This window comes from Paraburkholderia sp. J10-1, from assembly GCF_905220165.1.
In the GTDB taxonomy this organism is placed as follows: domain Bacteria; phylum Pseudomonadota; class Gammaproteobacteria; order Burkholderiales; family Burkholderiaceae; genus Paraburkholderia.
In genome coordinates this window covers 115343-169186 of sequence record NZ_CAJMYW010000009.1, presented here as the reverse complement: position 1 = coordinate 169186, position 53844 = coordinate 115343, and the positions used below count along the sequence as shown (strand labels likewise).

Sequence of the window (53844 nt, the reverse complement as noted above, 5' to 3'; positions counted from 1 at the left end):
AGGGCATGCAAGGCCAGACGCTCGACAGCGTGCGTCAGGGACTGGACAACTATTACGCGTCGAATCCTGCAATGATCCAGCACCCGGTGATTGAAACCCTCTGGTTTCAGATGGTCTTGCCCGGCCTGAACAAGAGTCAGTGAGGATGCCGATCATGAAACGCTTTGGATGGTTCGTTGGTATGGGAACCCTGGTCGCGATCATCGGCTGCACGGATATGACTCCTCGTCAACAGGGCACGATGAGCGGCGCAGCGATCGGGGCGGCTGGCGGCGCGGGCATTGCGGCGATCGCAGGTGGCAATGCGTGGACCGGCGCGATTATCGGCGGTGTCGCGGGCGGCGTGGCCGGGAATATACACGGTGGTCATCAGTGACGTTGCCGGCTGGGTTGGCGCTCGCGGCACCGGTAGGGCTGTGAGCGCCAACACGCAGCGTCAAGGGCAGGAACTCATGTTAAAGAACCTTGCGCGCATTCAGGCTCCTGTCACGCGAACGGCGTGCAAGTGCGGTGTTCGTCGCGGTCGGCACTACGGCATTCAGGATCGCGCGTCGGGCATTGTCTGGACGATCAATGCATAGAGGTCGTCGAGATTGTCTTCGCACTCGAGACTCTCGAATGGATCGCGATTCGCGCCGAATGCCTCGTCGATCTCCACCCAGTCGGCTACGGTCAGATAGCGCTGCGCGCGAGGCAGAATGATGGTCTCTTCAAGCTGCTGGTGTTTGGCGTAGAAGTCTGCATAGGCTGTCACGTCGGACCGAAGCGCAGATAAAGCGCTGGCACCCTCCAGTTCAAACCGCGTGAGCGCGCGTTCGAGTGCCTGGATACGCTGCTCGCCTTCCTCGTGCTGATGCCCAAGCTCCTCGATCGTGGCGTCCAGTTCGTCAGTTCGCTCGCGAAGCCGTGCGAGCAGATAGCACTCTTCCTTCGGATGATGAATCTGCTCGGGGAACTCGTGGATGTAATAGAGCATCGCGCGGATGAGTATCGGGCCGGATGAGTCGGCATTGGACGCTATGCGATCGATCACCCGAAGCATGCCGTTTACAACGCTCCTAAGGCGCCTGTGTTCGCTCAATATGACTTGTATCGCGCTGCGTCGCGTGGCGGGTTCCATGGCAGGCTCCGTGACAGGCACGGCCAACCGGGTGGGAATGCGAAGTTAAGGGCGCCGGGACGGCGCCTCGTGGTCGGCCTCAAGTTGTTCACTATGGAACGGGGGCTGCAGGAAGCATTGATCTTTATCAATCTGTACGCGGCCCGCACGCCACAGCGTTCTCGTTCGCCGCACACCGCGGGCGGCGATCCGCTGCATGAGTCAGTTCGTCTAACGGAGATGGGAATAGATCTGGTTCGCAATCGACGCAGCGGCGATCACGCCACCCATCATGGCCCCCGTTACACCGGGGCTCGTGACGTCCTGTCCGGCGAGAAACAGTCGCGGAATGGGTGTGCGGACATTCAAACTCTCCGAAAGGAATCGCCGAGGACTGACTTCGAGCCCGTAGCTTGCGCCTCGATACGCTCCCGAATAGGCCGCCAGGCTCAACGGGGTGGAGACCTCATGAAACGCCACCATCGGCGCCAGTTCGGGGAAATGGCGCGCGAACTGTGCAAGCAGGCTCTGCTCGATCACCGCCTTCAATGCCGCGTATTCGCCTGGTCTGTCTTGCAGCGTGGAATGGGACCAGCGCGCGAATGGCTCCCAGTCGGTGAGCGCAACGACCTCCGCCGTGTGCCGTTGATGGCCGCGAGAAGGGCTCTCCGGATCTTTCAGCGAGGGGAAAGAGACGAATAGCACGGGAGCAGACGTGGCCTGATCTGAAATTCGCCAGACGCCATCGCTCGTCCCCCAGCTTTCGTGGAACCAGTAGTTCGATGCCGATGCCCCATGCGTGCCGATATCTCCTTCGAGCCCGAGGTACAGCGTGACGTGACAGACCGAGGGCTGGAAAGAGCGTATTTCTTTCGCCCAGGCACTCTGCTGCAGTTCTTCCGGCAACAAGCCAACCGTATTGTGCGCACCGATATCAGAGAAGATCGCCTGGGCTTGCAAAACGGTTCCATCATCGAGCACCACGCCTGTTGCCTCTCCGTCCTCGATGCGCAGCGCCTCCACTCGGGTATCGAGCTTGATCGCGCCGCCAGCCTGTTCGATGATGGGCACCAGCGTGTCGGCGAAGACTTTTGCGCCGCCCACCGGATACCATGCCCCGTTCAGGTAGTGGTTCATCACGACAGCATGTATGCCGAAGCTGGTTTTTGCCGGGTCCGTGCCGCCGTGGTCTCCTTGTTGCGCGAGAAGGACGGCGCGCAGTCGCGGATCGCTCACGAGACCGGCGAGTACGTCAGCGGTGGTGCGGCCCCACCAGTTGTGAATCGCGCGACTGTGCCAGAGTCCATAAACATCACCAAGCAATCCCGATAGTGCTCTGCGTGTGAAGAGGGCTCTTCCTGCATGGACGGCCTCATCGAGTGCGGCGAAAAACGCGTCGATCTCTGCTGTGCAAGCGGGGAATCGGGATTTCAGTTCACCCTCGAGCGCAGCCCTTGGGCGTGTAAACGGCACCGTGAAATTGTCGGGGAAATGGACGATATCGTAGGCGTTGCCTAGCGGCGCGAACGTCATGGCCCCGCCGGTAAGCCAGTCGAGCACGCTGCGCGCCTCGCCTTCGGGACCCATCTCGCCAAGATAATGAAGACCTACGTCCCACTGAAAGCCGTCGCGGCTGAATGACTGGGTCAGGCCACCGGCGACGTGCTGCCGTTCCAGCACCAGGGCGGCACATCGCGCCAGGGCGGCGGCGCAAGCCAGGCCGCCGATTCCCGAACCAATGACGATCACGTCAAAGCGATTCCAGCTTGATGACATGTTGCTCTCCGTCACGGGCCGAGGCGAGGCACGCTGCCACCCTTCAAGCCAGTATCGGAACGCTATGTCGGATTAGGACTGAAACGATTGATTCATGTCAATTCACGCCAGCGATCGTGCTGGCGAAAGATGAGAGTATCCAGTCGCGGATCAGTTTGCAGACCAACAGCGTGAGAAGGACTTGCACGGCACGAGCCGGATTGCGGATGCACGCATCGATCTGGTCACTCTTCGCTTGCCCGACCACACCAGAGGCAGAGATGTTCGCAATTGTTGGTGAGCAATCGGTAGTTTTGTTCGCCGAGGCGCGATACCGCGCGGCGAGCTACCTCGAGCCCCGTGTATTGCGCGTGGGGGTGCGAAACGACCTGGAACCCGGATTCCGCCGAAAACTGTTCGATTGAAACCGCCTCGACCGGGCCACGTCCAATATGGCTCGAAAGGCCGGCGTAGTGAATAACTCGGCCGCTCCCGATGTAGATGCCGTGATGCGTATAGCCCGGACGCTTCGTGACGAGGTGAGCGCCGACTGACAGATCGCGCGTGGATGCGCTGACTGCGAAGCTGGACTGTTCGTGCTGGCTCATGACTCGCTCCCGGGCACTGCGGCGGTGTCTGGCCAACGGGGGCAGTGCCTCTCATGCTGGATTGGCTTGCCGCGTGACCACCGAACACTTCTGCACTCGCCACGCCTGAAGTATTGGTTTTGGCCCGGGTGACGACAATCAGCCCCGGCTGAGATTGATGTGTGATCTGTGCGCGGTGTGTCAGAAAAAACTGACACGAGGAGGGTGAAATGCTGAGTCGATCGAGCGACGACACGAGGGGGCGCGATCTGCCAGTTGATGCAGATCAGGCGCAGAAATGCGCTTCATGGCAGGCTCGCCTTAACGGCCCGCTGTGGGCCAGATTGGATGGAGGCGACAATGAAGACCGATCTGCAACTCAAGCATGACGTGGAAGCAGAGCTGGAGTGGGAACCTGCAGTGACCGCCGCGAATATCGGGGTCGAGGTGAAGGAAGGTGTCGTGACGCTCGCTGGGCACCTCGGAAGCCTTGGCGAGAAGGTCGCGGCCGAACAGGCGGTGCGCCGCGTGGGCGGCGTGCGCGCATTGGTGGTCGAACTGGATGTGCGCCTGCCGGGCGATGACTTCCGGACCGACGAGGATATCGCGCACATCGCGCGTTCCGTCTTGCGCTGGACAGCCGGACTGAGCGCGGACGCGGTCCAGGTGGAGGTCGAGCACGGTCACGTGGCGCTCAGGGGAACGGTTGACTGGCCGTGGCAGAGCCAGACCGCTGTGCGCGCGATGACCCAGTTGCGCGGTGTCGCGGGCGTGACGGATCACATTGAAGTCCGCAATCCGGTGGCGCCGGAAAAAATCAGCCATGACATTCTGGACGCGATGCGGCGGCATGCCGACCGCGAGGCGCGGCATATTCAGGTCACCGTGCATGAGGGCACGGTCAGGTTGTCCGGCAAGGTTCACTCGTTCGCCGAACGCTGCGTGGCGCGAGGGGCGGCATGGGCCGCGCCGGGCGTGCGCGCCGTGGTGGACGATCTGACTGTGGAGTGAGGCGGCGGTTGCTGCCTGGTGCGCGTGCCGATCGGCGCGATTTGCCGACGGCGCGCGCCAGTGCGAGAAAGCGCGATTGTGCGAGCCGTTGAGCGGCGAGGTCACCTTTCGCCAACGGTCGCCAATGTTCTACGTGGCGCGCCGCCGCGCAAGGCGGCGTATTTCGTGCGCAGCACGGGCAAGCCCGCGGCTTGCGCGAGAAGGGCACGGCCGCGCGGATGCGCGCCGACGGCGGCGATGACGAAGAACGAACCGGGCAGTGCGAGGATGACCAGGAAGATCAATCGCTTGTACATGATGGATCCCGCCAACGGGGCAACGAAAATGAAATCAGCTTAGGCATGGAGCGAGTCTCCGGCTTGACCTGTATCAGGGGAAATCCACCTGGCAGCGCCGCCATCGCCCCGCGCGGTCTCATTCGCGCACTGGGCCAACCTGGCAACACGATGCAGCGGCACGGCGCACGAGCGTCGGGAAATCGAACTGGACATTTGTGCCTTGACGCGCATTCACGAGAACGACGCGAGTCTGCCTCGTTCCCGCCGCGTACGCGGTGACCTGGTACCTGCCGGCTGGCAGCGAGACATAGAGGAACGGACCGAGCGTGCGCGTCTTGAGGACCGAAGCCCCGGAAGGCCCGATGATCTCCACATCCACGTCCGAAAGGAATTGGCCGCCTTGTGTCAGGAAGGACATCCTCAGGCTGTATTGGCCTGCGACGCTGCGCACCGCAGCCGCTTCATCGCTGCCCACACCCCCGGTGATATAGGCGACGCCATTCTGCACGGTCCGCGTCGCAGCCGCCTCTGTTTCAGCGGGAGCACTCTGCGCCGCGCAATAGTTAGGTCCAGGGCTTGTTGCCGCGACGAGGGCGACGGTCACGATAATTTCACAGGCAAGTTTCACGGAACGCTCCTCGTATAGGCCGCGGCCGGGCTTGTCACGGCAACAGCAACAGCAGCAGCATCCCGCGCCTCGCGTCGCCGCTTCTGATGCAAATCAAGGCATGCCGATGCCACGCGATCGGATGTCTCTTGATGCAAATCAATCGTGTGACGTGACTCGCTCCGAAGATGTGCGTCAGGCAAGGCGATGTGGCGCGGGATATCCGGCGGGTCAGGAGGCTGAGCATGTACGAGAAGATTCTGGTTGCATTTGATGGTAGTGAGACTTCGAAGCTGGCCCTCGCCGAGGCGCTGCGCATGGCGAAACTGACCGGCGCCCGGCTTTGCGTAGCGCACGTGATTGACGTCGTTGCGCCGTTCGGCATGGGGCTGACCTACGTTCCGGTGGAACTGCTCGCGTCGTATCGCGAAGAGGCCAAAGCGCGGCTCGCAGCGGCAGGCTCCGAAGCGAAGGCGGCGGGTGTGGACTGCGAGACGCAACTTGAGGAAGTGGGCGGCGTCACGCAAAGCGTGGCGGACTGTCTGCAAGCCTGTGCGTCGCGCTTTGGCGCGCAGCTCGTGGTGCTAGGCACGCATGGCCGGCGCGGCGTCAGGCGCGCCTTCCTCGGCAGCGTGGCCGAGGAGTTCGCGCGCAATGCGCCTTGTCCCGTGCTGCTCGTGCGCGGCGAGCCGGCGTGAGCCGCGGCGGCCCGCATTCGTTATGTCGGACGAACAGGGGAAGCGCACCATCCGCGATCTGACTGCGGGTTATGAGGACCGCACGGAGTACTTCGTCGAGCATCTTTCCGGCGCACTGGGGCGCATCGCGGCCGCGCAGTATCCGCGGCCCGTCATTGTGCGCATGAGCGACTTCAAGACCAATGAATACGCGAACCTGGTTGGCGGTGCACAGTTCGAGCCGAAGGAAGCGAACCCGATGCTCGGCTTTCGCGGTGCCTCACGCTACTACTCATCGTTGTACCGCGAAGGTTTCGCGCTCGAATGCCGGGCGATCCGCCGACTGCGCGAGGCGATGGGATTCACCAACGTCGTCGTGATGATTCCGTTCTGCCGCACGCCCGAGGAAGCCGATCGCGTGCTGGCGACGATGAAGGAGAACGGCCTCGAGCGCGGAGGCAACGGTCTGGAGGTCTACGTGATGTGCGAGATTCCGTCGAATGTCGTGCTGGCGCGCCAGTTCGCGCAGCGCTTCGACGGCTCTTCGATCGGCAGCAACGATCTCACGCAGCTCACGCTCGGTGTGGACCGCGACTCGGCGCAGCTCTCAGGGCTCTTCGACGAGCAAAGCGAAGCGGTCAAATGGATGGTGCGCAGGGTGATCGCCGAGGCCCATCATGCCGGCGCGAAGGTCGGCTTATGCGGCGAGGCGCCCGCGCATCATCCCGAGTTCGCCGCTTTCCTCGTCGAGTGCGGCATCGACTCGATTTCGGTGAGCCCCGACAGCTTCGTTGCGATCAAGCGGCGCGTCGCGGCCAGCGAGCCGGCGCTCGACGCAGATGCCGGCATGCCCGTGACCCGAGCGGAACGCTGGCCGCTGTAATCGGCGCACGGTGAATCGTGTCGGCGCTCCACGCGTTCTCGGAACGCGCAGAGGCTGTCACATCGATCGCGGCGTAAGACGGACAACCGTCTTGCGCCGCGTGATGCTTCGGTTCGACGTGTCGTCATGGCGTCACTGCCTGTCAGGCTGCGAGCATCCAACGCTGGTTCCACGGGCGCGGCCTGAGCCCCTGCATCAGGCTCGCCGCATTTCACGAGGAGCACTGATCGGTGTGTGTCTGCGCCACCAACCTGCCCCCAAAAACTTCTGATGCAGGTCAATTGCGCGCGAAGCGCCCCCATTAGATTGAACGAGGAACCCGGGCTGCCGTGCAACGCCGCAAGCGGTAGATTAGGCAACGGCGCTCAATCGACCAGGAGATCGACATGAAAGACACCCCTCAAAACATGCAGCTTGCGCCAATGTGCGTGATGAGCGTGGGCACGCGCATGGTGCAGCTGGGTCTGGAGGAGCTGCAGGCCGCGCTGGGGCTGCAGGCGAAGTGCGTGGAACGCGACCGTGTGGCGGCGCAACATGCCTGCGAGGCCCTACTGGATGCTCGCATGTACGATTCGGGGGCGCTCGTGCAGACGTGGCAAACCTTGGTGCGCGAGTACTTTGCGGCCAGCACGGCGCTATGCGAGCAAAGTCAGGATCTGAATGCGCGAAGCCAGGCGGCATTTGGGGCTTTGATGCGAGAGGCAGCAGTCGATTTCGAAAAAGCTTGCGTGCTTGCGCAGGCGCAGACCTCGCATCCGGCAGGCGCCCTGCTGCCGGCGGCCGACTGGATGACGTATCTCGGCCAGTTCGTGGGCTTGCGCCCGAACGGCGAGGCGATACCGGCGAAGCCCGCAAGCGGCTCCGTCTCAGCGAGTGCCTGATCGTCAGGAATCCGATTCGATAGACGATGCCCGCGCGAGCGCACCATGAAATCCGATACGCAACTGAAGCAGGACGTGCTGGACGAACTCGCGTTCGACTCCGCGCTCGACGCATCGCGCATCCGTGTCGAAGTGGCAAACGGGGTCGTGACGCTTGCGGGATCGGCGCCGTCGCTCGCCCAGACGCATGCCGCCGAACGCGTCGCGGGGCGCGCGAGCGGCGTGCGTTCCGTTCTTGCGCGCACGCGGGTCGAAGTGCCGGCCACCGACCCGCCCGGCGACGAAGCAATCGCGGATATGGCGCGCGCCGTACTGCACTGGACGGCAGGGGTGCCGCAACGGGCCGTGGAAGTCGAAGCGGTGAAGGGCCACCTCTTCTTGCGGGGGGCTGTCGAATGGGAGTGGCAGCGCGAGCTTGCGATCCGCTCGCTCTTGCGCTTGCGTGGCGTCACCGGAATCACGAGCCGTGTGGCGGCGCACCGGCGTATGGCCCCCCGCAAGATCAGCGAGCGTATCGGCCGAGCGCTGCTGCACTACGCCGAGGACGAGGCCACGCGCATCCATGTCGAAATCAGCGACGGCGTGGTGACGCTCAAGGGTACCGTTGCCTCGGAAGCCGAACGTGCCGTGGCGCGCGGTGCGGCGTGGGCACAGCCCGGCGTGAGCGCGGTCATCGACGAGCTCGTGCTTGCATGATGCCGCGGAGAAGCCCCGTGCCCAACAACCATCCCTCGAACGACACTGCGGCTTCTGCCACGCGCGCCGTCGGACGCGTGAGCGCCTTGCGCGGTGCGGTGCTGGACGTCGTGTTCGAAGCTGGGCCGCTGCCACCCGTCGAAGACGCGCTGTCGATCATTCGCGACGACGGCTCTCGCCTCACCGCGGAAGTCGAAGCGCATCTCGGCACCACCGTGCTGCGCGCGCTCGCCTTGCAGTCCACGGCGGGTTTGCGGCGCGGCGCCCGCGTCGAAGCGTACGGCGGGCCGCTCGAGGTTCCCGTGGGCGACGCGGTGCTCGGCCGGCTGCTCGACGTGAGCGGCGTGGTGCATGACGGCGGCGCGCCGCTCGACGCAGGCGTTCCGCGCCGCCCCATTCACCGCGCGTCGCCCCCGCTGGCGGCGCTGCGCGGTTCCACTGAGATCTTCACTACCGGCATCAAGGTGATCGATCTGCTCGCGCCGCTCGCGCAGGGCGGCAAGGCCGCGATGTTCGGCGGCGCGGGTGTCGGCAAGACCGTGCTGTTGATGGAGCTGATACATGCGATGGTCGAGCGCTACCAGGGCATCTCGGTGTTCGCGGGGGTCGGCGAGCGTTCGCGCGAGGGCCACGAGATGCTCTCGGATATGCGCGGATCGGACGTCCTCGAGCGTACGGTGCTGGTGTACGGTCAGATGAACGAGCCACCGGGCGCGCGCTGGCGCGTGCCACTCACGGCGCTCACGATCGCCGAGCACTTTCGCGACGAGAAGCGCCAGAACGTGCTGCTCATGATCGACAACGTGTTTCGCTTCGTGCAGGCGGGCGCGGAGGTGTCGGCGTCGCTTGGGCGCATGCCTTCGCGGGTCGGGTATCAGCCGACGCTCGCGAGCGAAGTGGCCGCGCTGCAGGAGCGCATCGTCTCGGTGGGCGATGCGGCGGTGACGGCCGTCGAGGCTGTCTACGTGCCTGCCGACGATTTCACCGATCCCGCCGTGGCGACGATCGCGGCGCACGTCGACAGCATGGTCGTACTCTCGCGCGCCATGGCGGCGGAGGGCATGTATCCGGCCATTGACCCGATCGCTTCGTCGTCGGTGCTGCTCGATCCGCTCGTTGTCGGCGCGGAGCACGCGGCGGTTGCGATCGAAGTGCGACGGCTCATCGAGCACCATCGCGAACTGCAGGACGTGATCGCGCTGCTTGGTGTCGAGGAACTGGGCGCCGAAGACCGTCTGCTCGTGCAACGCGCGCGTCGTTTGCAGCGCTTTCTCACGCAGCCGTTCACGGTCACAGAAGCATTCTCGGGACAGCCGGGCCGCTCGGTCTCGATTGCCGACACGCTGGCGGGCTGCAAGGCAATACTCGCCGGCGAGTGCGACGACTGGCAGGAGCGATCGTTCTTCATGGTCGGCACGCTCGACGAAGCGCGCGAGAAAGAGCGCGTTTCGGCAACAGCGGCCACATCGGCCGCACTCGCATAGGGGGCAAGCATGGCCGTGCTACTCGACCTGACGATCGCCACGCCGCTGGACATGGTGGTCAATCATGAGGTCGCCGGCTCCTTGCGCGCCGAGGACGAGAGCGGCTCGTTTGGCATACGTCCGGCACACGCGGACTTCATCACGATGCTGGTGCCTTCGGTGGTGCGCTGGGTCGGGCCGGACGGGCAACGGCGCTATTGCGCAGTGGACGGCGGCCTCTTGACGGTATCCGGCGGACGCACTGTGGCCGTTGCATGCCGCGAGGCGATCGTCGGCGATTCGCTCGAGCGCCTCGAGCGCGAAGTCGCCCGTGTGCGCGCGGCTCAGATCGACGCCGAGCGGCGAATGCGCGTGGAGACCGTGCGCCTGCATGCCCAGGCGGTGCGGCAGATGCTGTGTTATCTGCGCGGCCCAGGGGTGCCGGACGGACAGGAGATTACAGCGCCGCAGGAGCGAGGGCGATGAGTGATCCGTCAGGTGAGCACAACCACATGGCGCAGGCGGCGCGCGACGCCGCGCAGCGGCAGGCGCGTGGCCGCGCGCAACCGGAGCCGTCGCTCGGCAGCCGGCTCGGGCAGATCGGCATTCTCGGCTGGACCATCGTGTTGCCGACGCTGGCGGGGCTCGCGATCGGCCACATGCTCGACCGCTTTTTCGGCACGCGCGTGTTCTTCTCGGCGCCGATGCTCATGCTTGGCGCGGCGGCGGGTCTCTGGTTCGCATGGAAGTGGATGCATCGACAGGAGCGGGGTCATCAGGATGACTGAGCACTCGACGTTCTGGGCATGCGCGGCGGCTCTTGCCGCTGGAGTCGCGGCAGGGGCGGCGCACTTCGCCGCGCTGCGGTGGAACGCGCGGTATTTTGCGGCGGGCCGCATGGGTGTTGCGCTCGGCGCACAGGCCGTGCGCTGCGTGCTGACTGCGTTCATCCTGTTCGCACTCGCGCACGCGGGCTTCCCGGCGCTGCTCGCGGGGATGGCCGGGCTGCTGCTCGCTCGCCATGTCGTGCTACGCCAGGCGGTGCAGACATGATGAAAGCCTCGCCGCTCGCCACCACACCGCTCTGGCACCTCGGCGCGCTCTCGATCACGGCACCGGTCGTGGTCACGTGGGCCATCATGGCCTGCATGGCCGCCGCTGCGGTCTTGCTCACGCGGCGGCTCGTGCTTGCGCCTTCGAAGACGCAGACCGTGCTGGAACTGCTCGTCACCACGCTCGACGCCCAGATTCGCGACACGATCGAAGGCGACCCCGCCCCGTACCGTGCGCTGATCGGCACGCTATTTGTGTTCGTGCTGGCGGCGAACTGGTCGTCGCTGTTGCCGGGTATCGAGCCGCCGACCGCGCATCTCGAAACCGACGCCGCGCTCGCGCTGATCGTGTTTGCAGCAACCGTCTTTCACGGTCTGCGCACGCGCGGGCTGCGCGGCTATCTGGCGACCTTCGCCGAGCCGACGTGGGTCATGATCCCGCTGAACGTCGTGGAGCAGCTCACGCGCACCTTTTCGCTCGTCGTGCGCCTCTTCGGCAACGTGATGAGCGGCGTGTTCGTGGTCGGCATCGTGCTCTCCCTCGCGGGGTTGCTCGTGCCCATTCCGCTGATGGCGCTCGACCTTCTCACCGGCGCCGTGCAGGCCTACATATTCGCGGTGCTTGCGATGGTGTTCGTCGGCGCTGCGGCGGGTGGCGAGCGCTCGGGTCCCGGACATCGCGCACAGGAAAAGCCATGAATCTCATCGAAATCGTCAGCATTGCGGCCGCCGCGCTCGCGGTGTCGTTCGGCGCCATTGGTCCCGCGCTCGCCGAAGGCCGCGCCGTTGCCGCCGCCATGGACGCCATCGCGCGGCAGCCCGATTCCGCAGGCACCGTCTCGCGCACGCTGTTTGTCGGCCTTGCGATGATCGAAACAATGGCGATCTACTGCCTCGTGCTGGCACTTCTGCTGCTGTTCGCCAATCCGTTCGTCAAGTAGCGGGGCAGCACCATGCATATCGACTGGTCGACGCTCGCGCTGCAGACGGTCAATGCCCTCGTGCTGGTCTGGCTGCTTGCGCGCTTTTTGTTCCGCCCCGTGGCGGATATCGTTGCCGCGCGTCAGAAAGCGGCGCAGGCGCTGCTTGCGGATGCCGAGGCAAACCGCCGGGCAGCGCAGGCCGAGCACGACGCCGCGCGCGACGAAACCGCGCGGCTTGCGGCCTCCCGTGACGCAGCGCTTCGGGCCGCGCAGGCAGACGCCGAAGCGCACAAGGCGGCCCTGCTTGTGCAGGCGCGAGCCGAAGCCGCGCAACTGCGTGCCCAAGCTGAGAGCGAAATCGAACGCGGGCGCGCTGCGCAGGCGCGCGACATCGAGGACGACGCCGTACGGCTTGCGGTAGTGATTGCGGGCCGTCTTCTCGATCGCATGCCACCGGAGGCGCGTGTGCAGGGCTTCATTGGCGCGACGGCCGAGGCCCTGGCAACGCTGCCGCCCGAGACGCGCGCCGAATTCGGCGCCCAGGGCGAGCCGCTTGCGCTGGCTGCGCCGCGCGCGCTGAGCGCGGCCGAACAGCAAGCCTGCGAGGCGGCTTTCGGCGCGGTGCTCGGGCGCGACGTCACGCTGCGCGTGCGCGCTGACCCCACGCTGATCGCCGGGCTCGAACTCATGGGCGCGCACGCGGCGGTGCGCAATCATCTGCGACACGATCTCGACGCCATTCGCGAGACATTGCTGGAGCATGGTGGTGTGCGCGGCTGAATCCGGAGCGCGGAGCTGGCTATCGCGAGCGCAAGACGCGCTCGCTCGCGTGCGCATCGCGGCCGAGGCGCAAACCAACGGCTGCGTGGAGAGCGTGGCCGACGGCGTTGCGCGCATCGCGGGGCTCACCGATGTCGCACTCGACGAAACGGTGCGCTTCGCGAGTGGCGCGACGGGTTACGTGCGCACGCTCGACGCGCATCTGGCGAATGTGGTGCTGCTCGACGGCGCGACAGGTGTGGAGGCCGGGGAGCGTGTGGAGCGCACCGGCGCCGTGCTTCAGGTGCCGGTGGGCGAGGCGCTGCTTGGGCGCGTGATTGATCCGCTTGGGCGGCCGCTCGACTGCGGCGAGTTGCTCGCCGCCGAGGCATGGTTGCCTGTGGAGCGCCCCGCACCCGCCATCGTCGAGCGGGGCGCTGTGAGCGAGCCGCTGGAAACTGGCGTGCTGATCGTCGATGCGCTGTTCGCGATCGGGCGCGGCCAGCGCGAGCTCATCATCGGCGACCGCGCTACCGGCAAGACGTCGCTTGCGGTCGACGCGATCGTCAACCAGCGCGCGAGCGACGTGATCTGCGTGTACGTCGCCGTGGGACAGCGCGCCACGGCGGTGCAGCGCGTGATCGATGCCGTGCGCGCGCGCGGCGCGCCGCAGCGGTGCGTGTTCGTGGTGGCACCTTCTTCGGCTTCGCCTGGCATGCAATGGATCGCGCCGTTCGCGGGGTTCTCGGTCGCCGAGTATTTTCGCGACCGTGGCCGGCACGCGCTGGTCGTGATCGACGATCTTTCGAAGCACGCCGCCACACACCGCGAACTGGCTCTGCTTACCGGCGAGCCGCCCGGGCGCGAGGCCTACCCCGGTGACATCTTCTATCTGCATGCAAGGCTGCTGGAGCGTGCGGCGAGGTTGAGCCCCGAACTGGGCGGCGGCTCGCTCACTGCACTGCCGATTGCCGAGACCGACGCGGGCAATCTTTCGGCTTATATTCCAACCAACCTGATTTCGATCACCGACGGCCAGCTCGTGATGGATGCGGCGCTGTTCGCGTCGAACCAGCGCCCTGCGGTCAACGTGGGATTGAGCGTGAGCCGCGTGGGCGGCAAGGCGCAAGTGAGCGCACTGCGGAGGGTGGCGGGGCGGCTGAGGATCGACTACGCGCAGTTTCTCGAGCTGGAGATGTTCGCGCGCTTTGGCGGCCTCACGGACGTGCGTGTGAGTGCGCAGATTGCGCGCGGCGAGCGCATTCGCGCGTTGCTCGCGCAGCCGCGCTTCAACCCGCTTGGCACTGCCGGGCAGGTCGCGCTGCTCGGAGCGCTCGCCGATGGCGAGTTCGATGCGCTGCCCGTGAGCGCCGTTGCAAAGATCCGCGAGCGTCTTGCAGTTGACGATTCGGATGGCGAATCATCCCAAAACGTTGCCGCGTTGCGCGAACGGGTGCGTGAATGCATCGCGGGCATTGTGCGCGACGAAGCCGGCGCGGGCCGTGTCGCGCCTGGCGAGGAGGCGATATGAGCGGCAAGCTCGGCGAGGTCGAAGCCCGGATCGGCGCGACCCATCAGCTGGAAGCCGTGGTCGGCGCCATGCGCGGGATTGCCGCGGCGCGCTCGCGCGACGCCCACGCGCGGCTCGCCGGTATCCGCGCGTGCGCAGCAGCGGCTGGAGCAGCGATTGGGGACGTCCTTGCGTTTGACCCCTCGAGTGCGTTGCCGGGCGCTGCGAACTCGGGCGACGGCGCCGAGGTGCGCATCGTCATCGGTGCGGAGCAGGGTTTCGTCGGCGGTCTCAACGACCGGATTGCGGAAGAAGCCCTGCTCCGCCCTCGCGAGCGCGTCGGTCACTGGCTGCTGGTCGGCACACGGCTCGTGAGCGCATGCGCGCAGCGTGGTCTCGCACAGGCCTGGTCAGTGCCGATGGCCGCGCATCCGGCAGCCGTCCCCCGTCTCGCGGCCCGCGTGTCCGATGCGCTTTACGCCCGGCTTGCCGATGGCGAGCGCGCGACACGCGTCACGCTCACGTACGCGCTGCCTGGCGAGTCGCGTCTGCGCGTCGTGCAGCGCACACTCATTCCGTTCGATTTCGCGCGCTTTCATGTGACACCTCGCGCGTTGCCGCCGCTCGTCAACGTGGCGCCCGCGCGGATTCTTGCGCGGCTCGTCGGGCTTTATGTGTCGTTCGAACTGTGCGAGGCGCTGATGCTCGCGTTCGCGGCCGAGAATGAGGCACGCGTACGCGCAATGCTTGCCGCGCGCACGAACGTGCAAGCGCGGCTGGCCAGCCTTTCGCAACAGTATCGTGCGATGCGCCAGGATGAGATCACCGCGGAAATCGTCGAACTGACCACCGGACGCGAGGCGGCGCAGCGCGCAATGGATTGATCGATATCAGCCGCGCGGCGTCGCGCCGAGCGATGCTTGAGGCGGAGCAACCGGGCGGAAAGCTCGAGAGGAGGCCGCAATGAAATCCGATGAAGCACTGAGAGACGAGGTGGCGCGCAAACTCGCGTGGGACCCCGAGGTGGATATCTCGCGCGTCGATGTCAGCGTACAGGACCGTATCGTGACGTTGTCGGGCACGGTGCCCGGTTACGCGCAAAAAATGGCCGTCCGGCGAGCTGTCGAGCGGGTGGCGGGTTGCCGCGCGATCGTCTTCGAGCTTACGGTTGCGCCGCCGCCGAAGCTTCAGCATTCGGATGTCGATCTCGCCGAAGCCATCGTGATCGCACTGCGCTGGCAGGCGGGTCTTGCCGAAAGCCAGGTTCACATCGAGGTGGATCGCGGCTGCGTGACGCTCGTGGGCGAAGTGGACTGGGGCTATCAACGGAATCTGGCCGAGAAGGTCGTTAGCCGCATGCGCGGCGTGATGGGCGTGGTCAACCGGATCGCAGTGCGCAACAGCGACGCTGTGGCTGATGTTGCGGGGCACATTTCGGCGGCGCTCGCGCGCCGCGCACAGCGGGAGTTTGCCGGCATTCATGTCACGGTCGAAGACGGCGTGGCGACGCTCAGCGGCAAGGTGTCTTCGCTGCGCGACCGTCGCGCCGCATGTGGCGCCGGCTGGGCGACGCGTCGTGTGCGGCGCGTAGTGGACGAACTGGTCGTCGAGTGAACTGGAGCGCGCGCGGGGCGATCCTCGCAGGGTTGACGTGTGTCAATCGGATGGCGGCGGGCGCGCGCAGGATGAACCTGTCCGTGCTGCGGTTTTTTTAGAAGGAGCTATCGCCATGCAGAAACACCTGATCGTGGTCGCGCACCCGGTGGAAGACAGCTTCACGATGAACGTGACGCGTGACTATGTTGGTGAACTGGTCCGCATTGGCCATGACGTGCGCGTTCATGACCTGTACCGGATGGGGTTCGATCCCGTGCTCTCCGCCGAGGAGCTGACCGAAGGAAGCGATGTACGGGTTCGCATGGCCGACGTCCTGATCGCGCAGAAAGACGTGCTCGCGGCAGATGTCGTGACGGTCATCTATCCGCTCTGGTGGATGGCGATGCCCGCGATGATGAAGGGCTATATCGATCGCGTGTTCAGCCGCGGCTTCGCGTACGAGACCCAGCCGGACGGCGTGCACGGCTTGCTGTCGGGACGCCGTGCCGTCGTGGTGACGGTCTCGGCCGCGCCGCTGGCCTCGTTCGTGGCGGACGGCCGGTGGCAGGCGATGCAGCTGTTGCAGGATACGCATGTTTTTCGTGCGTCCGGTTTCGACGTGATCGGACACCTCCACTTCGACGAAGTCGGGCCGGCGATGCCTCCCGCTGTGGCCTCCGCCAACCTCGCGCGGGTGCGTGAATTTGTGCGCGGGCATTTCGCTTCGGTCCCGGCGGCGTGAAACCGCGGCGGCAAGCAATCAGGAGTCGAATGCAATGAAATCCGATATGGAATTGAAGCGTGAAATCGAGATTGAGATCGCGTGCGACCGGTCTATCCAACCGGCGACGATCGGCGTGGAGGTCTCGAATGGCCTGGTGACGCTGTCGGGCCATCCGGCGAGCTACGCGGCGAAGCTCGCCGCGCAACAGGCGGCCGCCCGGGTTGCGGGTGTGCGCGGCATCGTCGTGGAGATGGAAGTGCGCCTGCCTCGGCACGACGAACGCAGCGATGAAGAGATCGCCGGCACGGCGCGCTCGATCCTCGAATGGACAGTTGGCCTGAACAATCAGGATGTTCAATTGGAGGTCGAAAAGGGCTGCGTCACGTTACTTGGCGAGTGTGACTGGGGGTACCAGAGCCATGCCGCGCAGCAAGCGATCGCACATTTGCGTGGTGTGAGGGCCGTGAACGACAAGATTCGCATCCGTGGCGAAACGTCGGCAGAAGACATCGCACGGGAGATTCGCGCCGCGATCAGTCGGCACGGGGAGCGGGAGGCGAAACATGTCGAGATCAAGATCGAGGGCGGCACGGTCACCTTGAGCGGCAAAGTCGCCTCGCACGCCGAGCGCAAGCTCGTCTACGGAGCGGCCAAAGCCACGCCGGGCGTGCATACGATCGTTGACCTCCTGAACGTCGAATGAACGAGGAAACACCGGTATGGAACGCTTCTTCCGCCGATTCGAGCGCCTCGCGTTCGGCGTGGTAACGGCCGCGGCCGTCGTCTGTACCGCCGTTCTTCTTGTCCACCGGTTCGGCGACGCGCTGGTGCCGGACTTCGAGCCCTGGCACGCGACGAGCGCGGACGGCCCGTTTGCGCTCGTGTGTAAAAAGGGGCGTCACGCTGGCTCGTGCGAACAGTTGCTTGCCATATGGACGGAGGTGCAATGAACGCCGCCACGCTGTGTACACGTGAAGTCGCCACCTGCGACCCGCAAACCTCCATCGTCGAAGCCGCGGCGAGAATGCGCGCGCTGCACGCGGGCGATCTGGTCGTTGTGCGAGATGACGGAGGCGTGCGCGTGCCGCTCGGTGTGCTGACCGATCGGGACATTGTGCTGGCGGTGGTGAGCCCTGACGCGGGCGCGGACAAGCTGTACGCCGGCGACGTGATGTCGACGCCTGCGCTGGTCGCCGATGACGGCGACGATATCTGGCTGCTCGCCAGGTGAATGCGGCTGCATGGGGTGCGCCGGTTGCCCGTGGTCGGCGCAGGCGGCGGACTGATCGGCATCATTTCGCTCGACGATCTGATGCACGCGGCCGCCAACCTGCTTGACGAGCTGCGCCGCATTTCGGCGCGCCAGCCTCATCTCGAAGTGAAGCGCCGCGCGTAGCGCGACGTGGTTTGCATCGGTGAAACATGATGGAGGTCGCCTTGAACGCACCATCTCGCATACTCGTGGTCTTCTATTCGCGCAGCGAGACGACGGCGGAGATTGCCGGGCGGCTCGCTGCCGAACTCGAAGGGGACTACGAACGGTTGTACGAGGTCGAATTCCGGCGCCGAGTCGGTCCCCTGGGCTTCCTGCTTTCGATCCTCGACGTGGTCCGCAAGCACCCCGCGCACCTGCAACCAATGAGCCATACGCTCGTCAACTACGACGTCATCCTGGTCGGTACGCCGGTATGGGCGGCGCGCGCGTCGACGCCGGTGGCGACGTGGCTCTCGCTACACTGGCATCAGACGCGCACGGTGGCGTTCTTTTGCACGATGGGCGGCCGCGGCAGTGAAGAGGCATTCGCGCAGATGGCGCAGCTCGCGCGGCGTGCGCCAATTGCAACCTGTGCGATCTCCGCGCGAGACATGCAGACCGACGCGGCAGTCGAGAAGGTTGCCCGCTTCGTGCTGGCGGTCAAGGATGCACTCGTCGCGCGCGAGCACGAGGCGGCGTCCAGATGAGCCTTGCGTAGGAGCAACGTATGCGCTTAGCAGCGTTTCGATTATGTTCTGGCAGGCGGCGGCATTGCGAGCGTGACGGCTGCGCGCTCGCTGCGCCATGAGGAGCCGGGTGCGAGCGTCGCGATCCTGTGTGGCGAACCCGTGCTCCCGTATCGGCGGCCGCCGCTACGAAGGGCTTCCTCACGGGAATGGGCATGGGTTTCATATACAGCGGCGGAAACATGGCGTGGCCGGGCGTATGCGTGCGCCATCGGCTTAACCACAGCACGGACGGCGGCGCGCCACAAGCGTTGATCCAGGTCAGCGTGTCCTCGCCTGGCAGGGGCGAGCGGGCGATTGAACGAGGTCAACCCGGCCGAGATGAGCAGAGCGGCGCAGCGACTCATTCGCGCACGGCCGGTCAACGAGACATCAATACCGGTAGCGCCATCGAAGAAAGGATCGCGCGCGTGACGCCGCCCAGGACGAACTCCTGAAACCTGGCGTGACCGTAGGCGCCGATGACGAGCAGGTCATATTCGCCATCGATTGCGAATTTGAGCAGCGCGTCACCCGTCGATACCGTCAACGGACGTTCGAAGCGGGCAACGTCCACTGGGCGCGTAGTGTGCCGCCTGAGCATCGCTGCGACGTCAGCGCACGATGCTTCGGTCGGCCCCGGCTTGAACACCGTGGAAATAGAGGCGACCGTCACATGTGCCGCCCGCGCGATAAATGGAATCGCGTCGTGAATGGCGCGTGCGGCTTCGCGGCTGCCGTTCCAGCCGATCAGCACGCGGTTGCCGACTGCCTCCAGGATGCTGGTTTCCGGTATCAACAGAGCAGGGCTGCCGGCACCCAGCAGAACCGTCTCCAAAAAATTGTCCGCCACGCAGGATTCGGGGTCATCCGGTCGGGATTGCCCGAGGACCAGAAGGTCAGCAGTTCTGCCACGCTGCAGGACCGTGGTAACGGGATAACCGTCTGGTGCATTCCATACGCCCGGCACCTGGGCACGGGTCAGTTCTGCACGAAACAGCCCTTCTACTTCACGGCGCTTTTGCGCCAGGAATGTGCGATGAGCGTTATAAAAGTCGGCTGCGCCCGTCATCGCGTAGAACCCCACCGGATGCGGATCGAACGTGGCAAACACGCCGTCGAGATGGGCGTCGAATTTCCGGGCGAGCTTCAGCGCGAACGAAAGCCGGGTCTGGGTGCCTCTGCTGGTGTCAAGGTGGACCATCATGGTCTTGTAGGTCATGGCGTGGCCTCCGTGTGAGTGCTGAGTTTTCCGATCAATGCGTTCGCGAGAATCTCATCGCCAATGACAACCGCGGTCGCGCCGGCGTTCTCCAGCAGTGTCTTTCTCAAGTTGCTTTCGCCCGGAACGATGATCGGCAGCGACCGATTCGGCGAATTCGCCAATAGCGTGATGGCCAGATTGGCGTCGCCGTCGGGGCTCGTCGCAACGAGTGCTTTCGCGCTGTCGAGCCGGGCGCGCCGGAGTCTGTCGTCAAATGCGTCGGGGGCACCCAGGATGACGAGGTTGCCGCGTTCCGCGGCCTTGTCAGCGAGTGACGCGTCAGCTACGAGCACCAGGACGGTTTCACCCGCCTCGCGGAGTTTCGCGCTGATGCGTTGCCCGAGCGACCGGTAGCCCACGACCACGATATGTCCGGCAAGCCGTTCGAATTGTCGTTCCATGGCTCGATTCTCCCTGTATGCGATCACATCGTCGCCGGACAGAATTCCGGTCAGCCTCGATACCGCAAACGCAGCGACGAACATTGTCACGAACATGGCCGCGAGCATAAAAATCTTCTGCCGCTCGTCGAAATCCGAAAAGTCTCCGAGCGTCGTCGTCAGGGTGGCCGCGTCCCACAGCGCGTTGAACAGGCGCGTATGAAGAGAGGCCGCCGACTGGTCCAGCAACATGAGGCCGCCGGTGGCGGCCGCGAGGAGCAGCACGAGCATGGCAATGGCGTGCCGGGCACGACGACGCCACTCACGCACGCGAACCGCGCCGAGGCGCGGTTCGTTGACACGGTAGATCCACATATCGGCTTCTTCAGGCGTGCTCAACGCGGCTTCGCGTCAAGCAGTGCAGATTTGGAAAGGAAACCCGGTCGCAACGTCCCCCAACTCAGAAATCGCGGAGCCTGTGTGAAGGCTAGGGCCGGCGGCGAAGCCCAGATTGATACAGGTCAAGCACCGGTTGGCGGTCAGCACCACAAGTCTTCCGGAGGATGAGCGGCCCAGCGGCGGTTCCTGCGCGTCTGACGAGATGAGCGACCTGGCTGTCGCCTATCGTTCGTGCCGCTTATGAAGCGCACATAGAAATCGCGTTCTCAGGGATGTGATCCAGGTCAATCACTAACGATTATTCCTTCGCTAATGTCTCTGCAATGAGAGGAGCGTGCGTGGCGCAACCTTCCTTACAACCACCGGCGCATGGTGGGCGCCAGTGGGAAAACTGGGCACACAAGCGCTCTGTACTTTCCTGATCCGATTGCTATTGCGCGTTTGAGGGATCACCGACATGGGCATATTGAGCTGGTTGACGCCTCGCGAGGAAGCGGACACTGAGGACGACGCGATTGACAGCGAGCTAATACGCGAAGGAATCGAACGCGTCATCAGGCTGGACCCACCGTTGCGCCTTGCTGCCGGATTCGAGCGCCGGCTATCGCGCGCTGTGCGCGTTTCCCTGCGCCATCTGAACGATCTGATCGGCAAGTTGCCGCCGGCGCGCAAAGCCAGTCGCGAGACCTGGTCGTCGGATCCTTGTATCCACGCTTATTTTGCTGCGCCGGACGACGTAGCGCAGGCATTGAGCCGCCCGGAAGATCTGCGACGCTTCTTCGAGGAGAATCCCGGCGCGGAAGAGGCGTTCGCGGTGCTGGGCATGGCAATGCTCGAACGCAGCACGCTGGGTGCGAAGCAGGAAGGCGAGATGGTGCGAACGGATGCGGTGCGCACCACCGTCAGCTTCACGGACCACCAGGTACGCATCTGCAGGGCCACGGACGCGAGGCTCAGGCGGGAAATCGTGCTGCGCATGCTCGAACAGCTTGCGCTGGAAGGGCTTTCGCGCATCGCCGCCTCCATCGCGCGACGCGACGCACTCGAACTGGAACGCGCGCTCCTGAAAACGCGGCTGCAACTGCTCGAACGACAAGGCGTAGGGATGGGGCTGGTGGTGGGAGGCACGGCGAGCGCCGACCCCGCAGAACGAGCGCGGCTGAAGGCCCAGATCGAGGAGAACGCACAGCATCTCGCGAAGCTGGGTCTGCGCAGCGACGCGCTGCAAAAGGAGCTCGAACAGATCGGTGAGGTGCTGGACGATCCCGCTGCGCACATGGACGTGACGATCAGACAGGTGCGGCTCGACGCAATGAACGTGGTCGTCGACGCAACGTCTTCGGCGCCTGTGCAAGCGCTGGATCTGCGTGTGGCGCGTATTCCGGCGTTGCCCGCGCAATACAGGGCCTTCGATCTCATTCGCTTTGCACGACGCGACCTGCTGCCCGCGCCGCGCCTGGCCGATCAGGCAAACCGCCCGCTCATTTAATTTTCGAGCGAGGAGGCATTCACGCGACGCGTCGTGCGGCAAGCGCGTGGTCGGCCCTCTACGCCGATTCTGGCCGCGCTGGAGAGATCATGAACGATACCCGAAAAGCAAAACGGGCCGCTGGTGCGCAACGTGACGAGAGCGTTACCATGCGTAACAAGGACTATGTGAAGGAGCTTGCGCGACTGCACGTGGAACTCGTGAGGCTTCAACAGTGGGTTGTGCACACGGGGGTGAAGATCTGCATCGTCTTTGAAGGGCGCGACGGCGCGCGCAAGGGCGGGGCCATCAAGGCGATCACCGAGCGCGTGAGTCCGCGCATCTTTCGGGTGATCGCCTTGCCGGCGCCTACGGAGCGCGAAAAGTCCCAGATGTATGTACAGCGTTACCTTCCGCATCTGCCGGCTGCGGGGGAAGTGGTGATCTTTGACCGCAGCTGGTACAACCGCGCGGGTGTTGAGCGGGTCATGGGGTTTTGCACGGACCAGCAGGTCAAGGCGTTCCTGAAAGATGTGCCGCTCGTCGAAAAGGCAGTCATCGATTCCGGGGGGATCCTGCTCAAGTATTGGCTCGAAGTGAGCCAGGAGGAGCAGACGCGGCGTGTGGAGGCGCGCATTCACGACGAGCGCAAGATATGGAAGCTTTCGCCCATGGATCTGGAATCGTATCGCCGCTGGTACGAGTACTCGAAAGCGCGCGATGACATGTTCGCCGCAACGGACACGGAGTGTTCGCCATGGTTGGTCGTGAACTCGAACAACAAGAAGCGTGCGAGGCTCAATCTCATCAGCGACTTGCTCAGCAGAATGCCCTACAAGCCGGTGCCGCGCGCCAGGGTGAAGCTGCCTGAACGGGATAAGGCGGGGGGGTATAAGGATCCGGATTACCCGTTTCGCTTCATTGAGGAGCGGTTCTGACCGGCCTTGTGAGCGCGAACGCGAACGTGAGCACGCCAGGTCTTGCATGAAGAGGAATAGGGCAAATGAGTGTCGGCTGGCACAAGACAGGACTCGGTGGAGTCGATTCACACGACGGAGCGGCAGCACTTCACGCGTGGTCACACGCCCGTTGGATTTTGCTTGCGGGCTGCCTGATTGCCATACCGGCCTTTTATCTCGAGCTGCTCGCGACGTCGAATTCCATGCTGCTGACCGCTCGGGCACTATACGGCGGCATGGCGGCGGCGTGCGCCGGCGCCATTGCGCGAACTGCGTGGTCGAGCCGACAACCTACACGGTTTCTGGATCGCAATGCCTTCGATGTAGCGATCGCTTGTGGCGCGCTCGTCAGCATGATCGGCGGAGCGAATCCCTGGTCTTCGCTCGAATGGGCGCTTAGACTCGCGTTCATGGGGATGATCGCGCTACGCATCGTCTTTGCGCTGCGTGGGTATTTCGAGCCAAACCGGCTTGTGCTGCTGCCGCTCGTGGGCGCGATCGTCGTGTTGCTGGGCGGTGCGGGGTTTTACGCGTTGGAGCCGCATGTGCACAGCTACTCGGAAGGGCTGTGGCTCGCTTTTGAAAGTAGCGCCACCGTTGGCTACGGCGACTACGCGCCTACAACGCCCGCCTCGCGTGTTTTTGCCGTGTTCGTCGTGTTGCTCGGCTACGGGATGCTTTCGCTGGCATTTGCGGGCATCGCCGCGTGGATCATCGGCAAGGACGAGCGGCGGCTCAGGCGCGAGATGCATCGGGACATCAAGGCGCTGCATGCGGAAATTCTTTTGCTGCATCGCGAACTCGAAGGGCTGCGCGATGGGCCTGCGTCCGGGCACAGCGGTTCGCAGGGCGGTGGCCACAGAGCAGCATGACAACGGGGCTGGCCTTGCTCGTCGTACTTGATTCAGATCAATCGCGCACGCGCGCCTCCAACGCACAGTGATGCGGTTGACGCCGCCGCGCCATACCGCGCACGGACGGCCTGACGAACGAAGAGCGCGCCCATCATGACCGATTCCGCCGTTAGCGACGTTGACCCCCTGCATGCGAGCCGGGCAATTCATGGGGCGCCTGCGCGCGCCGTGGAGTGCGGACGGCCGCCGGACGACGCTCCCGCCGATCAATGGAACCGGGCGGCGCATGCCAGTCTGGCTGCGGCGACATTCGGGCTCTCGCCGCTGGCGCTCGCGCTGGCCGCGCTCGACTGGGCTGGGCACCTCGCAGTCTCTCCCGGAAAATGCTTCGACCTTGCCGCCCATGCGTGGCTTGCGGCAAGCCGCCCCGATGCCGATACGGATAAAGGCGGAACGACGGTGTACGCCGGTCAGGCCGACCCTCGGTTCACGGCCGCAGGATGGTCGAACTGGCCATTCCGAATGTGCCGCGATGCATTTCTGGTGGCCGAACGCTGGTGGCGCGAAGCGACCCGAGGCGTTCCGGGCGTCGAACGGCACCATGAAGCACTGGTTGGCTTCGCGGCGCGCCAGTGGCTCGACGCGTGTTCGCCGGGCAACTTCATCGCGACCAATCCCGAGGCGCTGCAGGCCACGTGGCGCACTGGCGGCGCCAACCTCGCTGCGGGCATGCGCAACTGGCTAGAGGACGCTACCGCCATGGCCAACACGATGCGAGGCGCGCGAGCGCGCGTGGCGCAGGCCTGGCTGCCTGGTCGCGACGTCGCAGTGACACCGGGCCGGGTCGTCTGGCGCAACGCACTGTGCGAACTGCTGCACTACGCACCCATGACGCCCGGCGTCGCACGCGAGCCGATTCTGATCGTGCCGTCGTGGATCATGAAGTACTACATTCTCGACCTGCAACCGCACAACTCGCTGATCCGCTATCTGGTCGAACAGGGCTATACGGTGTTCGCGATATCGTGGCGCAACCCGGGCCCCGAAGCGCGCGATCTGGGCCTCGACGACTACCTGCGCGATGGCTTTTTCGCGGCACTCGATGCTGTTCGCGCGCGATGCGGTGAGCCTGTCCACGCGGTCGGATACTGCCTCGGTGGAACGCTGCTCTCGATCGGCGCGGCGGCGCTGGCGCGCGACGCGCGGCACGATACGCTGCGTTCCGTCACGCTGCTGGCCGCGCTCACCGATTTCAGCGAACCCGGCGAACTGGGCTTGTTCATCGACGCAAGCGAACTCGCCGCACTCGATGCGCTGATGTGGCGCCAGGGCTACCTGGATGGCGCGCAGATGTCGGCGGCGTTCCAGTTGCTCAATGCGCGCGACCTGATCTGGTCCCGCATGATGAGCGAGTATCTGCTCGGCCGGCGTACGAAGCCGAACGACCTCATGTCGTGGAACGCAGACACGACGCGCATGCCATACCGCATGCACACCGAATACCTCACCCATCTCTTTCTCGACAACGATCTCGCAGCGGGGCGCTATTGCGTGGACGGACGGCCCATCGCGCTCTCGGACATCGAGGCTCCGATGTTCGTCGTCGGGACCGAGCGCGATCACGTTTCGCCGTGGCGTTCGGTCTACAAGCTGCATCTGCTCACGCACAACGCGCTCACGTTCGTCCTCACCGCGGGCGGACACAACGCTGGCATCGTGTCCGAGCCTGGTCATGCGGGGCGTTACTTCCGGTGCGCGACGCGCGAACCCGACGCGCCGTACCGCAGCCGTCACGACTATGTAAGCAACACGCCCGTAACCGACGGATCGTGGTGGACCTGCTGGTGCGACTGGCTGCGCGAGCACTCGTCGGGGGAAGTGCCGGCGCGAGCGCCGGAGGTTGGGCTCGGGCCGGCACCGGGCGAATACGTGCTCGAAGCGTGAGCGGGCGCAGCGGGTTGCCGCACCGGCGGATCGAGGTCAAACGCAGCCGGTCAAGCAGAGGAATGCCGTGGAACACCATGCCGAAGTGCTGAGAGGACTGCGCTGGTACCCAAGAACGCCGGGCTGGCGCGACGTGGCAGCCGTGGTTCTGGTGTTAGGCACGATCGTGTTACTCGGTGAGGGCGCGCGCCAGATGAGCGGTCCGCTGACCGGTGGTCACGGAGCGGCCATTTCGCTATCGCCTGCGGCGCTGCCGGGTTATACGCTGCGCACCGTGCTGCGCATGCTGATCGCGCTCGTCGCTTCGTTCATTTTCACGTTCACGTACGCGACGCTCGCTGCGAGGAGCCGCCGGGCGGAGCGCATCCTCATCCCGCTGCTCGACGTGCTGCAGTCGGTGCCGATACTCGGCTACCTGTCGTTCACGGTGGTGTTCTTCATGTCGCTGTGCCCGGGCAACGTGCTCGGCGCCGAACTGGCCTCGATATTCGCGATCTTCACGAGCCAGGCGTGGAACATGGCGTTCAGCTTCTACCAGGCGCTGCGCACTGTGCCGACCGATCTGGACGAGGCGAGCCGCAGCTTTCGTCTCTCCGGCTGGCAACGGTTCTGGCGGCTCGAAGTGCCGTTCGCCATGCCGGGGCTCATATGGAACGCGATGATGTCGATGTCGGGCGGCTGGTTCTTCGTGGTCGCTTCGGAGGCCATCTCGGTGGGCGACGTGCAGGTGGCGATGCCCGGCGTGGGTTCGTGGGTCGCGCAGGCGATCATGAAACGCGATCTTCCGGCAATAGGCTGGGCGATACTTGCGATGAGCCTCGCGATCGTGCTCTACGACCAGTTGCTGTTTCGCCCGCTGGTGGCGTGGGCCGACCGGTTTCGCTATGGCGATATCGCGGCTCAGGCTTGCCCGCGCAGCTGGCTGCTCGACCTCTTTCATCATTCTCCGTGGATGCAGAGCGCGTGCCGTCCGGCTGGCGCGGCGCTCACGCGCGCCGCGCACCTGCGGCTGTCGCCCGGCGCACGCTGGAGCGGCCTGGCATGGGCAAACCGTGCCTCCTCGCGGCGCGCGGGCGACGCACTCTGGTTTGCACTGTGCACCGCGGCCGTAGTCGCTGCGGGCGGAGCTGTGCTGCGCTTCGCTGCGCCCGCTCTCGCATGGGCCGATGTGGTGGACGCGGTCCACAACGGTTTGCTCACCTTGCTGCGGGTCGCGGTGCTCATTGCGCTCGCCTCCGTAATCTGGGTACCCGCAGGCGTGGCGGTCGGGCTGCGTCCGCGGCTGGCTGCCTGGGTCCAACCGGCTGCGCAATTTCTCGCTGCCTTTCCGGCCAATCTGCTGTTCCCCGTCGTCGCGTTCTGCATCGTGCGCTTCAGGCTCGCCCCGAACATCTGGCTCTGCCCACTGATGATCCTCGGTACGCAGTGGTACATCCTTTTTAACGTGATAGCCGGTGCCACAGCGTTGCCGAGCGATCTGCGCGAGGCGGCGACGAGCCTCCGGCTGCGGCGCCGTGCGCGGTGGCTGCAGGTCCTGCTGCCCGGCATCTTCCCGTATTACGTGACGGGCGCGATCACGGCGAGCGGCGGCGCCTGGAACGCAAGCATCGTGGCCGAAACCGTCAACTGGGGGACGACCACCCTGAGCGCAGGCGGCCTCGGCGCCTATATCGCGCAGATGACGGCAAGAGGCGACTATCCGCGCATCGCCCTCGGCATCGGTGTCATGTCGATCATGGTCGTCGCCGCCAACCGTTTGATATGGCGGCCCCTCTACGCCTTCGCCGAACGCCGCACCCGGCTCGCCTGAACCTGTCGCCATGGAAATCACCGCCATGCCAGCTCTCGCACATCCCGCAATGGCACTCGACGGCGCGAAGCCGCATGGCCCTGCTGCGCCAATACTGGAACTTGACCGCGTAGGCATGGCGTTCGCGCGTCCCTCCGGCGAACCACTGCCGGTGCTCGTGGATATCGACATAACGCTGGGCGAGGGCGAAATCCTCGGGCTGCTCGGGCGCTCGGGCTCAGGCAAGTCAACGCTCTTGCGTGTGGCCGCAGGCCTCGCGCGCCCCACGTCGGGCGGCGTGCTGTATCAGGGCGCGCCGCTCGAGGGCCCTGCGGAGGGTATCGCCGTGGTGTTTCAAACCTTCGCCCTCTACCCGTGGCTCACGGTGCTCGCCAATGTCGAGCTGGGGCTCGACGCGTCTGGGCTTGCGCCCGGCGTGGTGCGCGAGCGCGCGATGTCCGCCATCGAAATGATCGGGCTCGACGGCTTCGAATCCGCGTTTCCGCGCGAACTGTCGGGCGGCATGCGCCAGCGTGTGGGTTTTGCGCGGGCGCTGGTGAGCGAACCGAAACTGCTGCTCATGGACGAACCGTTTTCGGCGCTCGATGTTCTCACCGCCGAAACGCTGCGCAGTGACTTTCTCGACCTTTGGACCCAGGGGCAAACGCCGATCGAGGCGGTGCTCATGGTCACGCACAACATCGAGGAGGCGGTGCTGATGTGCGACCGCATCCATGTGCTGGGCGGCCATCCCGGCCATGTCGTGGCGACGCTGAATGTGCCGCTGTCGCGCCCGCGCAACCGGCTCGACCCGGCGTTTCGCGTCATCGTCGACACGCTGTACGGAATCCTGACCGCTCGCCTTGCCGAAGCCGCCAACGGCACAGGCGCCGTGCGCGGCGCGTTTGGCCTGCGCCTGCCGGCGGTGTCGAGCCATCGTCTCGTCGGCTTCCTCGACACGCTCGCGGCGGCCACGCACGACGGCCACGCTGAACTGGCTTCGATGGCCGCGGCGCTGATGCTCAAACCCGATGAGCTCTTTCCCGTGGCTGCGGCGTTGCACTTGCTGGCATTCGCGGAGTTGCAGGAGCGCGCGATCAAGCTCACGGCGGCCGGACGCATGTTCGCCCACGCCAACGACAGCGAGCGCAAACAGCTTTTTCGCGAACATGTGGTGCAGTTCGTGCCGCTCATCGCCCACATCCGCGAGGTCCTTGACGAACGGGAAGGGCACCGCGCGCCGCGTGCGCGCTTCGAGCTCGAACTGGAGGACCACCTCCATCGCGCCGATGCCGAAACGACGCTGCGGACTGCGATCGACTGGGGCCGGTACGCGGGCTTGTTCAGCTATGACGACCACACACGTACGTTTGGCGATTGAATCTGCCGGGCAGGCGAACGCTTGATCGATATCAAATGCGTAGCCTCGCCGCCCTTCATGATGAGACAGGCGTTTGTACCGTCGGGGCCACAGTGGCCGTCGTTCCAAAAATTCCTGGAGGAACCATGAAAGCACTGGTCTACAGCGGCCCGGGCAAGTTCGCGGTCGAAACGCGGCCCATGCCCGCCTTGCAGGGACCCGCAATGGCCGAGGCCGGAATGATCGACCCGGACGACCTTGCGCTCTTTCGCTTCTGCGAATCGGCCGAGGAAGTCTGGAGCGCGATTCGTAACTGGTATGGAGAAGAGGACTGAGGCGACGTGCCTGACAGCCCGACGCAAGGAGAGAGAGATGAACTGGCTCACTGATTACTTCGCCCAACGCACACCTGAACTGTGCCTTTCGCTCGCGGCGTGGCCGCCCCGGCGCCTGCCTTATCCGGCCTGCGGAACGGATTTCCCACGGCGGCCGGACCATCGAGTTGCCGGCATGCTACGAAATGCGCAGTCCCACATCTTCGCAAGCGACAGAATGGGCGCGTAATGCGGATGGCGCTGCGTTCTTCGAGTCTTTGAAGATTATTGCGCCGTCATGCTACAACCCCGAGTTCCTTGTCACGATCAATGACTCGCTTTCGTTTGTTCCGGTGTTTCGGCCGATGGCGCGCCGGGCTTTTTCGGCACTTGCATGGCATGCGCGCCCGCAACGACAGAGATATTGCACATGTAGCTGCCATGGTCCTTCCAGGGCTACATCACGATCTAGCTCGTCCGCGAGCGCCCATGCGAAGGAGTGCATCAGCATGAACATCATCTTTTCCGATCGCTTGCCGCACTATGACGCCAACCGGCTCACGTTGACCTTTCCCGCCACGGCCGGCGACTTGCATATCGAATGTGCGATCACGGCCGAGGCGCTCGAAGATCATTTCGGCGCCGCGTCGCTACGCGAAGCGGATTTGCGCGGCGCGTTCCTGGCCCACCGGGCCGCGATCGAACAGGCGGCGGCTCGCATGATCGAGGCGACGCAGTCCGAGGCGATCACGCTTCACAGCGGCTACTTCCGTATGTACAAGGACTCGGATGATGCCGTGAAAGCCCGTTCGCCATAAGGCCGCGCGCTTGATTCAGGTCAATTTGCGCAGCCCGGCGGCCTTTAAATTGAGTCACATCGGGGCGTTGGCCCTTAACGGAGGACCTCATGCAAGCATCAGACATCATGACGACGGACGTCGTCACCGTACGCCCCAATGCGTCGATTTTCGAGGCGGCGACGCTCCTCACCGAACACCACATCAGCGGCATTCCGGTCGTTGACGATGGCGGGGCGTTTGTCGGCATTCTCAGCGAAAGCGATCTGCTGCATCGCGTGGAAACGGGCACCGGCAAGCCGCAGCGAAGCTGGTTTGGGGAATTCCTCCATTCGACGCGCAAGCTGGCAGGCGAGTACCTGAAGGAAAACGCGGCGAAAGTGGAAGACGTCATGACGGACAATGTCGTTTCGGTTTCGCCTGCAACGCCGCTCAGCGAGATCGCCGATGTGCTCGAACGCCTTCATATCAAGCGAGTGCCCGTGCTGGATCAGGGCAAGCTCGTGGGTATCGTCAGTCGTGCAAACCTGATACGCGCGCTGGCGAGTGCCGCGCGGCCGGATCAGGCGGGGCTCGCTTCGGACGAGACCATCCATCGCAATGTGTTGCACGCGCTCGATGGGCATCGCTGGGCAATGGCGGCGGAAAACGTCGTCGTCAAGGAAGGGATCGTCCACTTCTGGGGCACCGTGAATTCGGAGGAAGAGCGCAAGGCGATACTCGTTTCCGCGGAGCGTGTGGCGGGCGTCAAGGGTGTCGAGGATCACCTCGGCTACCCGGTGGTGTTCACGCCGATGTGAGGAATGTGGCGGTTTAAGGCGTGGGGAAGGCTGGGCCAGCAACGTGACTGGCCCAGTTTCTTTTTGTCGGCCTCACTATCGTCGGCCAGCGTCAGTCACGGCGAATTCGCTTCTTTCTTGCTTAGGGGAAGTCAGGGAGATGGCGTGGACGGCACCGCCCTGAGCCACGTCTGGAAAACGTGGCTCAGGCGCGGCTATCCGCGCGATGATTCACGCGGGAACGCGAGCGTGGTTTGCCTGCTTTTCCTGCCCGGACGGCGCCGTACGCGCAGGTACGAGCAAAACGGGACAGCGCGCGCAGCGCAGCACGCGCTCCGCAACGCTGCCCAGCATGAGGCGGCGCACGCCGCGGCGCCCATGCGTACCCATGACGATCAGATCGGCACGCCAGTCAGCCGCGGCCCGCTCGATGCATTGCGCCACGTCTTCCGCAGGGAGTTCGACCTCGATCGAGCGCGACGTGCCTTTCACGCCTTGCTTCGCCATACGTGTATCCGCATCGGCGCGAATCACGCGGCCTTCCTCGATATAGGCGTCGCGCACAATCGAAGGATCGTATCCGGGCACGTCGTACGCGATGACAGGGAGGTCGACCACATAGAGCGCCTGCAGTTGTGCACCGGTATCGAGCGCGAGCCTGATTGCAGTGTCGAGAGCGTGAGAGGCGGTCTTGCTGCCGTCAAGGGCGACCAGAATGCGCGAGTACATGGTATGGGCTCCGTTTGTATCCGCCCGGTATCGAGGCGAAGCGTGTCGCGGTTCGTCAATGAGACATCAGCACCGGCAGGGTCATCGTGGCAAGGATCGTGCGCGTGGCGCCGCCCAGTACGAGTTCCTGCAGGCGCGCGTGGCCGTATGCACCCATCACGAGCAGATCGTAGCTGCCGTCGGCCGCGTAACTGAGCAGCGCGTCGCCTGTGGATTCGGAAGCGGCGCGATCGAGCCGGGTGATGTCGACGCTCGTTGCGCCATGGCGCGCGAGCATGGCCGCGAGGTCGGCACACGAGGCCTGGGACTCGGCGGGCGTGAAGGTCGAGGAAGCGGCCACGATGGTCACGTGGGCCGCGCGAGCGATGAAAGGCAAGGCGTCGTGAACCGCACGAGCAGCCTCGCGGGTGCCGTTCCAGCCCACGAGCACGCGTTCGCCGACCGACTCGAAACTGCCTGTGTAGGGCATCAACAGCACAGGGCCGCCCGCGCCCAGAAGCACGGCTTCCGGAAAGTGTTCCGCAATATAGGATTCCGGATCGTCCTGATCGGTTTGCCCGAGGATCACGAGGTCAGCGGTCCGGCTGCGCTGCATGACCGCCGCGACCGGGTCCCCCTCTGGAGCCACCCAGCTACCGTCGACTTGCGCGCGCGCCAGTTCGGCGCGAAAGAGGCGTTCGATCGCGCCCCGTTGCTCGCGGCGCAGCTTGCGGTGCGTGTCGTAATAGTCGGCCGTGCCGGCCATCACGTAAAACTCGCGAGGGTGCGGCTCGAACGCCGCGAACAGTCCATCGAGATGCGCTCCGAACGTGCGGGCCAGCTTCAACGCTAGCGAGAGTCGCGCGCTTGCGCGTGCGCTCGTATCCATGTGCACCATGATTGTCTTGTAGCTCATCGTGATCTCCAGCGAACGGGGTGGTCGCGCCGCCTTTTGGGGCGGAGAAAGTGATTCGAGTCTAGAAACGGAGGGCTTATTGCGCTTGATTTGAATCAATCATCTCTTCGTATAGAGACATGGCACGCCACGGATTTCGGAAAAAGGAGACATTGAGGCAGATCAATCGGAAACTGCAGTCCGTGCCTAGATTGAATACAGCGCGACTCATCGCAGGGTTGTGCGCCACGCAAGCCTAAAGGAGCAAGGCAATGAGCAATCTGACACGTTATGACCCGTTTTCCATGGAGCCTGTTTCGGACCTCTTCCAGGGGCTGTTTCGGCCGATGCGCGGCGCGCTGGCCGCCGAGGAGAGCGAACTCTCGACGATCAAGCTCGACGTCACGGAAAACGACAAGGCCTACACCGTCAAGGCCGAGATGCCGGGCATCGACAAGAAGGACATCGACGTAAAAATTGACGGGAATGTGGTTGCGATTCACGCGAAGGTCGAGCGCAAGATCGAGCAGAAGGAAGGCGAGCGGGTCATTCGCCGCGAACGTTATAGCGGCTCCTTTGCTCGCAGGTTCTCGCTTGCCAGCGATATCGACGAGAGCGGCGCTACCGCGCAGTATCAGGACGGCGTACTTTCGCTCACGCTGCCGAAAAAGGTGGCCGCTGAACAGAAGCGGCTGGAGATCCAGTGAGCGTCTGACGTCGTCGAGACCGGGGAGAGGGCGCGTCGATCCGTGCATGACAGCACGGCGCGCGCCTTTACGGCGCAGGGGCATTCGCATTGCGCCTTTTTTGTGTTTATGCAGGCCGGCTTGCTCGCGGCGCAACGCGTTGCGGGGCATGAACGAGGGGGCAAATAATGAAACGATCGACTGCCACGGCCGCCGGAATGCAGCACGTTGCGCCTTATTCACGCCTCTATGTCTTGTTTACGGGAATGGAGCGCATAGCCTCGCTGCTCGAATGTGTAGCGGGCTGGGCCGCTCATGGCGCGCACGTGCGGCTTGCGGGTCTTGCCCCTTCGGCTTCGCTGCCGGATTCGGATCAGCGGCCCGCGCAGCAGTGCTCCAATCGGATCGCGCTGACCGCGACGCTCGAAACCGCTCGCGAACTGCTGGCGCTACGCGGAATCGAGGCGGACTGTGAATTCCTCGGTACCGGACCTGACAGCGCGGCGCGCAATGAAGCACTGGCGCGCGCAGTGCGCCTCTGGAAAGCCGACTTGACGATCGGGGCACCGGCCAATCCGGTCGCGCTCGCGGGCGAAACGGCCTCCCCGGTGCTGATGTTGCCCACACCCACTGCGCGCCACTGCTCGGTCCCACCCGGCCGCGTTTTCGTGGCGAGCGATGCAAGCGCGGCATCGGCTTGCGCCGTGCGTGAAGCGGCAACGCTGGCCGCGCCGGGCACGCGAGTGCGCGTGGGTTATCTCGCGTGTGACCCGGCGGCGGCACAGCATCCCGAGGACTTCGACGCAGTCATCCTCGAAGCCGGGCACGAAGGCGAGGCAACGGCGCACGCGATCATTCAGGCGGCATTGCAGTGGCACGCGGATCTGCTGGTGCTCGGCACGCGTGGCGGCCATGAAGGTGGCCGGTGGCGCTACGCGAGTGTCGCTGCCGAAGTCGCGCAGCGCACGGTGCTGCCGTTACTCCTCGTGCCGCAAGGCTCGCAAACGTTGATGCTGACGTGACTGCAGACCCGGGACGCGGCCACGCATTGTGCCGCGATGGTCGTCGTCCGGCCGAACTGGATACGTTCATGGAACTCCCCTCGAAACCCTTTCAGCGCCTCATTGCCACTGCCGAGGGCGGGGGCGGCCTCGCTTCGCTTGCGGCGTTTGCCAGCCGCCTTGCAAGTCGCGATGCGCCGATCAGGCTCGTCGAACTCATCGCCGATCCCGCCTCCCTGTTCCCTTCGCTCGAGTTGGGGCTGCCGGGCTGTGCCGAGACCCACGCGGCCATGATCCGTCGCGCTGAACTCGACTTGCGCGACGCCGCGAACGCGTTGGCGCTCGAGCGATGCGAACCGGACGTGCAACTCCTCGATCTCTCGATGCTTCACACAAAGGCGCCTGTCGCCCTTGCCCGCGCTGCTGACGCTTTCGACGCCGATCTGGTGGCGCTCGCCGCGCATCACCCGGGGCAGCACTGGGCCTGCAGGCTCGACCCCGAGGAAATCTCATACGCGACGCGGCGCACGTTGCTCTATGTGCCGTCGCAATTGCTTGCGCTGGACGAACCTCCGCTTGCTCGCGCGTTGATTGCGGTCGACGGAAGCGCGAGCGCTTATGCCGCGCTTCAACTCGCAATTGGATGCTTGCCGACCGAGGTGGAATTGCGAGTGATCTACGTCGTGGAACGCACACTCCGTGTGGCGGGGCGAGGCCTCGACCACCTGTTCGAGGACGACCGCGCCAGTACGCTTGCCCGTGCCGAAGCGCTCGTTACGTCTTGCGGCACGCGGGTTTCACTTGCGGCGCTGGCGACGTACGACGAATTCGACGACGTCGCCAGCACGATTCTGCGCGAGGTGCGTGGCTGGCGCGCGGATCTTCTCGTTATCGGCTTGCAGGGGCGGCGCGTGCGGGCGCAGGCGCTGCCCGGCAGTGTGGCGTCACACGCCCTGCGCGACGCTTCCTGCCCGGTTCTCGTTGCGGCGCCGGCGAGTCGCGCAACGAAACAGGCGTTGGCGACGCACGCCCTCGGTATCGCAGCGCGGTGAGCGGCACGAGTCAGGTTGACGTGCATCAATTGCCATCAACCGCCCGGTCTTATCCTGAACTCAATCGCAGGTCCAGTCGCTCGCCATCACGCCTCAGGGAGAACGCAATCATGTCACTTACCGGCCATGTCGATTCGGGCGCATGGAGCGTCCAGGCCCTTACGTCGCCGGATCCGCAAGGCGGTTTTCGCTGCGAAGTCAGCGTCACGCACGGTCCACAATTGCAGCGCTTCTCCCACGCATTCACACATCATCGTGTGTTTGAAACCGAACGAGAGGCGGTGCTCGAAGGGCTGCGCGAAGGCATGGTGTGGATCGACCTGAAAATCCGCCATGCGTTTGAACTGTAGTCAGACCTGGCTGGTGGCGTGAACGAGCCATCGGGCAGCGACAATACCGATTCTGAAGGGGCGCGGTGATGGGACTCGGGATGCAAATCGTTTATCTGGGTTTCGCCGGTTCATCTACCCTCGAGGCGGAGGCAGGCATTCAGTTGCTGCGCCTCGAGCGGTTCAGCGGCGTGCTGGCAGGTTGTCATCTCGCGATTGAGCAGATGCACCCCTTGCAGCGCGGAATCTGCCAGCCGGCCTATGACGTTCGTCTTGACCTCGTTTCAACTGCGAGGGAACTCGCGCCGCTCGACCATTGCGAGGGTGACGACCCAGTGGCTGCCATGCGCGCGGCATTCGACGCGGCCGAGCGCCAACTCAATTCGGCCGCGCCCGCACGTGTCGTTTACCCAAGCGGTGCATCGCGCCGCGATCACTGATCAACGCGGCGCCAGCGGGGGAAGCACCGTCAGGCTTCGTCGGCGAAAAGGCCATCTTCGGGATCGGGCACGCTCTCATCGATACATTGCACGCGCCAGCGTGCTTCGAGCGGCCCGGTGCTGATGCCCGCATTCAAGTGTGCGGCGCCACCTTCGCCTTCGAACGGGCCGTCGCTCGCTCCAAGGTCTAGAGCTTCGAGCAGGCAAACCTCACGCTGGTCTTCGCACGCCAGCAGGCTCGTGCCGCGCGGGGACGAGCAGCATTGCCCCCATTCGGGCAGCGTCACGCCCGCGTGACCTTCGCGGGACCACTTTCTTCCTTCCGTGTCGATCCAGATGATCGCGTAAGCCGTGGGGTCGAGCTGGTCGAAACTGTCGAGATGGACTGTGACGCGCATTAAGGTGCTCCTTTAGAACCGTTGTGCCGTTACTGGCTCAGTACCCACTGAACGAGCGTACGCGCGTCCTCGGCCGATAGCGGGCCGCCGCGGTCTGCGGGCAGCGGCATGGCCATATCGCCCCAATGTGCCTTGCCGCCATGCCTGAGCTTGTCTTCAAGCATGGCGTTCGCATTCGGCTTATCGCGGTAACGTTCCGCAATCTGGTGGAACGACGGCGCGAGAAATGGCGCATCTGACGTGTGGCAGAACATGCAGTGTTGCTGATCGACGAGTTCGGTGGGTTCGACGACCTGCGCGTGCGCGGCAACGGTGTACAACGCGGCAGCGCACACCGCTGCGGCGTAAAACAGGGGCACGCTCGCGCGGCGGTAGAAAGGCGGATTCACCGGGACGCAAGCAACAGGCATGGGAATGCGTGGCATCGAATGTCTCCTCGAGTGTGGCCGGGGAGCGGAAGACCGCCGGCCAGGTTCATGGTGTCATCGGCGCCCTTTTTCCCGTTGATATGTGTCAATCGCCAGCGGATTCCGCTTACAGGTGTTTGCGTCAGGATGTCATGAAAAAAAAGTGGCGCCGGGTACCGGGCGCCGCAAAAACATAAGCATCAGCGATGAGGCTTACTGGGCCAACACCAGTGAGCGGCCCCAACGCCGCGATTCGAGCGCAACACCTTGCGTCACACGCGCGCGAGTCCCTCGACGTCGACGATGCGAATCTGCTTGCCGTTCGGTTCGACGAGGCCTTCGCGCTGAAAGCGCGAGAACATCCGGCTCACCGTTTCGAGCTTCATGCCGAGAAAGCAGCCGATTTCCTCCCGGCTCATCTTCAGGTTGAATTGCGCACCGGAGTAGCCGCGCGCCTGGAAGCGTGCCGCAAGATCGAGCAGAAACGTGGCGAGGCGCTGTTCGGCGGTCATCGTACCGAGCAGCATCATCAGACTGGATTCGCGCACGATCTCACCACTCATCAACTGATAAAGATGGCGCTGCATGCGCCTGCTCTCGCGACAGAACGCTTCGAGCTGGCCGAACGGCATGATGCAAACCGTGCTGTCTTCGAGCGCGATGGCGTCGCAGCTGTGTGTACCGGAGCAAACGCCGTCGAGCCCGAGCGGCTCGCCCGGAATCTGGAAGCCCGTGACCTGCTCGCGGCCATCGCGGTGCATGACGACCGTCTTGAACGATCCGGTGCGTACGGCGTAGAGGCTCTGAAAGGCGTCGTGCGCACGAAACAGCGCTTCGCCACGGCGCACATTGCGCGTGGTGAGAACCACGGCATCGAGTTGCTGGAGTTCGATCGATGTGAGGTCCGGCGGCATGCAAACCGCACGCAGCGAGCAGGTCGAGCAGCGCGTAGCCGGCTGGCGCGGCACGGCCTCGCGTACGGCTGGCTGCAGCGGCACCACGTGCCAGCGCGCGGACGGCGGCGTAGACAGTGAGGATTCGCAGGCGGGCTCGGCATACATGATCGTCTCCAGTTCAGCGCGCGGGTGTGACGCGCTGTTTCACTAACGCTTCAATGGCTTCGCAGGCGGCTTCGAACTCGGACGTCTTGTCGAAGAAAAAATGGGCTCCCGCTCGTTGGCAGGCTGCGCGAAACGGTGCGCCGGAGTGATTCGTCAACACGACCGTCACGACCGAGGGTTGCTCGAGAGCAAGCAGGGAGAGCAATTCGATGCCGCTGCCGCTCGCGAGCCTCACATCGACCACCGCGACGTCGGCACCGCTTTGCGCGATGCCGGTCAGGGCGCTAGCCGCATCCTCGGCTTCGCCAATCACGCTCACATCCGGAATAGCCGACAACGCCTCGGCGATTTTCCTGCGCACCGCAGTCGCATCCTCGACGAGGAAGACCTGCAGGCGCTGACGGACAGGACTGGCTTTCATGTAGCCAGTATTGGCAACGCCGCCTCAAAAAAATATCGGCGGCGATGGAAATTGACGTACGCGGAACGGAAGACGTGTAGGGCGATTCCTACAGTCATGCGGCAATCGGCCGCGACACCCCAGCGTCAGGCCGAGCGTCAGGCTTCGTCGGGATCGTCGACGAGCTTGTGCCGCATCGCGTAGCGCACGAGCGCGGCTTCGTGCGGCATCTGCATCTTTTCGAGGATGCGCACCTTGTAGGTGCTGACGGTCTTCGCGCTCACGCAAAGCTCCTGCGCTATTTGGGTAATCGTCTGGCCGGCCGCGATACGCCGGAATACCTCGAACTCGCGGTCGGAAAGCCGCTGGTGGGGAAGCGTGTCGGCGGGCTCGTTCAGGCTCTGCGCGAAGCGCTCGGCCAGCGTCATGCTGATGTAGACTCCACCGGAAGCAATCTTCGTCACGGCGGTGACCAGCTCCGTGCTGGCGCATTCCTTGGTGAGATAACCCGAAGCCCCCGCCTTGAAGGCGCGCACTGCGTATTGCTGCTCCGCATGCATGGTCAGCACGAGAATGCGCAATTCGGGTTTTTCGTCCTTGATCTGCTTGACGAGATCCACGCCGCTGCGTCCCGGCATCGAGAGGTCGAGCACCAGGACCTGGGCTGCGCGCTCACGCACGAGCGCGAGTGTGGTCGCGCTGTCGCAACCTTCCCCTATGACTTCGAACTGGGTGTCGCGCGCGCTTTCCAGTATGCGGCGCAGACCGTCGCGCATAAGCGCATGGTCGTCGGCGATGATCACCTTGATCATGAAGCGGCCTCTTCGGGCAGGAGAGCATGGAGTGCGAACGTGATCGTCATGGCAAAACCCTTGTCGGGCGCTGTGTCGATTAGAACGGTGCCGTCGAGCATGCGGGCGCGCTCGCGAATGCCAAGCAGGCCGAACGACTTGTCCCGCAAGGCGTTGCGCTGCGGGCCGGTGGGATCGGCTGGGTCGCCGGTCGCACCAAGCCCGTCGTCTGCGATGCGCAGGACGCAGATTGGGCCGTCCACCTTGAGTGTAATCTCGACCAGGCTCGCTTCGGCATGGCGGGCGACATTGGTCAGGGCTTCCTGAACGATACGAAAGAGTGCAGAGGAAGCGGCGTTTGAAAACATCGTGGCGTCGGCGTCCAGATCATGCTCGACGGCAATACCGTAACGGCTCGTGAAGTCGTTTGCCAGCCACTCGATGGCCGGCACGAGGCCGAGGTCGTCGAGCATGACCGGCCGCAGGTCGGCCGCGATACGCCGCAGGGCCGCCACCGTCGCATCGATCAGGTTGCGCATGCCGGCGATGCGCGCGGCGACGTCGGTGGCGTTGTCCTCCCCGAGCCTGCGCTCGAGCGTGGAGAGATCAATCTTGAGCGCGGTGAGCTGCTGGCCGAGATCATCGTGCAGCTCGCGCGCAATGCGTGTTTTTTCGGCCTCGCGCACGTTCTGGAGATTGGCCGACAGCTCGCGGAGCTCTTCGCGCGAACGCTTGAGCGCTTCCTCCGCGCGCACGCGTTCGGTGATGTCGCGCAACATGACCGTGAAAAGCTTGCCTGAGTCGTCACGGATCTGCGAAATCGATGCTTCGATGGGAAACTCCTCGCCGTTAGTGCGCAGCCCGTGGAGCACACGTTGCGGACGGCCCATCTGGCGCTCGGTGACGCCGGTCTCGCCAAACTGTTCGACATGCTGCGCGTGTGCAGCCCGAAACCGCTCGGGAATAAAGCGCGAAAGCGGTGAGCCGATCGCCTCCATGGCGGACAGGCCAAACACCTGTTCGGCGGCTGGATTGAAGATCACCACGCGCTGGGTTTCGTCGACAGTGACGATCGCCTCCATCGACGAGCGGATGATCCCCATCATGCGCGCTTCGTTGAGCCGCGCGTCGCCCGCGACCCGCTTGGGCACCAGGTTCGCGCGCATGAGGCGTTGCGTAAGAAACGCGAGCGCGGCGGCGCCGAGCGCACCGGCGAGCAGAATGGCCGTCGTGCACGCAGCTGCACCCGTGAGCAGAGGGCTGGCGTCGGCGCTGACGTCGAGTGCGAGCGTCGCGCCGCCAAACAGGAAGGAATCGCTGCGCTGGAACCGCATGCCGGGCATCACCTCGTCTTCTTCGCCGCGCTCACTCGTGTAGAGATCCAAAGGCGGCGATCCAATCCGGGCGCTAATCGCAAGTCCGGGATCGGCGGCGGCGAGCGGCGCAAACAGCCGCCGCGCGTCCAGCAAGGCGACCGCGAAGCCAATCACCTTCTGAGCATTGTTTTGTGCATTGGGCGCCGTCTCGTACACGGGCAGCCAGAGCGTGAGGAGCGCAGGCGCACCGGCCACCCCCGGCACCGCCGCGAGCGCGGCGGTGCCGGTTTCGGCGGCGTAGCTGCGCGCGGCACGCGTCGCTGAGGTCTCCACGAGCGCTTCTTCGGGCACGGTGGCGCTCAGCCCGGCCCATTGCGTCGTGACTCCTGCGCTGTCGGCCGCGCTTGCCGTCGGGTTTGCGTGCGGGATGACGTAACCCAGTGCGGTAATCGCCGAACGGGAGTTGTCCAGATCGATCGCTGAAACGAAGCGTTTCCACGCTGCCGCATCGGGGGCAGGCGTCTGCGAGAGCGAAGCGCGGGCGCCGCGCACGATGGCCTCGTCGGCAATCAGCGCCTGCCTGAGTGTTGTCTGCAACGCCGCTGCGCGCCGCGTGAACCGCTGTTCCGCCGCCGCTTGCCACTGCCGCGTAACGAACGTTGCGATCGCGCCAGCCAGCGCGAAGGCCACGACGAACGCCAGCACCGCCGAGACGGCCGGATCGCGCAGGCGTGCGGCAATTGCCAGACGGGCGCCTTGTCCAGCGCGCACACGCGGGTTAGCGCCGGAGCCCATGACGTCTATCCGGGGCGCGATGCTTGCGCGAGATCGATGCGTAGGCCATTCGCATAGGTAGTACCGACTCCAGTGGGAGGGACACCGGTATCCCGTGCCACGAGGGATGTATGCCCATTTTATGAGCCGCCTGGAACAGTGTCCCAAAAAGTTTGACACTTGTCCTGCCAGCACCCGCAGGGCGTGCAGTGCCCAGTGCCGTATTCCGGAAGCCCTTCAGGGCGTCGCACCTGCCCCCGGTGCGCACGCCAGTGCATCCGGTGGGCACGGCGGGCAGGGGTGGGTTCGCACGGGTTCCTCGGCGAGTTCAACCGACTGTCCGTATTCCGGCACGCAGCAATCCCAATGGAGCGTCTCGACGATGCGCCGGCGCAAGGCGTCGGCCGCCGCGGGATCGCCGTGCGTGACGAACGTGCGAATGGGCGGGCACGTCATGCTGGCCAGCCAGCGCAGGGTCTCCCGATAATCGCTATGTGCGGAGAGAGAGGTGATCGAGGAGATCTCGGCGCGCACGCGCACGTAGTCGCCGTGCAGCTTGATGGCGGGCGTGTGGGCCTCGAGCGCCGCGCCGCGCGTGCCGGGGGCCTGGTAGCCGACGAGCGCGATCGTGTTGCGCGGGTCGGAGGCGTAGAGATTCAGATGATGCAATACCCGGCCGCCCGTCGCCATGCCGCTGCCGGCAATGATGACCATCGGGCCGTGGCGCCCGGCGATGGCCTTCGATTCGTCCACGGTTCGAGCCATGAACGCCGCATGATCGATGGCGTGCAACTGCGACACCGTCAGCCGATGGTCACCCATGTGACCTCGGTAAAGCTCGGTCACGCTGATTGCCATCGGGCTGTCGAGGTAGACCGGGACATTGGCCATGCGCCCGGACTGCTTCAATCGCGCGATGTAGTAAAGAACCTCCTGCGCCCGTCCCACGGCAAAGCAGGGCATCACCACGATTCCGCCCCGTGCGAAGGTGCGCGCGAACATTTCGGCGAGTTCGTCCTCGGGGTTGAGCGCGTCGTGCAGCCGGTCGCCGTAGGTCGATTCGACCACAAGGTAGTCCGCATGCACAGGCGGCGATGGCGCGCGAACGATGGGATCGTCGGGGCGCCCGAGGTCGCCGGAAAACGCAAGCACCGTATGCCCGTTGCACAGCACGACGCTCGCCGCGCCCAGGATATGGCCAGCTGGCAGCAGCCGAAACGTCAATTGCTCGCCGAGCGCAACGGGCTCGTCGAACGGGCGCGGCGCGATGAGCCGCAATGCCTGTTCGGCGTCCTCCAGGGTGTAGAGCGGAAGGGCGGGATGGTGTTTGGAGAAGCCGTGGCGGTTCGCAAACGCCGCGTCTTCCTCCTGCAAACGTGCGCTGTCGCGCAGCATGATGCCGCACAGGTCCGCTGTTCCGGGCGTGCAATAGACCGGGCCGCGATAGCCATTGCGCGCGAGGACTGGCAGGTAGCCGCAGTGGTCGATATGGGCGTGCGTGAGGATCACGGCGTCGAGCGAGTCGGCTGGAAAGGGCAGTGGATCCCAGTTACGCAGGCGCAGGTTTTTGGTGCCCTGGAAGAGCCCGCAATCGATCAGCACCCGCTTGCCGGCCGCCTCCAGCAGGTAGCGCGACCCGGTGACCGTCTGTGCCGCGCCCAGAAACGTCAGCTTCATCATGCTCTCCTCGCTTCACGCGCCATGTGCGCGCCTGACATCGATTGGAGCGCGTGCCCGCTCGGCGGCTTTGACTTGCATCAGAGAAACGGGGTTCGCTTCTCCTTGAGGCAGATCAATCGAACCACGCGGGACGATTCATACATTGGAGTCGGTGGCTCGCGGTCGCGGGCCAGTTCTCGGGCGGGGGCGAAAAATGTCGAGCAGCTTGTGCTTTGGCTGGGCGCTTGGTCTGATGCTGTTGATTGCACCGCTTTCGGCCTGTACCACTTACAGCGACACGCACCACGACGAAAATATTGCTTTTCGTCGTTCGGAGACCGAACTGGAAGCGCGACGAGAGCAGAGCGCGATCAAGTGCACCACGCCCGAAGACTGCGCACAGGCCTGGAACCGTACCCAGCGCTTCGTCCAGCGGCACTCCCCTACGCCTATCGAACGTGCGACCGACGAAACGATCGAGACACGCATGCCGCATGAATTCGGCATTGCCTACTTCTGGGCGGTGCGGCAGATGGCGGAGGACGGGACCACGACAATCAGGCTCAAGGGTTTGTGCCGCGGCATGTACAGCACCGACAACGGCCCCGGATGGCTCTACGCGCGCTGCGCCGAACAGCTTGAGCAGGCGCAGCTCGAATTCGTGCGCGACGTGAGTGGCGTCAGATGAAGCGAATGGGGATGTTTGCTAGCGAGCAGCACCAGTGAGCGCCGAGTGAATGTCCAGCGGCAAGCGAAGCTCCGCCGAAATCGTGACGCCCGTGCCAGGGTGGCTTTCAACCGTCAGCAAGCCGCCGAGCTGCAAAATACGTTCGCGCATGCCCATGAGCCCGAATGCATCAGGACGCGCCGCCGCGAGCGGGTCGAAGCCGACGCCGTCGTCGCTGACGCGAAGCCTGCAATCTTTCGCGTCGTTCTGAAGCTCGATCGTCACACGATGCGCGTGAGCATGGCGCGCGACATTCGTCAGCGCTTCTTGAACGACGCGAAAGAGGGCCGTTGCCGCGAATTCGCCAAGGTCAGGCTCCGAGATATCCAGTTGACACTGGATTGTCACGCCGTAGCGGTTCTGAAAGTCCTCTGCCAACCATTCCAGCGCGGCCTGCAGCCCGAGATCGTCGAGCATGGCGGGGCGCAGGTCGGCGGCAATACGCCGGACCGCTACAGCAAGCGCGTCGACTTGCGTGCCGATCTGTGCGATGGCCTCCAGTTCACCGTGCATTTGCGTCGGCGATGCACCGGCGAGCGCAGTCCCATGTAGGGTGAGCGCCATCTTCAGTGCCGCGATCCGCTGTCCGAGATCGTCGTGCAGTTCGCGGGCGATGCGCTTCTGCTCATTCTCGCGCGCCTGCTGGGTGAGCGCCGACGCCGCATGAGCGCGCTCGAGTTCTTCGAGCCTGCGCCGCTCGGTCATGTCCCGCGTAATCTTGGCGAAACCGACAAGCGCATCCTGGTCGTCGTGCACAGCGGTGATGACGACGTTCGCCCAGAAGCGGCTACCGTCCTTGCGTACCCGCCAGCCCTCGTCCTCGATGCGCCCGTAAAGCGCCGCAGCCTCCAGCAGGCGCGAGGGCTTGCCTGAGGCGATATCGTCCGGTGTGTAGAACACGGAGAAGTGCCGGCCGACTATTTCGTCCGACGAATAACCTTTGATGCGTTGCGCGCCCGGATTCCAGCTCGCAACGCGTCCGCCTGGGTCGAGCATGAAAATGGCGTAGTCGCGTACAGCGTCGATCAGGAGACGATACCGGTCGACGATTGCTATATCGCTCTCGTTGCGTGCAAGCCAGGACTTGGGCTCTGCCGTTTGCATGTAGCGCTCCGGAAGATTGGCCGAATCTCCAGGTATCGTGCGCATCCTGGTGTGCCAGGCGTGTCACGCCGATAGGCCGCATGGTAAGGCAAATTGCTTGCTGTAGCCTGACAGACCGCAAGCCGCGGGTTTCCCGCGGTCTTGTACGTGTTGATGCTTACGCCACTACCTCGCTTAGCGGCCGGCGCGGTGACGGTGCATCGGGTGTTCCGTGGCCGATGCGCAGCAGAAGCTGCGGACAAGCGGCTTTCGGCATGCCGAGCAGCGCACTTAGCTGCGCGCGGAGGTCGGCCACCTCGATGGGCTGGTTCAGATAGGACGCGCACAGGCCGTGCGAAGTCAGCACAAGCAGCACCCGCTCGAGCGCCTCGCCAGCGGCGAGCCATGCCTGCGCATCGTCGACGCTCGTCGCGATGCACAGCAACAGGGGCGATCCTGCCGCGAGTTCCCGGTGAGTCGCGGCCACCCCGCCACCCACGTCGAATGTGCGTATCGCGGAGGCGACGAGCGGTGTTGCGAAGTCGAGCAGGGAACCCAGTCCGGCCGCGTAGGCCGGCATGCCGTCGCCAGTGTGGCGCGGATGGATCCATTTCGCGAGTTCGCGGCGAAACCTGGGATCGGCGAACTGCCGCTGGTCGGCTTCGGCGACGAGATCGGCGATTGCCTCGCGCGTTCTGGCTTCGGTTGCGCAGGCAACTTCGACACCCTCTGCGCGGGCCGCTTCGACCAGTTCGTGTTCGACGGCTGCTGCGACCGGCGCCGGAGAAAACGGTTGACGTGTGGTGACCCGCAGCGAAATTGCACCGACGAGCGGAGCCAGTTCCGCGCCGACGGGCCGCTCACGAAGCAGGCGCACATCGGCGAGCAGGTCGGGATCGAGGCTCGTTGGAAAGAGCGTGATCGCATAGCCAATGCCTAAGCTCGCGAGCGCCACGCGCAGATTGAAGAGCGCCGCGCCGCAACTGATGATCAGCTCCCGATCGAACGGATCGACAACGGGCAGCGCCCGCAGACGGTCGGCGCACAACAGGATCCGGTCGTGGCTGGGGACGAATCGCCACGGCTGGCTGTTGTGGCTCGAGGGAGCGAGCGTGGCGTGGCGCACGGCGTAACGCAACGCGTAGTCGTCGAGCTTGTCGAGAGGCGTGGCGCTGGCGGCAGGGTCGTGTGGATGGTCGAGCATGGTGAATTCCCGCCTCTTTAAAAGTGCTGCGCGCCAGATGGATTCAATGGGACATGAGGACCGGAACCGTCATCGCTTCCAGCAGTGTGCGCGTCACGCCGCCGAGAACACTTTCATGAACCCGGGAATGCGCATAAGCGCCTGCCACGATCAGGTCAGCGTGCAGGTCGCTGGCGCGGCTGAGCAGCGTCGCTCCGGTCAGGACCCCGGGATCCTTCGCGCTTTCGTGAAACGACGCCTGCACGCCGTGCAGATCGAGCCATGCGGCTGCCTCGATGGCTTCATTTTCGGCGCGCGCGCGCTGCGCGCCACGGTGCGAGGAGACGACTTCGATCGAGACGGACTGGGCACGCTGCAATAATGGAAACGCGTCGGATACGGCGCGCGCCGCCTCACGGCTGCCGTCCCAGGCGACCAGAATGTTCTGCGCGAATTCCGTGAAGGCGCCGGAATGGGGAACCACGACGGCCGGTCGTCCGGCGGTCATCAACAGATCCGCGACGAAGCCGCTCGTGCTTTGAGCGACCCAAGCCGCGGCTTCTGGCTGCCCGAGCACGAGCAGGTCGGCATGGCGAGCGTGCAGTGTCGCGATCGCGGCGTCGCAAGGCTGCGGCGCGCGCCACTCGGCAGTGCGGCCCGCACACTCCGCAGCGAGGAGAAAGCGTTCATGCGTTCGCGCAAGGCGCGCCTCCGGCGTTGGCGCAGCTTCGGAGGTTTCCCGGTGCGGATGCGACACGTACAGTCCGGTCAGATGCGCATCGAAGCGTTCCGCCAGGTCGAGCGCGAGCGCAAGGCGCACCGCGCACCGTTCCGAGTCGTCCAGATGAACGAGCAGGCTCTTGTAGCACATGGCGATTTTCCTTGAACCTGAGCGAATGCGCCGGGCAACGCAGGCGCACGATACGCTCAATGCGACATCAAAACCGGGATCGGCATTGACCCGAGCACGGTCTGCGTGACGCCGCCGAGCACGAGCTCCTTCCAGCGCGCGTGACCGTATGCCCCCATCACGAGCAGGTCGCTGCCGACTTTGCCCACGCGCGAGAGAAGGGCATCGGGAATCGACACCGTGGGGGGCGTGTGCAAATGGGTAACTTCCACGTCAATGCCGTGGCGCGCGAGGACGAGTGCAATGTCGGCGCCCGGTAGGCGGCCTTCCCGTTGGGCGTTAAGGGTAACGACCGTCGTATGGGCGGCCAGCCGCATGAAGGGCAGCGCGTCGTACAGCGCGCGTGTGGCCGATTGACCTGCGTCCCACGCAACGACGATCCGTTCGCCCACAGTGGGAAACGTCCCGACATAGGGCACCCATAGCGCCGGCCGTCCCGCTGCCAGCGTCACCTGGATCTGCAGGCGGCTTCTGGGTGATGCGTCAGGATCGTTTGGATCGCTTTGGCCCACCACGATGAGATCCGCAAACGGTGAGAGGGCGAGCAACTCATGCTGGGCGTGATGCGTGGCAGTACGCCAGGTGCCTTTGAGGTTCGCCTGCGAGAGTCCGTTGAGGAACTGATGTTCGAGCGCTCGGCGCTTGTCTTCCCGGGTCCGGAAGCGATACCCCGAATCGAGTGTGATCGACCATGCGCTTTCATGGTCAATCGTGACTGGTGCGAATAGCGCATTGACGTGGGCGCCGTGCTGCCGCGCAACAAGCAATGCAAGATCGATGCATGCGCTCGCGCGCTCGCTGCCGTCCAGATGAACAAGGATGCTGCGGTACTCCATGATCGGCGCTCCACGATTGAGAAAACCGCGAACCAGAGTGGCGTGGGATCAGTCTAGGTTCGGCCAGGGAGTCGCAATTGATTTGAGTCAACCCCTCGCGGATCCGGATGGCTTCCGCTGCGTAGGCCTCCGATTGATGCATATCAATCGCGAGCGACTGCGCTTTTTTATAGTGGAGCGACATCTCGATCGTGCCGATCCGCGGCCGATCACCCATCTGCGAGGAGAAGCATGATGCGCAAGGACCGGATTGCGTTTGTGAGCGGTGGAATGGGAGGGCTTGGCGCCGCCATCAGCCGGAAACTGTACGACGCTGGCATGACCGTGATCGTTTCCCATTCGGAGCAGAACGATCATGTGGTGACATGGCTGCACGGCGAACGCGAAGCGGGCCGCACATTTCATGCATTCGGGCTCGATGTTGCCAGCTACGACTCATGCGAGGAGGGCGCGCGAAAGGTGATCGCGGAGTTCGGCGGCGTCGATGTGCTCGTCAACAACGCGGGCATTACCCGCGACGCGAGCTTCATGAAACTTTCCAAGCCCGAGTGGGACGCCGTGATGCACACGGATCTCGACAGCATGTTCAATCTGACGAAGCCTTTCCTGCCAGGCATGTACGAACGGCGGTTTGGCCGCATCGTGAACATCGGCTCGGTGAACGGTTCGCGGGGGGCATTCGGGCAGACGAACTACGCGGCCGCAAAGGCGGGCATCCATGGTTTTACGATGTCGCTCGCGCTCGAAGTTGCGAAACGCGGTATTACCGTCAATACGGTGTCGCCAGGCTATCTCGCTACCGCCATGGTGGAAGCGGTGCCTCAGGACGTCATGGATACGCGCATCCTGCCGCAGATTCCCGTCGGGCGCCTTGGCCGGCCGGAGGAGGTGGCGTCGCTGGTTGCGTACCTGTGCTCAGACGACGGCGCATTCGTAACAGGCGCAAATTTTGCCGTTAATGGCGGCATGCACATGGAGTAGGGCACGTGCGATTTGCGCGCCAGGGATCACGAGGTGGCAGGCTATGCGCGCTGAACTCAGGGCGCGCCGGCTGCCACAAGGGCGTCGCGCAGCGCGGCAGCGAAGCGCTGGAACGCATGCAGCGAGCCCGCCACGCTTTGATACTTCTCGCGGCCTATCTGAGTCGAGCGTGACGAGCAAGCCGGCGGTACGGGCGAGCGCGAGCAAGGTTTCGGGATCGTCGGTGGCGCTGGCGTTCGGGCGCGTTGCGGCGATCGGCGTGCGGATTTCGACGGTGGACATGTCAACACTCCTGGCAACGGATGGAGTCAAGCGGCTGCGGTGGTACGTCTCCAGTATGTAACGCCGCCGGACGCGTTCCAATGAGCGGCCGCTGAAACTGGCGTAAGCAATTTACTTGGTGTGTAGGCACACGCCTACGAAGGGGGCGAGGTGGTTGAGATCGTGACACTTACGCTGAACCCTGCCGTCGACGTATCGACGGCAGTGGAGCGGGTCGTCGATACGCACAAGCTGCGTTGCGACGCCGCGCGCCGTTATCCGGGAGGCGGCGGTCTCAATGTCGCCCGCGTGATCCAGCGGCTCGACGGCCGCGAGACGAACTGTCTCGCGCTGTACCTGGCGGGGGGCACTTCGGGGAGTCTGCTCGAACAGATGCTCACGGCGGAGCGTGTCCCCGGTCGACGGCTGCGCATCGCAGGCGAGACGCGCGAAAACTTTTCCGTCACGGAACGCTCGACGGGCCACGAATTCCGTTTCGTCCTCCCAGGGCCGCAAGTCAGCGTCGATGAGTGGTCGGCGACGTTAGCCGTTCTCGATGCGCTTACGCCCGCGCCGCGCTATCTCGTGCTGAGCGGCAGCCTGCCGCCAGGACTGCCCCCAAGGCATATGCCGACCTGACCCGCTGGGCGAACCTGCGCGGCACCCGCGTGGTGCTCGATACCTCAGGGTTGCCGCTCGCGCTCGCACTCGACGCGGGCGTCTATCTCGTGAAGCCCAGCCTTGGCGAACTGGCGGCTCTGGCGGAGCAACCGCTCGCCGATGAGGCCGCATGGCTGTCCGCTGCGCGGCAACTCGTCGATAGCGGTCGCGCGCAGATCGTTGCGTTGACGCTGGGGGAACGCGGCGCGCTGCTCGTCACGTCAGACGAAACGATTCGCGTGCCAGCGCTGACCGTGACCGTATCAAGCGCAACCGGCGCTGGCGACAGCTTCCTCGCGGGGCTGCTGATCGCGCTGCGCCGCGGCGACACCCTGCGGGACGCCGCACGTCTCGCACAGGCGGCGGCCTCCGCGACCTTGCTATCGAGCGGCACGGCGCTGTGCGACGCGCAAGAGGTGGAGCGGCTCTACGTCAGCACGCAGGAGGTGGTGTGACGCGGCAACAGTGAAGCCCGTGTGCCCGCCGCGACCTGATGCCCTCGGCTGGGCCGCGGGCACGCTTGCTTCAATGTGACATCAGCACCGGAACAGTCGCCGATTCGAGCAGGGCGCGCGTCACCCCGCCAAGCCATTGCTCTTTCCACTGCGGATGACTGTAGGCACCCGCAACGACGAAGTCGCAGCCGCTCGAAGCAACCCAGGAAAGCAGGGCGTCACCGGCTGTTTCGTCGGTATCGCTGATCACCTCCGCAAAATCGACGTTGACCGCGTGCCTTGCCAGCATGAGGTCGATCTCCCTGCCTTGGGCACCCAGCGCCGCGAGCCGTTGTGTATCGCCAGTGCGGATGCGCAGTACCGTCACACGTCCTGCGCCCACCAGAAACGGCATGGCGTCGTGCACGGCGCGGGCAGCTTCGCGACTGCCGTCCCACGCGATAGCGATCGATTTACCTGCTGGCCGCAGGGCTCCGGCATAAGGCAAAACCAGCACAGGCCTGCCGGAAGTCAGCACCAAGGCTTCCAGAAAGCACTTGCGCAACGCCCGTGAATCGTCATTGGGGCCCGCCTGACCGGCGATCAGCAGGTCGGCGTGACGGCTGCGCCGGATCATGGGCTGTTCGGCATAGTCGTCGAATGCGATCCATTCGCCGCCCAGGCCGTCGCCGCGCAGCGCATGACGAAAGGCCTCCTCAGCCGCGTCTCGCTGGCCACGCCGCGCGTCGCACCAGGCGTCGTAATAGTGAGCGCCGCCGGCGATTGAAAAATATTCCCGGGCCTCAGGCAGGAATGTCGTGTAAAGCCCGATGAGAAGCGCGTCGAATTGCCTGGCCAGTTCGAGCGAAAAGCCCAGCCGCGCCTGAGCGCGATCGCTGGAGTCGAGGTAGGTGAGTACGGTTTTGTACGACATGGCAGCGTCTCCTCCGGGGGATCGAAACCGGCTAGCGCTTCTATTAGTCCTCCCGGCGTGCTTCGTTCATTTGACGCACGTCAACAGGATTCGAACGGCGTGCCCGAGCATCGGCTCACGGCCACAATCGCAGTCGGTGTGGCATGGTCAGTCATCCTCTTCAACCCAGGGCCGCTCAATCATGGCTAAACGGTTCGTCATGCCGGGTATCCTGCGCCTCGCGTTCAAGCTGCTCGTCAACGACAGTGCCAAATTCACGGCGCTCCTGATCGGCATTACGTTCGCCGTGTTCCTGATCGTCGAGATGATGTCGGCCGGGCGGTGGCCCCACCACCTTCTCGGCGGCTGGAGCGTCACAGACCCTGCACGCTGAGGTAAGCGTTCGCGACGAGTGGTGGACGCAGTTCGGCAGCCCTGCCATCGACGACGTAGTAGACGACGCGCTGACCGACAACGCAACGCTTGCGCAGGCGCAAGCCTCGTTGTGCCGTGCCGACGACCTGCTGTGCGCGGCGTGGTGCGACGAGATCGACGCGACGCAAGAGATGATCGGCCTCGTACGCGAGCAGGTGCGCATCGCCGACGAACGCGCGCGCGCCGGAACGGCCGCCTATGCGGCGGTGCTCACGCTGCAGGACGAGCAGGCCACGCTGGAGGCCACGCTGGAGGCCACATCGCCGTTGCTGGAACAAATGCGCGCTCAGGCAGGCGACCTGCTGGCCTCGCTCACAGGCGCACTCCCTGCCCAATGGGCCGCGCCTGGGCTCTCCTTGCGGGATGTCACTCTCCCAGCGGAGCTGCCGCAAACCGTGCCGTCGCAACTCGTGCGCCAGCGGCCCGACGTGATGCAGGCAGAGGCGCTCCTTCATGCGGCGAGCGCGCAGATCGGCGTGGCGACGGCGGCGATGTTGCCGAACATGACGCTTTCTGCCGAGGGCGGCCTCTCGGGTGCGTCCCCCGCATCGATTGCGCAGCGCTTGGGACAGTCATGGAGTCTTGCGGCCGATGTGGCCGCGCCGCTCTTTCAGGGCGGGACGCTATGGTATGGCCGCAAGGCCGCCGAAGAGGCTTACGCGGCTTCACGCGCGCAATATCGCCAAACCGTGCTTTCGGCCTTCGCGCAGGTCGCGGATGTGCTCGACGCGCAATCGCGCGCGCTCGCAGCGGCACAGGAAGCGCTGCGGTTGCTGCGAGCCGACTATCGGGCGGGGACCGTGGATTACCTGCAGATTCTCATTGCCGATGGCCAGTTGCACTAGGCGCAGATCGCCTGGCTGGAAGCTGCGGCACAGCGACTGCAGGACACAGTGGCGCTGTATGCGGCATTGGTCGGAGGCTGGGGCGACGTAGCGGGCAACGGCGAGGGCGTGGCGGGAGCGCGTTGACGATTGCGAATGGGACGTACTGCGATGTCCACATTCATTGATGCAAGTCAAGCGCAAAACGCTGACTGATTCGAAGATGGAGCCACGCCATCCCGATCCGCAGCGAGACGACCTGAAAGGAGCCCGACATGTACGAAAAAATACTGGTGGCTTACGACGCCAGCGAAACATCGAAGCGGGCGCTTGCGGAGGCGGTGAAGCTTGCGGGCTTAACGGGCGCGCAACTGCATATTGTGCACGCGCTCGATATCGTGGCGCCCATGGGCGTGGGCATGGGGCTGACCTACGTGCCCGCTGACACGATAGCAGCGTATCGCGAGGATGCCATGAAGCAGCTCGAGGAGGCCCGCACCGAAGCGCAGGCGGCTGGCGCGCGCTGCGACACGGAACTGCTCCATGTTGAGGACATGAACGACAGCGTGGCGGAATGTCTGCAGCGCTGCGCATCGGAACACGGTGTGCAACTGGTCGTGCTCGGTACCCATGGCAGGCGCGGTATCAAACGCGCATTGCTCGGCAGTGTGGCAGAGCGATTCGTGCGTTCGGCACAGTGTCCGGTGCTGCTCGTTCGCGAGCCGTCTCAGTAATCGGGGATGGTGAACCCACCTGGAGCGGGTTGTGCACGGAGAAGAAGTTCGACCCTTGCAGCATCATGCTGTTATCGCAACGGACCGCCTTACGATACCGATCTTGGGGTGAGTGCCAACGATTCAATCGACCCCCATTGAATTTTTGCGCCGTTGCGGCAACCGCGGCACCGCTCCGAATCACATCACACCCGTTCAGCGTGCAGCGTCCGACGCCACTTGCAGCCTGGGGAGTTCGCCCCAGCCTAGCGAAGCGTAGACGATTCCCCCTGCCAGTTCGGCCAGTTCCGTAAACCGCTGCAGCGTTACACCCGCCACGATGTGAATGGGCGGCCCGCAGAGATAGCTCTCGGTGCGCAGCCACGGCGCCGCTTTCGTGTTGATCGCCTGTACGCTGTAAGCGTGAGCATGCTCCCCGGTTTCCGGTTCCAGCAGCGGCGCGTCGAAGGCGACCTTGAGGATCTGTTCGGGCGTATCGGAGTAGGGCAGACCGGCCTCGCGCGTGTACGGCGCGCGTTCCCAGCGATCGCCCCATTGCTGGTCAAGTGGGATGCGCGTGAACCACGCCCAGGGCGTGCGGACGTAACAAAGCCGATAAACGCGTTGGACAGCGCTCAAATCGACGGGTGCCATCATCGTTGTTCCCTTTCCGGTTTAGTCGCTTCGCTTCAGTCCAGTCTGCGGCTCAGTTCGCCACGGGCTCGCCGACTGTCTGCGCGAGGAGCGGCACTTCATCCTCGTTCAGGCGCAACGCATCGGCGAGCAGCCTCGTATTGATCCAGCCGCGCACTACGGTGGCGAGCCCCGTGGATGCGCAGTAGAGGGAAACATTCTGGCAGATCGCTCCAGCCGCAACGCCGGCAAACAGTTCGCGCTGCTGTGGCGGCGTATCGAGTACCTGCGAGCCACGGAGCACGTAAACGAGGTCGAGCGGTGCCTTGCTCACGAAGTCCTGATAGCCGGTCATGTTGCGCGCGTCCGCACGATGCTTGAGCACGAGATGATGAAGCGTGGGCTCGTACCGATACACGCCTTGGGGGAGCGCGGCATAAATGTCGATTTCGTGATAGCCGTGCGCCGACGGCGCAGTATGGCCTCCGGTCTCGGGACGGTTGATACCGTTTGCGGCCCATAGCAGTTCGCCGAGCGTCTGGATCG

General features: G+C 64.6%; 63 protein-coding genes and 3 pseudogenes (2 of these 66 only partly in view). 43 read left to right on the top strand and 23 right to left on the bottom strand.

All coding sequences use genetic code 11. The features are described from left to right. Positions 1-143, top strand: the end of a protein-coding gene (locus tag U5A65_RS26120; RefSeq protein WP_321948233.1) for a hypothetical protein. The gene continues 235 nt to the left of window position 1, outside the view; the window shows 143 of its 378 coding nt (coding positions 236-378); its start codon lies off the left edge, out of view; it ends in the stop codon at positions 141-143. 11 nt (positions 144-154) lie between these two features. After that, positions 155-376: a hypothetical protein gene (locus tag U5A65_RS26115; RefSeq protein ID WP_321948232.1), complete on the top strand. Its 222-nt coding sequence runs from the start codon at positions 155-157 to the stop codon at positions 374-376. 162 nt (positions 377-538) lie between these two features. Here U5A65_RS26115 and U5A65_RS26110 read toward each other — a convergent pair whose 3' ends face one another. From U5A65_RS26110 to U5A65_RS26100, 3 genes are all read right to left on the bottom strand, one after another. Then, positions 539-1120 carry a hemerythrin domain-containing protein gene (locus U5A65_RS26110; RefSeq protein WP_321948230.1) on the bottom strand — a complete coding sequence of 194 codons (582 nt, stop codon included), beginning with the start codon at positions 1118-1120 and terminating at the stop codon, positions 539-541. Between the two features lie 210 nt (positions 1121-1330). Beyond that, complete coding sequence (locus U5A65_RS26105; protein ID WP_321948228.1) at positions 1331-2875, bottom strand: NAD(P)/FAD-dependent oxidoreductase; 1545 nt, start codon at positions 2873-2875, stop codon at positions 1331-1333. Between the two features lie 224 nt (positions 2876-3099). Then, a complete protein-coding gene (locus U5A65_RS26100) occupies positions 3100-3462 on the bottom strand; it encodes a lecithin retinol acyltransferase family protein (RefSeq protein ID WP_321948226.1) in 363 nt (120 codons plus the stop codon). A gap of 339 nt (positions 3463-3801) precedes the next feature. Here U5A65_RS26100 and U5A65_RS26095 point away from each other — a divergent pair, with 339 nt between their 5' ends. After that, on the top strand, positions 3802-4452 hold the full coding sequence (locus U5A65_RS26095) for a BON domain-containing protein (RefSeq protein WP_321948225.1): 651 nt from the start codon (positions 3802-3804) through the stop codon (positions 4450-4452). A 101-nt stretch (positions 4453-4553) separates the two neighbouring features. On the opposite strand, the gene U5A65_RS26090 is transcribed toward U5A65_RS26095, so the two are convergent. Further along, positions 4554-4748, bottom strand: coding sequence for a hypothetical protein (locus U5A65_RS26090; RefSeq protein WP_321948224.1), 195 nt, complete (start codon positions 4746-4748; stop codon positions 4554-4556). A 118-nt stretch (positions 4749-4866) separates the two neighbouring features. Continuing rightward, positions 4867-5358 (bottom strand): carboxypeptidase regulatory-like domain-containing protein, encoded by a 492-nt coding sequence (locus tag U5A65_RS26085; RefSeq protein WP_321948222.1) that lies wholly within the window; start codon positions 5356-5358, stop codon positions 4867-4869. Between the two features lie 224 nt (positions 5359-5582). On the opposite strand from U5A65_RS26085, the gene U5A65_RS26080 reads away from it, so the two are divergent. The 20 genes and pseudogenes from U5A65_RS26080 (at position 5583) to U5A65_RS25985 (ending at position 18463) form a co-directional block, all read left to right on the top strand. After that, positions 5583-6035 (top strand): universal stress protein, encoded by a 453-nt coding sequence (locus tag U5A65_RS26080; protein ID WP_321948221.1) that lies wholly within the window; start codon positions 5583-5585, stop codon positions 6033-6035. A gap of 22 nt (positions 6036-6057) precedes the next feature. After that, positions 6058-6897: pseudogene (locus tag U5A65_RS26075) on the top strand (putative PEP-binding protein); the annotation flags it as partial. 386 nt (positions 6898-7283) lie between these two features. Then, the gene (locus U5A65_RS26070) at positions 7284-7778 is read left to right on the top strand and encodes a hypothetical protein (RefSeq protein ID WP_321948219.1); all 495 of its coding nucleotides are present in this window, start codon (positions 7284-7286) and stop codon (positions 7776-7778) included. A gap of 45 nt (positions 7779-7823) precedes the next feature. After that, the gene (locus U5A65_RS26065) at positions 7824-8474 is read left to right on the top strand and encodes a BON domain-containing protein (protein ID WP_321948218.1); all 651 of its coding nucleotides are present in this window, start codon (positions 7824-7826) and stop codon (positions 8472-8474) included. A 17-nt stretch (positions 8475-8491) separates the two neighbouring features. Then, positions 8492-9958, top strand: coding sequence for a F0F1 ATP synthase subunit beta (gene atpD, locus U5A65_RS26060; protein WP_415765622.1), 1467 nt, complete (start codon positions 8492-8494; stop codon positions 9956-9958). A gap of 9 nt (positions 9959-9967) precedes the next feature. Then, positions 9968-10423, top strand: coding sequence for a F0F1 ATP synthase subunit epsilon (locus U5A65_RS26055; RefSeq protein ID WP_321948216.1), 456 nt, complete (start codon positions 9968-9970; stop codon positions 10421-10423). After that, complete coding sequence (locus tag U5A65_RS26050) at positions 10420-10725, top strand: AtpZ/AtpI family protein (protein WP_415765620.1); 306 nt, start codon at positions 10420-10422, stop codon at positions 10723-10725. The genes U5A65_RS26055 and U5A65_RS26050 overlap by 4 nt, the downstream gene beginning before the upstream one ends. Continuing rightward, positions 10718-10990, top strand: coding sequence for an ATP synthase subunit I (locus U5A65_RS26045; protein WP_321948212.1), 273 nt, complete (start codon positions 10718-10720; stop codon positions 10988-10990). The genes U5A65_RS26050 and U5A65_RS26045 overlap by 8 nt, the downstream gene beginning before the upstream one ends. Then, positions 10990-11688: a F0F1 ATP synthase subunit A gene (locus tag U5A65_RS26040; protein WP_321948470.1), complete on the top strand. Its 699-nt coding sequence runs from the start codon at positions 10990-10992 to the stop codon at positions 11686-11688. Before U5A65_RS26045 ends, U5A65_RS26040 begins: the two co-directional genes overlap by 1 nt. After that, on the top strand, positions 11685-11930 hold the full coding sequence (locus tag U5A65_RS26035; RefSeq protein ID WP_321915692.1) for a F0F1 ATP synthase subunit C: 246 nt from the start codon (positions 11685-11687) through the stop codon (positions 11928-11930). The genes U5A65_RS26040 and U5A65_RS26035 overlap by 4 nt, the downstream gene beginning before the upstream one ends. Before the next feature lie 12 nt (positions 11931-11942). Continuing rightward, a complete protein-coding gene (locus U5A65_RS26030; protein ID WP_321948210.1) occupies positions 11943-12692 on the top strand; it encodes a F0F1 ATP synthase subunit B in 750 nt (249 codons plus the stop codon). Then, entirely contained in the window at positions 12673-14202 is a 1530-nt protein-coding gene (locus U5A65_RS26025) for a F0F1 ATP synthase subunit alpha (RefSeq protein ID WP_321948209.1), read from the top strand. Before U5A65_RS26030 ends, U5A65_RS26025 begins: the two co-directional genes overlap by 20 nt. Further along, complete coding sequence (locus U5A65_RS26020; protein WP_321948207.1) at positions 14199-15065, top strand: FoF1 ATP synthase subunit gamma; 867 nt, start codon at positions 14199-14201, stop codon at positions 15063-15065. Before U5A65_RS26025 ends, U5A65_RS26020 begins: the two co-directional genes overlap by 4 nt. 79 nt (positions 15066-15144) lie before the next feature. Further along, complete coding sequence (locus U5A65_RS26015) at positions 15145-15795, top strand: BON domain-containing protein (protein WP_321948205.1); 651 nt, start codon at positions 15145-15147, stop codon at positions 15793-15795. A gap of 115 nt (positions 15796-15910) precedes the next feature. Continuing rightward, positions 15911-16519 (top strand): NAD(P)H-dependent oxidoreductase, encoded by a 609-nt coding sequence (locus U5A65_RS26010; protein ID WP_321948204.1) that lies wholly within the window; start codon positions 15911-15913, stop codon positions 16517-16519. 34 nt (positions 16520-16553) lie between these two features. Beyond that, entirely contained in the window at positions 16554-17204 is a 651-nt protein-coding gene (locus U5A65_RS26005; protein WP_321948202.1) for a BON domain-containing protein, read from the top strand. A gap of 16 nt (positions 17205-17220) precedes the next feature. Continuing rightward, on the top strand, positions 17221-17451 hold the full coding sequence (locus U5A65_RS26000; protein WP_321948200.1) for a hypothetical protein: 231 nt from the start codon (positions 17221-17223) through the stop codon (positions 17449-17451). Beyond that, positions 17448-17732 carry a CBS domain-containing protein gene (locus tag U5A65_RS25995; RefSeq protein WP_321948198.1) on the top strand — a complete coding sequence of 95 codons (285 nt, stop codon included), beginning with the start codon at positions 17448-17450 and terminating at the stop codon, positions 17730-17732. The genes U5A65_RS26000 and U5A65_RS25995 overlap by 4 nt, the downstream gene beginning before the upstream one ends. After that, positions 17733-17897, top strand: coding sequence for a CBS domain-containing protein (locus U5A65_RS25990; protein WP_321948196.1), 165 nt, complete (start codon positions 17733-17735; stop codon positions 17895-17897). Positions 17898-17938: 41 nt separating this feature from the next. Further along, positions 17939-18463, top strand: coding sequence for a flavodoxin (locus U5A65_RS25985; RefSeq protein WP_321948194.1), 525 nt, complete (start codon positions 17939-17941; stop codon positions 18461-18463). 400 nt (positions 18464-18863) lie between these two features. On the opposite strand, the gene U5A65_RS25980 is transcribed toward U5A65_RS25985, so the two are convergent. Continuing rightward, positions 18864-19703 carry a universal stress protein gene (locus tag U5A65_RS25980; RefSeq protein ID WP_321948192.1) on the bottom strand — a complete coding sequence of 280 codons (840 nt, stop codon included), beginning with the start codon at positions 19701-19703 and terminating at the stop codon, positions 18864-18866. Beyond that, the gene (locus U5A65_RS25975) at positions 19700-20524 is read right to left on the bottom strand and encodes an NAD(P)-binding protein (protein ID WP_321948190.1); all 825 of its coding nucleotides are present in this window, start codon (positions 20522-20524) and stop codon (positions 19700-19702) included. Before U5A65_RS25975 ends, U5A65_RS25980 begins: the two co-directional genes overlap by 4 nt. Before the next feature lie 457 nt (positions 20525-20981). On the opposite strand from U5A65_RS25975, the gene U5A65_RS25970 reads away from it, so the two are divergent. The 9 genes from U5A65_RS25970 to U5A65_RS25930 all read left to right on the top strand — a co-directional run bounded on the left by U5A65_RS25970 (position 20982) and on the right by U5A65_RS25930 (position 30809). Continuing rightward, positions 20982-22013 carry a hypothetical protein gene (locus tag U5A65_RS25970; protein WP_321948188.1) on the top strand — a complete coding sequence of 344 codons (1032 nt, stop codon included), beginning with the start codon at positions 20982-20984 and terminating at the stop codon, positions 22011-22013. Between the two features lie 89 nt (positions 22014-22102). Further along, the gene (gene ppk2, locus U5A65_RS25965; RefSeq protein WP_321948186.1) at positions 22103-22930 is read left to right on the top strand and encodes a polyphosphate kinase 2; all 828 of its coding nucleotides are present in this window, start codon (positions 22103-22105) and stop codon (positions 22928-22930) included. 65 nt (positions 22931-22995) lie between these two features. Continuing rightward, positions 22996-23823 carry a potassium channel family protein gene (locus tag U5A65_RS25960; protein ID WP_321948184.1) on the top strand — a complete coding sequence of 276 codons (828 nt, stop codon included), beginning with the start codon at positions 22996-22998 and terminating at the stop codon, positions 23821-23823. Between the two features lie 135 nt (positions 23824-23958). Further along, entirely contained in the window at positions 23959-25749 is a 1791-nt protein-coding gene (locus U5A65_RS25955) for a PHA/PHB synthase family protein (RefSeq protein ID WP_321948182.1), read from the top strand. A 67-nt stretch (positions 25750-25816) separates the two neighbouring features. Continuing rightward, a complete protein-coding gene (locus tag U5A65_RS25950) occupies positions 25817-27559 on the top strand; it encodes an ABC transporter permease (protein ID WP_321948180.1) in 1743 nt (580 codons plus the stop codon). A 25-nt stretch (positions 27560-27584) separates the two neighbouring features. Continuing rightward, positions 27585-28919: a nitrate/sulfonate/bicarbonate ABC transporter ATP-binding protein gene (locus U5A65_RS25945; RefSeq protein WP_321948178.1), complete on the top strand. Its 1335-nt coding sequence runs from the start codon at positions 27585-27587 to the stop codon at positions 28917-28919. A 125-nt stretch (positions 28920-29044) separates the two neighbouring features. After that, entirely contained in the window at positions 29045-29233 is a 189-nt protein-coding gene (locus U5A65_RS25940; protein WP_321948176.1) for a hypothetical protein, read from the top strand. A 488-nt stretch (positions 29234-29721) separates the two neighbouring features. After that, positions 29722-30030 carry a DUF1488 domain-containing protein gene (locus U5A65_RS25935; protein ID WP_321948175.1) on the top strand — a complete coding sequence of 103 codons (309 nt, stop codon included), beginning with the start codon at positions 29722-29724 and terminating at the stop codon, positions 30028-30030. A gap of 89 nt (positions 30031-30119) precedes the next feature. Next, on the top strand, positions 30120-30809 hold the full coding sequence (locus tag U5A65_RS25930) for a CBS domain-containing protein (protein WP_321948173.1): 690 nt from the start codon (positions 30120-30122) through the stop codon (positions 30807-30809). Between the two features lie 210 nt (positions 30810-31019). On the opposite strand, the gene U5A65_RS25925 is transcribed toward U5A65_RS25930, so the two are convergent. After that, positions 31020-31517, bottom strand: a complete 498-nt coding sequence (locus U5A65_RS25925; protein WP_321948171.1) for a universal stress protein — start codon at positions 31515-31517, stop codon at positions 31020-31022. 55 nt (positions 31518-31572) lie between these two features. After that, positions 31573-32412, bottom strand: a complete 840-nt coding sequence (locus tag U5A65_RS25920; protein WP_321948169.1) for a universal stress protein — start codon at positions 32410-32412, stop codon at positions 31573-31575. Positions 32413-32663: 251 nt separating this feature from the next. Here U5A65_RS25920 and U5A65_RS25915 point away from each other — a divergent pair, with 251 nt between their 5' ends. The 5 genes from U5A65_RS25915 (at position 32664) to U5A65_RS25895 (ending at position 35899) form a co-directional block, all read left to right on the top strand. Continuing rightward, the gene (locus U5A65_RS25915; protein ID WP_321948167.1) at positions 32664-33098 is read left to right on the top strand and encodes an Hsp20/alpha crystallin family protein; all 435 of its coding nucleotides are present in this window, start codon (positions 32664-32666) and stop codon (positions 33096-33098) included. A gap of 167 nt (positions 33099-33265) precedes the next feature. Beyond that, the gene (locus U5A65_RS25910; RefSeq protein WP_321948165.1) at positions 33266-34099 is read left to right on the top strand and encodes a universal stress protein; all 834 of its coding nucleotides are present in this window, start codon (positions 33266-33268) and stop codon (positions 34097-34099) included. A gap of 68 nt (positions 34100-34167) precedes the next feature. Next, entirely contained in the window at positions 34168-35130 is a 963-nt protein-coding gene (locus tag U5A65_RS25905; RefSeq protein WP_321948163.1) for a universal stress protein, read from the top strand. 110 nt (positions 35131-35240) lie between these two features. Further along, on the top strand, positions 35241-35480 hold the full coding sequence (locus tag U5A65_RS25900) for a UDP-glucose 4-epimerase (RefSeq protein WP_321948161.1): 240 nt from the start codon (positions 35241-35243) through the stop codon (positions 35478-35480). 80 nt (positions 35481-35560) lie between these two features. Further along, positions 35561-35899 (top strand): hypothetical protein, encoded by a 339-nt coding sequence (locus tag U5A65_RS25895; protein WP_321948159.1) that lies wholly within the window; start codon positions 35561-35563, stop codon positions 35897-35899. A gap of 29 nt (positions 35900-35928) precedes the next feature. Here U5A65_RS25895 and U5A65_RS25890 read toward each other — a convergent pair whose 3' ends face one another. From U5A65_RS25890 to U5A65_RS25860, 7 genes are all read right to left on the bottom strand, one after another. After that, positions 35929-36297, bottom strand: a complete 369-nt coding sequence (locus U5A65_RS25890) for a DUF3564 family protein (protein ID WP_321948157.1) — start codon at positions 36295-36297, stop codon at positions 35929-35931. A gap of 29 nt (positions 36298-36326) precedes the next feature. Further along, positions 36327-36722, bottom strand: coding sequence for a c-type cytochrome (locus tag U5A65_RS25885; RefSeq protein WP_321948155.1), 396 nt, complete (start codon positions 36720-36722; stop codon positions 36327-36329). Between the two features lie 254 nt (positions 36723-36976). Next, on the bottom strand, positions 36977-37765 hold the full coding sequence (locus U5A65_RS25880; RefSeq protein ID WP_321948153.1) for a helix-turn-helix domain-containing protein: 789 nt from the start codon (positions 37763-37765) through the stop codon (positions 36977-36979). Positions 37766-37778: 13 nt separating this feature from the next. Beyond that, positions 37779-38186, bottom strand: a complete 408-nt coding sequence (locus U5A65_RS25875) for a response regulator transcription factor (protein WP_321948151.1) — start codon at positions 38184-38186, stop codon at positions 37779-37781. A gap of 137 nt (positions 38187-38323) precedes the next feature. Beyond that, on the bottom strand, positions 38324-38977 hold the full coding sequence (locus U5A65_RS25870) for a response regulator transcription factor (protein ID WP_321948149.1): 654 nt from the start codon (positions 38975-38977) through the stop codon (positions 38324-38326). Next, on the bottom strand, positions 38974-41067 hold the full coding sequence (locus tag U5A65_RS25865; RefSeq protein ID WP_321948147.1) for a PAS domain-containing sensor histidine kinase: 2094 nt from the start codon (positions 41065-41067) through the stop codon (positions 38974-38976). The genes U5A65_RS25870 and U5A65_RS25865 overlap by 4 nt, the downstream gene beginning before the upstream one ends. A gap of 216 nt (positions 41068-41283) precedes the next feature. Beyond that, positions 41284-42723, bottom strand: coding sequence for an MBL fold metallo-hydrolase (locus U5A65_RS25860; RefSeq protein ID WP_321948469.1), 1440 nt, complete (start codon positions 42721-42723; stop codon positions 41284-41286). Between the two features lie 196 nt (positions 42724-42919). Here U5A65_RS25860 and U5A65_RS25855 point away from each other — a divergent pair, with 196 nt between their 5' ends. Beyond that, complete coding sequence (locus tag U5A65_RS25855) at positions 42920-43393, top strand: hypothetical protein (protein WP_321948146.1); 474 nt, start codon at positions 42920-42922, stop codon at positions 43391-43393. 18 nt (positions 43394-43411) lie between these two features. Here U5A65_RS25855 and U5A65_RS25850 read toward each other — a convergent pair whose 3' ends face one another. From U5A65_RS25850 to U5A65_RS25835, 4 genes are all read right to left on the bottom strand, one after another. After that, positions 43412-44536: a PAS domain-containing sensor histidine kinase gene (locus U5A65_RS25850; RefSeq protein WP_321948144.1), complete on the bottom strand. Its 1125-nt coding sequence runs from the start codon at positions 44534-44536 to the stop codon at positions 43412-43414. A 157-nt stretch (positions 44537-44693) separates the two neighbouring features. Then, positions 44694-45719, bottom strand: a complete 1026-nt coding sequence (locus U5A65_RS25845) for an Acg family FMN-binding oxidoreductase (protein WP_321948142.1) — start codon at positions 45717-45719, stop codon at positions 44694-44696. A gap of 43 nt (positions 45720-45762) precedes the next feature. After that, positions 45763-46569, bottom strand: a complete 807-nt coding sequence (locus U5A65_RS25840) for a universal stress protein (protein WP_321948140.1) — start codon at positions 46567-46569, stop codon at positions 45763-45765. A 56-nt stretch (positions 46570-46625) separates the two neighbouring features. After that, positions 46626-47444 (bottom strand): universal stress protein, encoded by an 819-nt coding sequence (locus tag U5A65_RS25835; protein ID WP_321948138.1) that lies wholly within the window; start codon positions 47442-47444, stop codon positions 46626-46628. Positions 47445-47678: 234 nt separating this feature from the next. On the opposite strand from U5A65_RS25835, the gene U5A65_RS25830 reads away from it, so the two are divergent. Further along, on the top strand, positions 47679-48425 hold the full coding sequence (locus tag U5A65_RS25830) for a beta-ketoacyl-ACP reductase (RefSeq protein ID WP_321948468.1): 747 nt from the start codon (positions 47679-47681) through the stop codon (positions 48423-48425). Positions 48426-48857: 432 nt separating this feature from the next. Beyond that, positions 48858-49801, top strand: a pseudogene (locus U5A65_RS25825) (1-phosphofructokinase family hexose kinase). Between the two features lie 70 nt (positions 49802-49871). Here U5A65_RS25825 and U5A65_RS25820 read toward each other — a convergent pair. Further along, positions 49872-50714: a universal stress protein gene (locus U5A65_RS25820; protein WP_321948136.1), complete on the bottom strand. Its 843-nt coding sequence runs from the start codon at positions 50712-50714 to the stop codon at positions 49872-49874. 199 nt (positions 50715-50913) lie between these two features. Here U5A65_RS25820 and U5A65_RS25815 point away from each other — a divergent pair. The 3 genes and pseudogenes from U5A65_RS25815 to U5A65_RS25805 form a co-directional block, all read left to right on the top strand. Next, a pseudogene (locus U5A65_RS25815) lies at positions 50914-51027 on the top strand (ABC transporter permease); the annotation flags it as partial. A gap of 169 nt (positions 51028-51196) precedes the next feature. Next, positions 51197-51973, top strand: coding sequence for a TolC family protein (locus U5A65_RS25810; RefSeq protein WP_321948135.1), 777 nt, complete (start codon positions 51197-51199; stop codon positions 51971-51973). Positions 51974-52227: 254 nt separating this feature from the next. Then, on the top strand, positions 52228-52686 hold the full coding sequence (locus U5A65_RS25805; RefSeq protein WP_321948133.1) for a universal stress protein: 459 nt from the start codon (positions 52228-52230) through the stop codon (positions 52684-52686). Positions 52687-52881: 195 nt separating this feature from the next. Here the strand turns inward: U5A65_RS25805 and U5A65_RS25800 are convergent, their stop codons facing one another. Together U5A65_RS25800 and U5A65_RS25795 are read right to left on the bottom strand one after the other, a co-directional pair. Then, the gene (locus U5A65_RS25800; protein ID WP_321948131.1) at positions 52882-53322 is read right to left on the bottom strand and encodes a hypothetical protein; all 441 of its coding nucleotides are present in this window, start codon (positions 53320-53322) and stop codon (positions 52882-52884) included. A 49-nt stretch (positions 53323-53371) separates the two neighbouring features. Beyond that, a protein-coding gene (locus tag U5A65_RS25795; protein WP_321948129.1) for a nitroreductase family protein crosses the window boundary here: on the bottom strand, positions 53372-53844 show its 3' portion. Its footprint extends 178 nt past the window's final position; 473 of the gene's 651 nt are visible here — the last part of the coding sequence; the start codon falls outside the window, past its right edge; the stop codon is at positions 53372-53374.

Excerpts from the sequence above, each read along its gene's own strand:
- U5A65_RS26065 (WP_321948218.1), top strand. The coding sequence starts at position 7,824 with ATGAAATCCGATACGCAACTGAAGCAGGACGTGCTGGACGAACTCGCG.
- U5A65_RS25880 (WP_321948153.1), bottom strand. The coding sequence starts at position 37,765 with ATGTATGCCGAGCCCGCCTGCGAATCCTCACTGTCTACGCCGCCGTCC.
- U5A65_RS25835 (WP_321948138.1), bottom strand. The coding sequence starts at position 47,444 with ATGGAGTACCGCAGCATCCTTGTTCATCTGGACGGCAGCGAGCGCGCG.
- U5A65_RS25875 (WP_321948151.1), bottom strand. The coding sequence starts at position 38,186 with ATGAAAGCCAGTCCTGTCCGTCAGCGCCTGCAGGTCTTCCTCGTCGAG.
- U5A65_RS26005 (WP_321948202.1), top strand. The coding sequence starts at position 16,554 with ATGAAATCCGATATGGAATTGAAGCGTGAAATCGAGATTGAGATCGCG.
- U5A65_RS25935 (WP_321948175.1), top strand. The coding sequence starts at position 29,722 with ATGAACATCATCTTTTCCGATCGCTTGCCGCACTATGACGCCAACCGG.
- U5A65_RS25955 (WP_321948182.1), top strand. The coding sequence starts at position 23,959 with ATGACCGATTCCGCCGTTAGCGACGTTGACCCCCTGCATGCGAGCCGG.
- U5A65_RS25850 (WP_321948144.1), bottom strand. The coding sequence starts at position 44,536 with ATGCAAACGGCAGAGCCCAAGTCCTGGCTTGCACGCAACGAGAGCGAT.
- U5A65_RS25885 (WP_321948155.1), bottom strand. The coding sequence starts at position 36,722 with ATGCCACGCATTCCCATGCCTGTTGCTTGCGTCCCGGTGAATCCGCCT.
- U5A65_RS25915 (WP_321948167.1), top strand. The coding sequence starts at position 32,664 with ATGAGCAATCTGACACGTTATGACCCGTTTTCCATGGAGCCTGTTTCG.
- U5A65_RS25910 (WP_321948165.1), top strand. The coding sequence starts at position 33,266 with ATGAAACGATCGACTGCCACGGCCGCCGGAATGCAGCACGTTGCGCCT.
- U5A65_RS25855 (WP_321948146.1), top strand. The coding sequence starts at position 42,920 with ATGTCGAGCAGCTTGTGCTTTGGCTGGGCGCTTGGTCTGATGCTGTTG.
- U5A65_RS25845 (WP_321948142.1), bottom strand. The coding sequence starts at position 45,719 with ATGCTCGACCATCCACACGACCCTGCCGCCAGCGCCACGCCTCTCGAC.
- U5A65_RS25945 (WP_321948178.1), top strand. The coding sequence starts at position 27,585 with ATGCCAGCTCTCGCACATCCCGCAATGGCACTCGACGGCGCGAAGCCG.
- U5A65_RS26015 (WP_321948205.1), top strand. The coding sequence starts at position 15,145 with ATGAAATCCGATGAAGCACTGAGAGACGAGGTGGCGCGCAAACTCGCG.
- U5A65_RS25870 (WP_321948149.1), bottom strand. The coding sequence starts at position 38,977 with ATGATCAAGGTGATCATCGCCGACGACCATGCGCTTATGCGCGACGGT.
- U5A65_RS25995 (WP_321948198.1), top strand. The coding sequence starts at position 17,448 with ATGAACGCCGCCACGCTGTGTACACGTGAAGTCGCCACCTGCGACCCG.
- U5A65_RS26110 (WP_321948230.1), bottom strand. The coding sequence starts at position 1,120 with ATGGAACCCGCCACGCGACGCAGCGCGATACAAGTCATATTGAGCGAA.
- U5A65_RS25990 (WP_321948196.1), top strand. The coding sequence starts at position 17,733 with ATGCGGCTGCATGGGGTGCGCCGGTTGCCCGTGGTCGGCGCAGGCGGC.
- U5A65_RS25930 (WP_321948173.1), top strand. The coding sequence starts at position 30,120 with ATGCAAGCATCAGACATCATGACGACGGACGTCGTCACCGTACGCCCC.
- U5A65_RS26050 (WP_415765620.1), top strand. The coding sequence starts at position 10,420 with ATGAGTGATCCGTCAGGTGAGCACAACCACATGGCGCAGGCGGCGCGC.
- U5A65_RS25920 (WP_321948169.1), bottom strand. The coding sequence starts at position 32,412 with ATGAGCTACAAGACAATCATGGTGCACATGGATACGAGCGCACGCGCA.
- U5A65_RS26080 (WP_321948221.1), top strand. The coding sequence starts at position 5,583 with ATGTACGAGAAGATTCTGGTTGCATTTGATGGTAGTGAGACTTCGAAG.
- U5A65_RS25840 (WP_321948140.1), bottom strand. The coding sequence starts at position 46,569 with ATGTGCTACAAGAGCCTGCTCGTTCATCTGGACGACTCGGAACGGTGC.
- U5A65_RS25800 (WP_321948131.1), bottom strand. The coding sequence starts at position 53,322 with ATGATGGCACCCGTCGATTTGAGCGCTGTCCAACGCGTTTATCGGCTT.
- U5A65_RS25820 (WP_321948136.1), bottom strand. The coding sequence starts at position 50,714 with ATGTCGTACAAAACCGTACTCACCTACCTCGACTCCAGCGATCGCGCT.
- U5A65_RS25925 (WP_321948171.1), bottom strand. The coding sequence starts at position 31,517 with ATGTACTCGCGCATTCTGGTCGCCCTTGACGGCAGCAAGACCGCCTCT.
- U5A65_RS26090 (WP_321948224.1), bottom strand. The coding sequence starts at position 4,748 with ATGTACAAGCGATTGATCTTCCTGGTCATCCTCGCACTGCCCGGTTCG.
- ppk2 (WP_321948186.1), top strand. The coding sequence starts at position 22,103 with ATGAACGATACCCGAAAAGCAAAACGGGCCGCTGGTGCGCAACGTGAC.
- U5A65_RS26055 (WP_321948216.1), top strand. The coding sequence starts at position 9,968 with ATGGCCGTGCTACTCGACCTGACGATCGCCACGCCGCTGGACATGGTG.
- U5A65_RS26000 (WP_321948200.1), top strand. The coding sequence starts at position 17,221 with ATGGAACGCTTCTTCCGCCGATTCGAGCGCCTCGCGTTCGGCGTGGTA.
- U5A65_RS26040 (WP_321948470.1), top strand. The coding sequence starts at position 10,990 with ATGAAAGCCTCGCCGCTCGCCACCACACCGCTCTGGCACCTCGGCGCG.
- U5A65_RS26025 (WP_321948209.1), top strand. The coding sequence starts at position 12,673 with ATGGTGGTGTGCGCGGCTGAATCCGGAGCGCGGAGCTGGCTATCGCGA.
- U5A65_RS26020 (WP_321948207.1), top strand. The coding sequence starts at position 14,199 with ATGAGCGGCAAGCTCGGCGAGGTCGAAGCCCGGATCGGCGCGACCCAT.
- U5A65_RS26105 (WP_321948228.1), bottom strand. The coding sequence starts at position 2,875 with ATGTCATCAAGCTGGAATCGCTTTGACGTGATCGTCATTGGTTCGGGA.
- U5A65_RS25890 (WP_321948157.1), bottom strand. The coding sequence starts at position 36,297 with ATGCGCGTCACAGTCCATCTCGACAGTTTCGACCAGCTCGACCCCACG.
- U5A65_RS25860 (WP_321948469.1), bottom strand. The coding sequence starts at position 42,723 with ATGAAGCTGACGTTTCTGGGCGCGGCACAGACGGTCACCGGGTCGCGC.
- U5A65_RS25895 (WP_321948159.1), top strand. The coding sequence starts at position 35,561 with ATGCAAATCGTTTATCTGGGTTTCGCCGGTTCATCTACCCTCGAGGCG.
- U5A65_RS26030 (WP_321948210.1), top strand. The coding sequence starts at position 11,943 with ATGCATATCGACTGGTCGACGCTCGCGCTGCAGACGGTCAATGCCCTC.
- U5A65_RS26100 (WP_321948226.1), bottom strand. The coding sequence starts at position 3,462 with ATGAGCCAGCACGAACAGTCCAGCTTCGCAGTCAGCGCATCCACGCGC.
- U5A65_RS26115 (WP_321948232.1), top strand. The coding sequence starts at position 155 with ATGAAACGCTTTGGATGGTTCGTTGGTATGGGAACCCTGGTCGCGATC.
- U5A65_RS26070 (WP_321948219.1), top strand. The coding sequence starts at position 7,284 with ATGAAAGACACCCCTCAAAACATGCAGCTTGCGCCAATGTGCGTGATG.
- U5A65_RS25830 (WP_321948468.1), top strand. The coding sequence starts at position 47,679 with ATGCGCAAGGACCGGATTGCGTTTGTGAGCGGTGGAATGGGAGGGCTT.
- U5A65_RS25900 (WP_321948161.1), top strand. The coding sequence starts at position 35,241 with ATGTCACTTACCGGCCATGTCGATTCGGGCGCATGGAGCGTCCAGGCC.
- U5A65_RS26035 (WP_321915692.1), top strand. The coding sequence starts at position 11,685 with ATGAATCTCATCGAAATCGTCAGCATTGCGGCCGCCGCGCTCGCGGTG.
- U5A65_RS25960 (WP_321948184.1), top strand. The coding sequence starts at position 22,996 with ATGAGTGTCGGCTGGCACAAGACAGGACTCGGTGGAGTCGATTCACAC.
- U5A65_RS25970 (WP_321948188.1), top strand. The coding sequence starts at position 20,982 with ATGGGCATATTGAGCTGGTTGACGCCTCGCGAGGAAGCGGACACTGAG.
- U5A65_RS25805 (WP_321948133.1), top strand. The coding sequence starts at position 52,228 with ATGTACGAAAAAATACTGGTGGCTTACGACGCCAGCGAAACATCGAAG.
- U5A65_RS26010 (WP_321948204.1), top strand. The coding sequence starts at position 15,911 with ATGCAGAAACACCTGATCGTGGTCGCGCACCCGGTGGAAGACAGCTTC.
- U5A65_RS25905 (WP_321948163.1), top strand. The coding sequence starts at position 34,168 with ATGGAACTCCCCTCGAAACCCTTTCAGCGCCTCATTGCCACTGCCGAG.
- U5A65_RS25980 (WP_321948192.1), bottom strand. The coding sequence starts at position 19,703 with ATGACCTACAAGACCATGATGGTCCACCTTGACACCAGCAGAGGCACC.
- U5A65_RS26045 (WP_321948212.1), top strand. The coding sequence starts at position 10,718 with ATGACTGAGCACTCGACGTTCTGGGCATGCGCGGCGGCTCTTGCCGCT.
- U5A65_RS26095 (WP_321948225.1), top strand. The coding sequence starts at position 3,802 with ATGAAGACCGATCTGCAACTCAAGCATGACGTGGAAGCAGAGCTGGAG.
- U5A65_RS25865 (WP_321948147.1), bottom strand. The coding sequence starts at position 41,067 with ATGGGCTCCGGCGCTAACCCGCGTGTGCGCGCTGGACAAGGCGCCCGT.
- U5A65_RS25940 (WP_321948176.1), top strand. The coding sequence starts at position 29,045 with ATGAAAGCACTGGTCTACAGCGGCCCGGGCAAGTTCGCGGTCGAAACG.